The sequence below is a fragment of the Streptomyces sp. Je 1-79 genome, from assembly GCF_025195125.1.
Taxonomy (GTDB): Bacteria; Actinomycetota; Actinomycetes; order Streptomycetales; family Streptomycetaceae; genus Streptomyces.
On sequence record NZ_JAMGSL010000005.1, the window covers coordinates 55,851 to 113,190 of the forward strand.

At 73.2% G+C, this 57,340-nt stretch carries 46 protein-coding genes and 1 pseudogene (2 of these 47 only partly in view); 18 read left to right on the top strand and 29 right to left on the bottom strand.

The window, feature by feature from the left end; translation table 11 throughout:
• Window positions 1-1,232: the 5' portion of an MFS transporter gene (locus tag M5362_RS10835; protein WP_260227224.1), read on the bottom strand. Its footprint begins 184 nt before the window's first position; only the first 1,232 of its 1,416 coding nucleotides appear in the window; the start codon lies at window positions 1,230-1,232; the stop codon falls past the left edge of the window.
• Between the two features lie 41 nt (window positions 1,233-1,273).
• Window positions 1,274-2,341, bottom strand: a complete 1,068-nt coding sequence (locus M5362_RS10840; RefSeq protein WP_260227225.1) for a hypothetical protein — start codon at window positions 2,339-2,341, stop codon at window positions 1,274-1,276.
• A gap of 107 nt (window positions 2,342-2,448) precedes the next feature.
• Between M5362_RS10840 and M5362_RS10845 the strand changes: the two genes are divergently transcribed.
• Window positions 2,449-2,910 (top strand): DUF4442 domain-containing protein, encoded by a 462-nt coding sequence (locus M5362_RS10845; protein WP_260227226.1) that lies wholly within the window; start codon window positions 2,449-2,451, stop codon window positions 2,908-2,910.
• Window positions 2,911-3,208: 298 nt separating this feature from the next.
• Here the strand turns inward: M5362_RS10845 and M5362_RS10850 are convergent, their stop codons facing one another.
• The 3 genes from M5362_RS10850 to M5362_RS10860 form a co-directional block, all read right to left on the bottom strand.
• Entirely contained in the window at window positions 3,209-4,465 is a 1,257-nt protein-coding gene (locus M5362_RS10850) for a VWA-like domain-containing protein (protein ID WP_260227227.1), read from the bottom strand.
• On the bottom strand, window positions 4,462-5,703 hold the full coding sequence (locus M5362_RS10855; protein ID WP_260227228.1) for a MoxR family ATPase: 1,242 nt from the start codon (window positions 5,701-5,703) through the stop codon (window positions 4,462-4,464). Before M5362_RS10855 ends, M5362_RS10850 begins: the two co-directional genes overlap by 4 nt.
• Window positions 5,704-5,770: 67 nt before the next feature.
• A complete protein-coding gene (locus tag M5362_RS10860) occupies window positions 5,771-7,186 on the bottom strand; it encodes a hypothetical protein (RefSeq protein ID WP_260227229.1) in 1,416 nt (471 codons plus the stop codon).
• Window positions 7,187-7,383: 197 nt separating this feature from the next.
• Here M5362_RS10860 and M5362_RS10865 point away from each other — a divergent pair, with 197 nt between their 5' ends.
• A complete protein-coding gene (locus M5362_RS10865; RefSeq protein WP_260227624.1) occupies window positions 7,384-8,049 on the top strand; it encodes a DedA family protein in 666 nt (221 codons plus the stop codon).
• Between the two features lie 85 nt (window positions 8,050-8,134).
• Here M5362_RS10865 and M5362_RS10870 read toward each other — a convergent pair whose 3' ends face one another.
• Window positions 8,135-8,662, bottom strand: coding sequence for a gamma carbonic anhydrase family protein (locus M5362_RS10870; protein WP_260227230.1), 528 nt, complete (start codon window positions 8,660-8,662; stop codon window positions 8,135-8,137).
• A gap of 120 nt (window positions 8,663-8,782) precedes the next feature.
• On the opposite strand from M5362_RS10870, the gene M5362_RS10875 reads away from it, so the two are divergent.
• Window positions 8,783-9,526 carry an acyltransferase gene (locus M5362_RS10875; protein WP_260227231.1) on the top strand — a complete coding sequence of 248 codons (744 nt, stop codon included), beginning with the start codon at window positions 8,783-8,785 and terminating at the stop codon, window positions 9,524-9,526.
• A 161-nt stretch (window positions 9,527-9,687) separates the two neighbouring features.
• Here M5362_RS10875 and M5362_RS10880 read toward each other — a convergent pair whose 3' ends face one another.
• Window positions 9,688-10,554: a DMT family transporter gene (locus M5362_RS10880; protein WP_260227232.1), complete on the bottom strand. Its 867-nt coding sequence runs from the start codon at window positions 10,552-10,554 to the stop codon at window positions 9,688-9,690.
• Between the two features lie 117 nt (window positions 10,555-10,671).
• On the opposite strand from M5362_RS10880, the gene M5362_RS10885 reads away from it, so the two are divergent.
• The 4 genes from M5362_RS10885 to M5362_RS10900 all read left to right on the top strand — a co-directional run bounded on the left by M5362_RS10885 (window position 10,672) and on the right by M5362_RS10900 (window position 18,144).
• Complete coding sequence (locus tag M5362_RS10885; protein ID WP_260227233.1) at window positions 10,672-11,244, top strand: helix-turn-helix domain-containing protein; 573 nt, start codon at window positions 10,672-10,674, stop codon at window positions 11,242-11,244.
• 44 nt (window positions 11,245-11,288) lie between these two features.
• The gene (locus M5362_RS10890) at window positions 11,289-11,852 is read left to right on the top strand and encodes a YbaK/EbsC family protein (RefSeq protein ID WP_260227234.1); all 564 of its coding nucleotides are present in this window, start codon (window positions 11,289-11,291) and stop codon (window positions 11,850-11,852) included.
• A gap of 108 nt (window positions 11,853-11,960) precedes the next feature.
• Complete coding sequence (locus tag M5362_RS10895; RefSeq protein WP_260227235.1) at window positions 11,961-16,517, top strand: tetratricopeptide repeat protein; 4,557 nt, start codon at window positions 11,961-11,963, stop codon at window positions 16,515-16,517.
• Between the two features lie 4 nt (window positions 16,518-16,521).
• Window positions 16,522-18,144 carry an ATP-binding protein gene (locus M5362_RS10900; RefSeq protein WP_260227236.1) on the top strand — a complete coding sequence of 541 codons (1,623 nt, stop codon included), beginning with the start codon at window positions 16,522-16,524 and terminating at the stop codon, window positions 18,142-18,144.
• Window positions 18,145-18,302: 158 nt separating this feature from the next.
• On the opposite strand, the gene M5362_RS10905 is transcribed toward M5362_RS10900, so the two are convergent.
• A complete protein-coding gene (locus tag M5362_RS10905; protein WP_260227237.1) occupies window positions 18,303-18,725 on the bottom strand; it encodes a CoA-binding protein in 423 nt (140 codons plus the stop codon).
• 315 nt (window positions 18,726-19,040) lie between these two features.
• On the opposite strand from M5362_RS10905, the gene M5362_RS10910 reads away from it, so the two are divergent.
• The 4 genes from M5362_RS10910 to M5362_RS10925 all read left to right on the top strand — a co-directional run bounded on the left by M5362_RS10910 (window position 19,041) and on the right by M5362_RS10925 (window position 24,469).
• On the top strand, window positions 19,041-19,667 hold the full coding sequence (locus tag M5362_RS10910) for a YigZ family protein (protein ID WP_260227238.1): 627 nt from the start codon (window positions 19,041-19,043) through the stop codon (window positions 19,665-19,667).
• Window positions 19,668-19,742: 75 nt separating this feature from the next.
• Window positions 19,743-20,921 carry an exonuclease SbcCD subunit D gene (locus tag M5362_RS10915; RefSeq protein ID WP_260227239.1) on the top strand — a complete coding sequence of 393 codons (1,179 nt, stop codon included), beginning with the start codon at window positions 19,743-19,745 and terminating at the stop codon, window positions 20,919-20,921.
• A complete protein-coding gene (locus M5362_RS10920; RefSeq protein WP_260227240.1) occupies window positions 20,918-23,926 on the top strand; it encodes an SMC family ATPase in 3,009 nt (1,002 codons plus the stop codon). The genes M5362_RS10915 and M5362_RS10920 overlap by 4 nt, the downstream gene beginning before the upstream one ends.
• 156 nt (window positions 23,927-24,082) lie before the next feature.
• A complete protein-coding gene (locus M5362_RS10925) occupies window positions 24,083-24,469 on the top strand; it encodes a hypothetical protein (RefSeq protein ID WP_260227241.1) in 387 nt (128 codons plus the stop codon).
• Between the two features lie 42 nt (window positions 24,470-24,511).
• On the opposite strand, the gene M5362_RS10930 is transcribed toward M5362_RS10925, so the two are convergent.
• From M5362_RS10930 to M5362_RS10960, 7 genes are all read right to left on the bottom strand, one after another.
• On the bottom strand, window positions 24,512-24,958 hold the full coding sequence (locus M5362_RS10930; protein WP_260227242.1) for an Lrp/AsnC family transcriptional regulator: 447 nt from the start codon (window positions 24,956-24,958) through the stop codon (window positions 24,512-24,514).
• A 158-nt stretch (window positions 24,959-25,116) separates the two neighbouring features.
• A complete protein-coding gene (locus tag M5362_RS10935; protein ID WP_260227243.1) occupies window positions 25,117-26,820 on the bottom strand; it encodes a DUF885 domain-containing protein in 1,704 nt (567 codons plus the stop codon).
• Window positions 26,821-27,237: 417 nt separating this feature from the next.
• A complete protein-coding gene (locus tag M5362_RS10940; RefSeq protein ID WP_260227244.1) occupies window positions 27,238-28,635 on the bottom strand; it encodes a GNAT family N-acetyltransferase in 1,398 nt (465 codons plus the stop codon).
• A 76-nt stretch (window positions 28,636-28,711) separates the two neighbouring features.
• Window positions 28,712-31,459, bottom strand: coding sequence for a DUF6493 family protein (locus M5362_RS10945; protein WP_260227245.1), 2,748 nt, complete (start codon window positions 31,457-31,459; stop codon window positions 28,712-28,714).
• Window positions 31,456-32,877 carry an SWIM zinc finger family protein gene (locus tag M5362_RS10950; RefSeq protein WP_260227246.1) on the bottom strand — a complete coding sequence of 474 codons (1,422 nt, stop codon included), beginning with the start codon at window positions 32,875-32,877 and terminating at the stop codon, window positions 31,456-31,458. Before M5362_RS10950 ends, M5362_RS10945 begins: the two co-directional genes overlap by 4 nt.
• A gap of 148 nt (window positions 32,878-33,025) precedes the next feature.
• Window positions 33,026-34,615, bottom strand: a complete 1,590-nt coding sequence (locus M5362_RS10955; RefSeq protein ID WP_260227247.1) for an alkaline phosphatase — start codon at window positions 34,613-34,615, stop codon at window positions 33,026-33,028.
• A 316-nt stretch (window positions 34,616-34,931) separates the two neighbouring features.
• The gene (locus M5362_RS10960) at window positions 34,932-36,356 is read right to left on the bottom strand and encodes a PLP-dependent aminotransferase family protein (protein ID WP_260227248.1); all 1,425 of its coding nucleotides are present in this window, start codon (window positions 36,354-36,356) and stop codon (window positions 34,932-34,934) included.
• A gap of 178 nt (window positions 36,357-36,534) precedes the next feature.
• Here M5362_RS10960 and M5362_RS10965 point away from each other — a divergent pair.
• A pseudogene (locus M5362_RS10965) lies at window positions 36,535-37,323 on the top strand (EamA family transporter); the annotation flags it as partial.
• A gap of 138 nt (window positions 37,324-37,461) precedes the next feature.
• Here M5362_RS10965 and M5362_RS10970 read toward each other — a convergent pair.
• The gene (locus tag M5362_RS10970; protein ID WP_260227249.1) at window positions 37,462-38,292 is read right to left on the bottom strand and encodes an alpha/beta fold hydrolase; all 831 of its coding nucleotides are present in this window, start codon (window positions 38,290-38,292) and stop codon (window positions 37,462-37,464) included.
• Between the two features lie 114 nt (window positions 38,293-38,406).
• Between M5362_RS10970 and M5362_RS10975 the strand changes: the two genes are divergently transcribed.
• Window positions 38,407-39,291, top strand: a complete 885-nt coding sequence (locus M5362_RS10975) for an RNA polymerase sigma-70 factor (RefSeq protein ID WP_260227250.1) — start codon at window positions 38,407-38,409, stop codon at window positions 39,289-39,291.
• A gap of 258 nt (window positions 39,292-39,549) precedes the next feature.
• Window positions 39,550-40,290 carry a GntR family transcriptional regulator gene (locus M5362_RS10980; protein ID WP_260227251.1) on the top strand — a complete coding sequence of 247 codons (741 nt, stop codon included), beginning with the start codon at window positions 39,550-39,552 and terminating at the stop codon, window positions 40,288-40,290.
• Between the two features lie 121 nt (window positions 40,291-40,411).
• On the opposite strand, the gene M5362_RS10985 is transcribed toward M5362_RS10980, so the two are convergent.
• Window positions 40,412-41,569 carry an ROK family transcriptional regulator gene (locus M5362_RS10985; RefSeq protein WP_260227252.1) on the bottom strand — a complete coding sequence of 386 codons (1,158 nt, stop codon included), beginning with the start codon at window positions 41,567-41,569 and terminating at the stop codon, window positions 40,412-40,414.
• A 143-nt stretch (window positions 41,570-41,712) separates the two neighbouring features.
• Between M5362_RS10985 and M5362_RS10990 the strand changes: the two genes are divergently transcribed.
• Window positions 41,713-42,081, top strand: a complete 369-nt coding sequence (locus M5362_RS10990) for a hypothetical protein (protein WP_260227253.1) — start codon at window positions 41,713-41,715, stop codon at window positions 42,079-42,081.
• Here M5362_RS10990 and mug read toward each other — a convergent pair.
• From mug to katG, 7 genes are all read right to left on the bottom strand, one after another.
• Window positions 42,059-42,643 (bottom strand): G/U mismatch-specific DNA glycosylase, encoded by a 585-nt coding sequence (gene mug, locus M5362_RS10995; RefSeq protein ID WP_260227625.1) that lies wholly within the window; start codon window positions 42,641-42,643, stop codon window positions 42,059-42,061. The genes M5362_RS10990 and mug overlap by 23 nt on opposite strands.
• Window positions 42,640-44,082, bottom strand: a complete 1,443-nt coding sequence (purB, locus tag M5362_RS11000; RefSeq protein ID WP_260227254.1) for an adenylosuccinate lyase — start codon at window positions 44,080-44,082, stop codon at window positions 42,640-42,642. The genes mug and purB overlap by 4 nt, the downstream gene beginning before the upstream one ends.
• Before the next feature lie 110 nt (window positions 44,083-44,192).
• Window positions 44,193-44,972: an SGNH/GDSL hydrolase family protein gene (locus M5362_RS11005; protein ID WP_260227255.1), complete on the bottom strand. Its 780-nt coding sequence runs from the start codon at window positions 44,970-44,972 to the stop codon at window positions 44,193-44,195.
• A 139-nt stretch (window positions 44,973-45,111) separates the two neighbouring features.
• On the bottom strand, window positions 45,112-46,131 hold the full coding sequence (locus M5362_RS11010) for a hemolysin family protein (RefSeq protein WP_260227256.1): 1,020 nt from the start codon (window positions 46,129-46,131) through the stop codon (window positions 45,112-45,114).
• Window positions 46,128-47,468 carry a hemolysin family protein gene (locus tag M5362_RS11015; protein ID WP_260227257.1) on the bottom strand — a complete coding sequence of 447 codons (1,341 nt, stop codon included), beginning with the start codon at window positions 47,466-47,468 and terminating at the stop codon, window positions 46,128-46,130. The genes M5362_RS11010 and M5362_RS11015 overlap by 4 nt, the downstream gene beginning before the upstream one ends.
• Window positions 47,469-47,609: 141 nt before the next feature.
• Window positions 47,610-48,047: a GNAT family N-acetyltransferase gene (locus M5362_RS11020; RefSeq protein ID WP_260227258.1), complete on the bottom strand. Its 438-nt coding sequence runs from the start codon at window positions 48,045-48,047 to the stop codon at window positions 47,610-47,612.
• 149 nt (window positions 48,048-48,196) lie between these two features.
• Window positions 48,197-50,416: a catalase/peroxidase HPI gene (gene katG / locus M5362_RS11025; RefSeq protein WP_260227259.1), complete on the bottom strand. Its 2,220-nt coding sequence runs from the start codon at window positions 50,414-50,416 to the stop codon at window positions 48,197-48,199.
• A 230-nt stretch (window positions 50,417-50,646) separates the two neighbouring features.
• On the opposite strand from katG, the gene M5362_RS11030 reads away from it, so the two are divergent.
• Window positions 50,647-51,057 carry a Fur family transcriptional regulator gene (locus M5362_RS11030; protein ID WP_260227626.1) on the top strand — a complete coding sequence of 137 codons (411 nt, stop codon included), beginning with the start codon at window positions 50,647-50,649 and terminating at the stop codon, window positions 51,055-51,057.
• 55 nt (window positions 51,058-51,112) lie between these two features.
• Here the strand turns inward: M5362_RS11030 and M5362_RS11035 are convergent, their stop codons facing one another.
• The 5 genes from M5362_RS11035 to bioB all read right to left on the bottom strand — a co-directional run bounded on the left by M5362_RS11035 (window position 51,113) and on the right by bioB (window position 55,573).
• Window positions 51,113-51,778: a class I SAM-dependent methyltransferase gene (locus M5362_RS11035; RefSeq protein WP_260227260.1), complete on the bottom strand. Its 666-nt coding sequence runs from the start codon at window positions 51,776-51,778 to the stop codon at window positions 51,113-51,115.
• 72 nt (window positions 51,779-51,850) lie between these two features.
• The gene (locus M5362_RS11040) at window positions 51,851-52,195 is read right to left on the bottom strand and encodes a VOC family protein (protein ID WP_260227262.1); all 345 of its coding nucleotides are present in this window, start codon (window positions 52,193-52,195) and stop codon (window positions 51,851-51,853) included.
• Between the two features lie 18 nt (window positions 52,196-52,213).
• Entirely contained in the window at window positions 52,214-52,912 is a 699-nt protein-coding gene (gene bioD / locus M5362_RS11045; RefSeq protein WP_260227263.1) for a dethiobiotin synthase, read from the bottom strand.
• A gap of 125 nt (window positions 52,913-53,037) precedes the next feature.
• A complete protein-coding gene (locus M5362_RS11050; RefSeq protein ID WP_260227264.1) occupies window positions 53,038-54,318 on the bottom strand; it encodes an adenosylmethionine--8-amino-7-oxononanoate transaminase in 1,281 nt (426 codons plus the stop codon).
• Window positions 54,311-55,573, bottom strand: a complete 1,263-nt coding sequence (gene bioB / locus M5362_RS11055; RefSeq protein ID WP_260227265.1) for a biotin synthase BioB — start codon at window positions 55,571-55,573, stop codon at window positions 54,311-54,313. Before bioB ends, M5362_RS11050 begins: the two co-directional genes overlap by 8 nt.
• A gap of 144 nt (window positions 55,574-55,717) precedes the next feature.
• Between bioB and M5362_RS11060 the strand changes: the two genes are divergently transcribed.
• Window positions 55,718-56,884: an 8-amino-7-oxononanoate synthase gene (locus tag M5362_RS11060; RefSeq protein ID WP_260227266.1), complete on the top strand. Its 1,167-nt coding sequence runs from the start codon at window positions 55,718-55,720 to the stop codon at window positions 56,882-56,884.
• A gap of 158 nt (window positions 56,885-57,042) precedes the next feature.
• On the top strand, window positions 57,043-57,340 hold the 5' portion of the coding sequence (locus M5362_RS11065; protein WP_260227267.1) for an ATP-binding protein. Its footprint extends 155 nt past the window's final position; only the first 298 of its 453 coding nucleotides appear in the window; its start codon is at window positions 57,043-57,045; the stop codon falls past the right edge of the window.

The following is a 57,340-nucleotide window of genomic DNA, read 5'->3' on the forward strand; positions in this document are numbered from 1 at the left end:
GTCAGGTTCCGGACGTCCGGGACGAGCAGCACGAGCGCCGTCACGACGACGATCAGGACCGCCGAGCCCCAGAGCGCCTGGCTGCGGCCGAAGAGGCTCTCCGCCGGGCCCGCGAGCGCCGTGGAGAGCGGGAGCATCGCCGTCGAGCCGAACCAGTCGTACGCCGCGACCCGGGAGAGCTTCTCCTCCGGGATCTCCTGGTGCAGCGTCGTCATCCACGCCACGCCGAACACCTCGATGGCCAGGCCGCTGACGAACATGGCCGCCGAGAGCCCCACGACGTCGAGCGGCACCGCGAGCGCCGCCGAGGGGAGGGCGAACGGGAAGACGCCCAGGGTGCCGACGAGCAGCATCCGGCGCGGCTTCCAGCGCATCATCAGCACCGCGCCGCTGAGCGTGCCCACGCCGAACGCGGCGAGCGCGAGCCCCCACGGCCGGGCACCGCCCAGTTCGTCCCTGGCCACCAGCGGTCCGTAGACCGACTCGGCCGCGCCGACGAGGGCCACGACGATGGAGAACTGGGCCACGATCGACCACAGCCAGGGCCGCCCGACGAACTCCTGCCAGCCTTCGCGCAGATCGGAGAGGAGCCCGCCGCCCGCCTCCCGTTCGGCGATGTGGCTGACGTCGAGGAAGGCGCGGAGCGCGCCGGCGACGGCGAAGGCGACCGCGTCGACGGCGAGGACCCAGCCGGGTCCCATGACGGCGATCATCGCGCCGCCGAGCGCCGCGCCGCCGATGCCCGCGCCGTGCATCGCCATCCGGAAGAGCGCGAAGGCGCGGCTGACCTGTTCGCCGCTGACGCTGGACATCAGCATGCCCTCGGCCGCCGGGCTGAAGAAGGCCTGGCCCGTTCCGCACAGCGCGGTCAGCAGCATCATCTGCCAGAGCTGCGGGTCGCCCGCGAGGACGAGTACGGCGAAGGCGCCCTGCGAGACACAGTTCAGCGCGTTGGCGGCCACCATCACGCGGTGCCGGGGGAGCCGGTCGGCGACAGCGCCGCCGATGAGCAGGAAGAGTACGAGCGGCAGCGTCCGGGCCGCCGCCACCAGGCCCACGTCGCCGCCGTCGCCACCGGTCTGGATCACCGCGAACGCCGCCGCGATCAGGGCACCGTGGGTGCCGAGGTTGGTGACGAACGCGGCGGCGGTCAGCAGCAGGTAGTTGCGGCCCGCCCACTCGGGGCGGCGCGAGAGCAGGGGGGTGCGGGAGGCGGCGGCGGGAGTACTCACTCCGGGACTATCCCCGTCGTCGCCGCCTCCTGCCAAGCGGATTACCCGTCAGCGGAGGCCTCGGTCAGCCGCACCGTCGAGAGGATCTTCTGGATGGTGGCGTCCGCCAGCTCGTCCTTGACCCCGGCGGCTCCGTAGAGCACGAACGAGGAGAAGTCGCCCTTAGAGTTCTTGAAGGAGAACGCGAGGGCCTTGCCGTCCGACTCGCACTTGTTCCGCTTCTTGATCCCCGGGGCGGTGGCCGTCGAGACGCTGCCGACGAGGCCGGACTTGGTGGTGTACGGCACCGCCTTGGTGATCTTGATCGTCCCCTTGGGCATGTGCTGGGCGTATCCGGCCCACACCCAGTTTCCGGCCTCGTTGAACGCCGCCTCGTCGGTGTTCTTGGCGCCCTGGCCGCCCTTGGTGCCGGCGCTGCTCAGGCCCCACGACTCCTCGGAGCCGTCCTTGTTCGTGTCGAACGTGCACCACTTGCTCTTGTAGCGCACGGGCGAGGACATGGTGACGACCGGGGAGCCGTCGCCCTTCTTCTCGTCCTCGAAGAACGTGATGGAGCCGGGCTTCAGCACCTCCCACTCGGGCGGTACGTCGAACAGCGTGCCGTACTTCGGGTTGTGGACGACCTTCCAGCCCGGGATCGTCGGCTGCTGCGCGGCGTCGTCGCGCGGGTTGTCGAGCGAGGGGGAGGGCTGCGCGGAGCCGGATGCCGAGGCGCTGGCCTTCGGGTCGTCGCCCGCCTTCGTGTTCTTGTCGTCGTCGTTGCCGAGGACCAGGAACCCGGTGACACCGGCGGCGACGACCACGGCCGTCGCGGCGACGACGGCGATGAGGGTCGTCTGCTTCTTCTTCCCGTCGCCCGGCCCGCCCTGCGGCCCGCCCGGCACCGCGTACTGCGGCACGGTCGGCTGCTGGTACGGGTTGGGCTGGTACCCGGGCTGGGCCGGCTGCTGGGGGTAACCCGGCTGCGTGGGCGGCTGCTGCGGGTAGCCGGGCTGCTGCTGGTACCCGGGCTGTTGGTACGGGTTCGGCTGCTGGTACCCCGACTGCTGGTACGGGTTCTGGTCCTGCGGGTTCTGCTCGCCCCCGGGCGGCTGCTGTCCTGGCCACATGGCCAGTAACCATAGAGGTGCGGCGGAAACCGTGCTACGCCCGCCCCCGTGAGGGTGTGGTGCAGGCGGGGATGGCCATCTCTGCTACTCGTGGGTAACATCGCCGCATGAGCGCAGACCAGATGTCCGTCGGCGAGATGCTCGCCGCGACGGTTCCCATGGCCAGGACCCTCAACCTCGAGTTCCTGGAGACCACTTCCGAGCGTGCCGTCGTCCGACTGCCGGACCAGGCCGACTACCACAACCACGTCGGCGGCCCGCACGCCGGAGCCATGTTCACCCTGGCCGAGTCGGCCAGCGGCGCGATCGTCCTGGCCGCCTTCGGCGACCAGCTGACCCGCGCGGTCCCGCTCGCGGTCACCGCCGAGATCGGCTACAAGAAGCTGGCGATGGGCGTCGTCACCGCGACGGCCACCCTGGGCCGCCCGGTCGCCGAGGTCGTGGCCGACCTGGACGCGGGCGAGCGCCCGGAGTTCCCCGTCCACATCGCGATCACCCGCGAGGACGGCGCGGTGACGGGCGAGATGACGGTCGTCTGGACGCTCCGGCCGAACGGCCAGGGGAAGTAGTACGCGGCTGAGGGGCGGGGCCGCCCCAGGCAGCCCCGGGTCCGGGCGGTCGGGCCCGGACCCGGGGCGAGTGTTTCCGGGGCCTCGTCCCCCGCGTCCTCCCCGGCGGCTCGCGTTCCCGTCCGCTCCCGTTTCCGTCGGCTCGCGTTCCCGTCGGCTCTCCCGTCTCCGTCGCCCCGCGTTCCGGTCGCCTTCCGTTTCCGTCGGCTCGCGTTCCGGTCGGCTGCCGTTCGCGTCGGCTCGCGTTCCCGTCCGTTCCCGTTCCCGTCCGTTCCCTTTCCCGGCGCGAGCCGGGCGGTCAGCCGATCGTGACGACGCGGGCCCAGGCGGGCGGGGTGTCCGGGACGTGGTCGGGGTCCTCCTCGTCGCGCGTCCCGGAACGCCGCGGGCGGGGGAAGAGGCCCACCACCGTTCGGCACGGCGGGGCGCCGCCTGGCCAAGGCGTCTGGCCGTCCGTCAGGACGACCACGACGTCCGGGCGAGGACGCGCGCGCAGGGCCGTCGCGAAGCCCTCGCGCAGGTCCGTACCGCCGCCGCCGACGAGCGGGATGCCCTCCGCGCGGCACAGCGGGTGCGCGACCCCGGCCGCCGCGTCGCACGACACCACGGTGACCAGGTCGCGACGGCCGCCCACGGCGCGGGCGATCGCGGCGACCTCCAGGAGCGCGCTCCCCAGTTCGGCGTCGCTGACCGAGCCCGAGGTGTCGATGACCACGGAGACCCGTGGCGGCGTTCGCCGCAGGCTCGGCAGCACGACGCCGGGCACGCAGGTCGAGCGCCGCGAGGGACGGCCGTACGTGTAGTCGTCGCCCGCGCCCGGCCCAGAGGCCGCCGACCGGACCGCCGCGCCCAGCAACTCCCGCCACGCCTGCGGCGGATGGAACGCCTCCTCCGCCCAGCGCTGCCACCCCTGCGGGGCGCTCCCGGGACGGCCCGAGATGCCCTGCGCCACACGGAACCGCACCGCGTCCCGCTCCTGCGCGCTGAGACCGTGCGCGCCGTCGGGCCCCAGGTCCCACTCCCTCGCGCGGCCGTCCGCGCCGCTGCCGCAGTCGAGCCAGGCGACGTCGAGGCTCCGCGGCACGAGCCGGAACCGCCGGAGATACTCCTCCATCAGCAGGCCACCCGGCAGGTTCAAGGACTCCGGCACGACGGCCCCTTCGGGGCGGACGAGGCCCTCGCCGAACACGTCGTCGTTGATCTCGAGGTCCGCGGCGATGTTCATCCGCAACCGCTCCCCGGGACCGGTCGGACCGAGCCCCCGCGCGACCCGGTCACAGCGCCCGTGATGGTCGCGCAGCAGATGGGACACCTCGTGCACCCACACTCCCGCCAGCTCCTCCACCGGGGTCCGGTCCACGAACACGGGGGAGGCGTAGCACCGCCAGTGCCGGTCGACCGCCATCGTCGGCACCTGCCGCGACTCCACGGTGTGCAGGGCGAACAGCGCCGTCGCCAGATAGGGCCGGACCCGGGCGGCATGCAGCCGGGCCGCGTACAGCTTGTCGAAGTCCAGTGCCCGGGCCTCCGAGGCGACCACCGTTCCGTGCGTCATCGGCGCCCCTTCACGGCGACCGCCGACCGGGCCGCCGCGTCGTCCGCGCGCCGCGAGAGGGTGACCACACCCGCGAGGCGCTCGATCGACGCCGGAACGTCCCAGTCACCCTGACGCAGCGAGGCGAGCGTCGTCGCGGGGACGACCACCAGATCCGGGGCCCCGGTCTCCAGCGCCCGCACCAGGAGCGCCCAGGCCGCGTCCCAGCGCGCCCTGTCCGGGCGGCCGCGGACCGCCGCCACCACTGCGTCCAGTACCGCCTGGCGCAGATCGCCGCGCTCCGGCAGCTCGGCCGCCGCCGGGTCGGCGAGCAGCTCCTCCGGGTCCGGCAGGTCCATCCGGTCCAGGCTCGCCAGCAGCTCAAGGCCCGGGCCGTCGCCCACGGCGCCCCGGACAAGCTGGGACAGCACCTCGCGGGAGGAGCCGGCCGCGGTCGCGAAGGCGATCAGACGGAGCGTCATGTCCCAGCTCCGGGGCGAGGGCCACGGGCCGCCCCGCCGCGTCTCGCTCCCGGGCAGCCGGTGCACGAGCCCGGGCCGGGCGGTCAGGAGACCGCACACCGCGCGGCGGGCGTACTCCACGGCCGCCGGGAGCCTCTCGGCGTCCAGCCGGGGCAGCGTCGCCCGGGGCCAGGTCCCCCCGAGACCGCGGACGACGACCTCCTGGTCGTGGGTCCACTGCAGATGGACGAACCGGTTGGCCAGCGGAGGGCTCAGTTCCCAGCCGTCGGCCGCCGAGGAACGCGGGTTGGCGGCGGCGACGATCCGTACCCCCGGAGGCAGCCGGAGCGCACCGATCCGCCGCTCCAGGACCAGGCGGAGCAGCGCGGCCTGGACGGACGGAGGGGCGGTGGACAGCTCGTCCAGGAACAGCAGCCCCCGGCCGGCCCGGACCAGACGCACGGCCCAGTCGGGCGGGGCCATCGGGACACCCTGCTCGGCGGGGTCGTCGCCGACGATCGGCAGCCCCGAGAAGTCCGACGGCTCGTGCACGCTGGCGATGACCGTGGTCAGCGGGAGGTCCAGCTCCTCGGCCAGCCGCGTCAGGGCCGCCGTCTTGCCGATCCCCGGCTCGCCCCACAGGACCACGGGCAGGTCGGCCGCCACGGCCAGTGTCAGGGCCTCCAGCTGGGTGTCGGGCCGTGGTTCGGTGGTGGTGTCGTCCAGCAGGGCCAGCAACGCGCCGGCGACGTCGAGCGGGGAGTCGGGGGCAGGGGCGTACGGGGACATCGAGGTCATGGGTGATCACCTTGGGGTTCGTGGTGTGAAAAGGGATGGGGACGGGGACGGAGCCCCGTGGCAGGCGTCAGCGCGCGGTGCGCGCGTGGCGGGGATGGGGGCGGTGGTCGCGCGGACGGCGCTGCGCCGGTCGTGCCCGGTGGAGCGCGGGGCCGTCCAGGCCCGCCCTGAACAGCCCGTAGGCGATCCGCCGCCGTGCCGCCGCCTCCAGCGCGTCGCGCAGCGCGCCGCCGCGGAGCGTCGCGTCGGGGCCGAGCAGGCCTTCGACGACGGCCAGCGCTCCGGCGATGTCACCGTGGTGCAGGCGTTCCCGGACACCGACGAGGCAGTCGGGGCGGCGGTGCGCCTCGTCGATCGCCCGCAGACAGGGCAGCGGGGTCCCGCCCAGCGCCACGAGCAGTTCCTCCCGGCGGATCTCGTCCGGGTCGTGGTCCAGGGCGGCCAGTACGCCGTCGGCCAGGCCGATCCGGTGCCGGGCTCCCCGGCACTCCACGAAGCGTGGTCCGCCGGCCGGGTCCTCTCCCGGGGAGGTTGGGCCCGGCGGCGCGCGATCCGGTACGAGTGCCGAGGCGACGAGTGGGTGCAGCAGACCGGCCTCGATCGCACCGGCGCGGAGGAGGTCCAGATCGGGCAGCACCCAGGTCGCCGCGTCCGGCAGTACGGGCACCGCCGCGCCACCGCCGTCCCGAGAGACGGAGGTGATCCGCCACCCCGGGCCGTCCGCGTGCGGGACCGGGTCCGGGCGCACGTCGAGGGTCAGCTGGTGCCGGGGCCCGACGCGTACGGCCACGGGGCCACCGGAGCTGCCCTCGGCCCGGAGCAGGTGCCCCGCCTCGGCGGCCCACCGGTCGACGGCGCAGCGGAAGCCCTCCGGAAGCGGAACCGGCACCCCGGTCACCGCCGGATCCGCCGTCGCGGGACCGTCGGCCCCCGCGCGGACCCGCAGCTCGGCGGCGCTCCGCGCGTCCCACAGGTGGCGGTGCAGATCCAGGCGGAAGCGCCTACTGGGACGGGGGTGCGGATGGCGGCGGGCGGCGGCCTCACGCGCGGATCCGTCCCACAGGGTGAGGCTGATCCGCTGACCGCCGTCGGCCCACGCCGGCGGCGTCCGGGCCACGAGATGCACCGGCCCCGTGTGCCCGGGCCGCACCGGGTCGTACCGCGCCAGCGGGATCGTCAGCCCCGGCCGCAGCAGTCCGTGCGGAGCGATCCTCGGCATGTGCCAGCGCAGCAGGTCGGGAGCGAGGCCGCGGAGATCGTGCCGGACCCGGTCGGCGAGTTCCCGGCCATGGGCCCGGGCCACGGAGCGCAGGTCGAGATCGACGTCCACGCGTGCGGCGGCGCACGCCCCGGCCCAGTCGCCGGCCAGCCGGCGGGCGGTCGCGGTCTCGATCATGGAGGGCGGCACGGCGAACTCGCGCACGCGCAGCCAGAAGGTCAGGAAGGAAGGGTGGGAATCCCCGTACGCGGTGCGAGTGGGCATCAGCACTCACCTTGCGCGGACGGGACCCCCCAACTCTGTACGGAGTGAGTCGTCATCACGGCGGAGCGTATCGCTCGACCGTCACGGCGGGCCATTGGTTTACGGCCTCGTGAGGCGGGCCGGCCGACTTCCCCGACCAGGTAGGCTGCCCCGGCGTGCGCGACGCGGCGCGCGCCTCGACACGGGAGGAATCCGCGTTGCACGTCCAGGAATGGCTGGAGACGATCCCCGCGGGCGCGATCTACGCGCTGGTGGGTGTGGTGATCGGGCTCGAGAGCCTGGGGATCCCGTTGCCCGGCGAGATCGTCCTCGTCAGCTCGGCCCTGCTCGCCTCCCAGCACGGTGACATCAACCCGTACGTCCTCGGTGCCTGCGCCACCGCCGGCGCCATCATCGGCGACTCGATCGGGTACGCGATCGGCCGCAGGGGCGGCCGTCCGCTGCTGGCCTGGCTGGGGAAGAAGTTCCCCAAGCACTTCAGCGAGGCCAACATCGCGCTGGCGGAGCGCTCCTTCGAGAAGTGGGGCATGTGGGCCGTCTTCTTCGGCCGCTTCGTCGCCCTGCTGCGGATCTTCGCGGGACCGCTCGCGGGCGTGCTGAAGATGCCGTACTGGAAGTTCCTCCTCGCCAACGTCTTCGGCGGCATCCTGTGGGCGGGCGGCACGACGGCCGTCATCTACTCGGTGGGCGTCGTCGCCGAGGCGTGGCTCAAGCGCTTCTCGTGGCTGGGCCTGGTGCTGGCCGTCCTGATCGGCGTGACGTCGATGCTGATCCTGAAGAACCGTGCGAAGAAGGCCGCGGCGACGACGCAGCCGAAGACCGAGCCGGCCCCGGAGCCGACGCCGGTGTCGGTGGCGGACTGACCGAGGGCGCTCCCGAAGGACGCAGAAGGGCGCGGTGGCCTCACGGCCGCCGCGCCCTTCTCCGTGTGGCGGGCGCCCCGGGCTCTCAGTCCGCGAAGGCCTCGGCGTGGCCCTTGGCCAGGTGGAGGTACATCTCCGCGTTGAGGCGGATGCCCGCCTGCTCCTCCTCCGTCAGCGGGCGCCGGACCTTGGCCGGGACACCGGCCACCAGCGACCCCGGCGGGATCTCCATCCCCTGCGGGACCAGCGCCTGCGCGGCGATGAGCGAGCCGGCGCCCACGCGCGCCCCGTTGAGGACCGTGGCCCCCATGCCGACCAGGACGTCGTCCTCGATGGTGCAGCCGTGGACGGTCGCGTTGTGTCCGACCGTCACACGGTCGCCGATCGTGACCGGGAAGCCGGGGTCGACGTGGACGGTGCAGTTGTCCTGGATGTTGGAGTCCTCGCCGACGACGACGGGACCGCAGTCCGCCCGCAGCACGGCGTGGTACCAGACGCTGGCGCGGGCACCGAGCGTGACGTCACCGAGCACGACGGAGGTCGGCGCCGTGAAGGCCGTCGGATCGACCTGCGGCTCCTTGCCGCCCACGGCCCTGATCAACGCCTCTGTCATCGTTCGCTCCTGATCCCTCGTGATTGCGTCACGCCTCCACGGCACCCTAGTCGTGGCCCATGACGGACATCACAGGGCACCCCGGTGATCAGGTACGACGGTGCCGACTACCGTGTGCGGGTGCCCAGGAACAGAAACACGTTCTCCTCTCTCACCGCCTGGCGGCGCCGTGTCCTCGCCCGCGCCGTGCAGGGCGGGTGGCGCTGGGTCCAGGAGGCCGGGGCCGTGACCGCCGAGAGCCCCGGGCGGCTGCGCTTCAGGCGCCTGGGCGCGGGCACGCGGCTGGCCTTCCCGCAGGGGACCGTCTTCGGCGAGCAGTGGATCGAGATCGGCGAGTGCTGCATCATCGCCGAGCAGGTCACCCTCACCGCCGGAATGCTGCCCGGTCTCGACCTCGGGCCCGACACGGTGCTGACCCTGGGCAACGGCGTCGTCCTCGGGCGGGGCAGCCATGTCATCGCCGACACCGCGGTGACCATCGGCTCGGACACGTACTGCGGTCCGTACGTCTACATCACCTCGACCAACCACAGTTACGACGATCCGGACGAGCCGGTCGGCAGGCAGTGGCCGCGCTCCGAGCCGGTCGAGATCGGCCCGGGCTGCTGGCTGGGCACGGGGGCCGTGATCCTGCCGGGCGCAAGGCTCGGCCGCAACGTGGTGGTCGCGGCGGGTGCGGTCGTACGCGGAGAGGTCCCGGACCACTCCGTGGTGGCCGGCGCGCCGGCGAAGGTGGTGCGCAGCTACCACCCGGAGCGGGGCTGGGAGCCGCCGCTGCGGACACCGGCGCCGACGCCGGTTCCGGACGGTGTGACCCACGAACAGCTTGCCGCGCTCGCGGCCTGGGACCTCGCGGACGGCTGACCCCCCGGCGCGGAGCCCGGAGAGTGCGGGGCGGCCGCCTCCACCCCGCCCCCTCCGTCGGCCCGTCGCGAGCGTCACCGTGCCGGCCGTGGGCTCCTGGCGAGTGCACCGTTCTCCCCGTCGTCAGGCCTGTTGCCGGCAGCACCGTCCTGCCGCCGTCGTCAGCCCGTCGCGAGCAGCACCGTGCCGACCAGGGCGAGGCCCGCCCCCGCCGCCTGGATGGCGCGCAGCCTCTCCTTCAGTACCCCGCGCGCGGCCAGCGCTGTCACGACCGGGTAGAGGTTCGCCAGGACCGCCGCGACCGTCACCGGCCCGTTCTGCGCCGCGATCGAGTACGTACCGTTGGCGGCGACGTCCGCGAGGCCGACGAAGGCGAGCGCCGGAAGGGCCGCCCACACGACGTTCAGCCCGCCGCCCTCGGGCAGCGCCCGCCCGCCCCGCTTCACCGAGACGTACAGCGCCCCGCCACCCACCGCCACGTTCGTCACCCGCTGCACGAACAGGGCGAGGAACAGGCCGGTCATGGTCGAGGACGCCTCGGCGATCAGGGCCATCACCGAGCCGAAGCCGAAGGCCGCTACCAGGGTAAGGAGCACCGCCTGGCGCTGCACGGGGGCGCCTCGCAGTTCGGGCCCGCCGGCGAGGAGGATGCCGAGGACCGCCACCCCGATCCCGGCGAACTGGAGGAGCCCCGGCCGGTCGCCGACGAGCAGGCCCACCGAGACCGGCACGACGACGCCGAGCGAGCCGAGCGGCGAGACCACGCCCATCGGTCCGAGCGCCAGGGCCTTGTAGAACGCGAGCATCGCGACCGGACCGACCACCCCCGCGGCGACCGCGTACCAGAGGTCGGGGCCCGCCTCGGTCCAGGCGCCGGTGGCGATCACGATCGCCCCGAGGACGAGGACCGCGACGGTCTGCGAGGCCACGACCACCGTGAGGGCGGGCATGCGCCGGGTGAGCAGTCCGCCGCCGAAGTCGGCCAGGCCCCAGAGCAGGGCGGTGGCCAGGGCGAACAGGGCAGTCATGGAACCTCGCAGCGTGGCGGTCTCGCAGTACAGTGCGGTGGACAGCTGAGTACACCGCGGTAGACCACACCGTAGTTCAGTCTGTTGAACTCTGTCATCCAGAATATTGGACGGAATGTGTCGGACCTCGATCAGCTCACGCAGTCGCTCGCGCGGAATCTGAAGCGGTGGCGCAATGAACGCGGATTCACGCTCGATGCGCTCGCCGCACGGGCGGGCGTCAGTCGCGGCATGATCATCCAGATCGAACAGGCCCGGACGAACCCCAGCGTCGGCACCACGGTGAAGCTCGCCGACGCGCTCGGTGTCTCCATCACCACCCTCCTCGACTACGAGCAGGGTCCCCACGTCCGCCTCGTCCCGCCCGCCCAGGCCGTGCGCATGTGGTCCACCTCCAACGGCAGCCACACGACGCTCCTCGCCGGCACCGAGGCGCGCGGCCCCCTGGAGCTCTGGGCCTGGACCCTGATGCCCGGCGACGGCAGCGACTCCGACCCGCACCCCGACGGCACGACCGAGCTGCTGCACGTCACGGCCGGGGAACTCACCCTCGTCGTCGGAGGAGAGGAGCACCGCATCCCGGCCGGCACCTCCGCCGTCTTCGAGGCCAACGTGCCCCACGCCTACCGCAACGACGGTACGGAGACGGCCGAGATGACCATGGCCGTCTCCATCCCGCCCGCACGCTGAGACGCCGGGACCCCTGGCGCGGGCGGATTGTTAGCGTGGCCGGCATGCGCGCACCCATCGGAGACTTCGACAACGCCGTTCCCGCCCCCGAGTGTCTGGACCGGCTCACGGAACCGGTCGCCGCGGCCGTACGCGCCTGGCAGGGCACCGTCCCGGCCGATCAGCTGCTGTACGTCGACACCGAACCGGAGATCGCCGACACCGCTGCCTTCGTCGCGCACCACGGCCTCGACCTCCTGGACCGGTCCGCGAACTGCGTGATCGTCGCCGGGAAGCGGGGCGACGTGACGACACTGGCCGCCTGCGTGGTGCGCTCGGACTCCCGGGTCGACGTCAACGGAGCCGTACGCAAACACCTGGGCGCGCGGAAGGTACGGTTCGCGCCCATGGAGAGCGCGACCGGCGAGAGCGGCATGGAGTACGGCGGCATCACCCCGATCGGCCTCCCGGCCGACTGGCCCGTCCTCGTCGACGCCACCGTCGTCGACACCGAGTGGGTCCTTCTCGGGAGCGGCCGGCGTCGCGGCAAGCTGATCGTCCCGGGCAAGGCGCTCGCCGAACTCCCGGGCGCGGTGGTGCTCGACACCCTCGGCGTACCGGCCGGCTGACCACCCCGCTTCCAACCGGCCCGGGACGAGGCGAGGTTGAAGGTCATTCCTTGACGAAAGCATCCCCAACGTGCGGTTCGTCGGTTATCGTGCAGTGTGGATTTGGGGATGATCCAGCAGTACTTCACGGTGGGCATGGACGTGATCGTCCACCTCGGTGGCGGGCGTTCGGCGCGGGGCAGGCTCGAGGCGATCGGCACCGACAGCGTGGTGCTGGCGACCGACAGAGGGCCGGCCCTGCTGAGCGCGGCCGCGGTCGAGCTGATCGAGATCGTCGATGCACCCGCGCCCGTGCCCGTGCCTGCTCCCCCCGCTCCGGCGCCCCCCGCCGCGCCCGCCGCGGAGGTGCCCGCGCCGGCGTCGACGGGGGAGGGGACGCCGGCGGCCCGCGAAGCGCCTCCTGTGGCGGAGCCCGAGGAGTGGGACGCCCTGGGGCGCGAATTCGCCTCCGGCGAGACGGACCTGACGTTCACTCAGCCCTCGTTCCGGCTCGACGCGAGCGTGCCCCTGTCGTACAGCGACGCCAAGGACGCCGAGCAGGCTCTCAACCGGGCCAGGAACCGGATCGAGTCGGCGCGGCTCGCCCGGGACGCGGCCAAGGCGGGCGCGGCGGTGCGTGATCTCGCCGAGGCCGGCCTGACGCTCGACTACCCGCCCGCGCTCCATCTGGCCGGGCTCCTTCTGCTGGAGTGGAAGGAGACCGAGGCCACCCGCCGACAGGCCGGCGAATGGCTGGAGGAGGCCGCTCACCTCGGCGGCCGCTACGCCTGGGACCTGGCCGTGCTCCGGTTCCGCAGCGGGCACCTCCCCGACGCCCTCGCGGTACTCGGCGACGCGCTGCACGACGCGCCCGCCGAGCGGGCGGACGACCTGCTGCTCCGGGCCTTCCTCGAACTCGCGCTCCACACCGGGGACGCCGACGAGGCCGTCCGCGCCCTGTCCGGCGCCGTGGCCGCCGAGGCCGCCCCGCGCCTGGTCGCGACCCGCGCCGCGCTCCACCTCGTCTGGCGGCTCTTCCCCGAACGGGCCGCCCCGCTGGAACCGCTCCTCACCCGTGCGGCACCCGCTTCCGGCGACCTCTGCCGCGTCCTGGACGTGCTGAGCCCCGGAGTCCTGGAGCGGTTCGGACTGGCGAGCCGGAACGGCGACGCCTCCACGGTCGCGGCGGAGGGCGAGGCGGCCGTGGCGCCGGGCGGCCCGCGCCGCGTACCGGCGGAGGCCGGTGAGCCCCGGCCGCCCGCCGTCGAGCGGCCCGCGACGACGGTCCCGGCCCCGTACCTTCCCGGTCTCGGCGGCGGCACGCCCGGCGGCGGCGCCGCGAAGCCCGTCCCGGCCGCCGTCCCGAGAGCACACCGGCCGCCGCCCGGTCGCGACCCCCAGCGCCAACTGGAGGCGGCCCAGCGTCAGTTCCAGCAAGGACACCTCGCCAACGCCCTGCGCATCGCGCGCACCGCGCTCGAGATCTTCCCCGCCCACGAGGGGCTCCTGGACATCGCGGACATGGCCGAGCGGGAACTCGCGGCGCGCGCCGCGGACCGTCCGTTACCCAGCCGGCCCGAGGGTCCCCGGCAGGCTCGCGGCCGTGACTCCCTGTACGCCAGGGCCCAGCACGCCGACACCCGGGAGAAGGACTGGAAGAAGGCCGAGGCCCTCTACCGCCAGGCGCTGGAGGAGGACCCGGGCAACGAACGCGCCCGCCGCTCCCTCGCCTGGGGCCTGCACCGGGGCAAGCGCAGCGACGAGGCCCTGGAGGTCCTCCGCGACCCGGACGGCGCGGTGCAGGAGGTCCTCCAGCACCAGAACATGATCATCACGATCCTGAGCGACCGTCAGCGCTGGGACGAGGCCGCCCGGTTGCTGGAGGTGCTGCTCGGCGGCGCGCACAGCAACCAGACCCGCACCGGGCTCCTGAAACGGCTCATCGTGCTCTACCGCCGGCTCCGCGACGTCGACAGGGCCAACGGAGCCGCCCAGCGCCTGCTCCAGCACGGTCCGCGCAACCCGGAGTTCCGGTCCATCGCCGACGAGGTCGCCAAGGCCGACCGTACGGGCGTGTGGGACAAGCTCGACGAACTCCTCGCCAAGAGCGACTGGCAGCCCGAGCAGGCCGACTCCGTCAGCAGCATCGTGCAGATGCACATCGACCGCTGCGAGTACGCGGGCGTCACCGCCGTACGCATCCAGGAGGGGTCCCTCAGCGAGCACGACGTGCAGGAACTGGTGAAGCTCGTCGAGCGCCTCGGCCCCTCCCGGCCCGCCGACCGCGCCGCGTACAACCTCTCCGCCGCCCGTATCCTCCGCGACATCAACCAGACCTCCGACGACCGGTTCCGGCGGTCGCTGCGCGCCTTCGGCGCGGCCATGGGCGACCTCTGCACGGCCGAACGCAAACCGCCGGACGTGACCCGCGCCTACTACACCGAGGCCGTCTCGCTCGGCGGCTGGGACGACATGGGAGAGCTGAAGGTCAAGCAGTTCGTGACCTCCTACCTCGACCCGGACTGGCAGCAGCCCGAGAGCCGCCCCTCCTTCGAGCTCTGCATGAGCTGGGTCCTGGAGGACAAGAGCCGGCACAGGTCCCTGGCGATGGGTCTGGTCGGACTGCTCTCGGTGAGCTCGGAACGGGTCCGGCGCGAGATCATCTCGCGGACCTACCGGGAGGCCCAGATCCGCGAGGTCCTCGTCCGTGAACTGAGGGCCTACCTCCAGGTCTCCGAGTCCTCCACGGCCCAGAACGCCTACAGCGAGCTCTGGGACGAGGCGTTCCGCCACCACGTACGACTCCTCGACGCACAGCGCAACACCCTCCAGCTCCTCCTCAGCCGCAACGAACCGCTCGGCACCCTCACCGAGGACCAGCAGGTCCTCGAAGGCGCCGCCGAGGTCGCGTACACCACCCCGCTGGACCGGGACCGGTTCACCAAGGCGGCAGGCATCCTCGCCGAGCTGCGCGGCTATCTGGAACAGCCCTCGTACCTGGAGCAGGAGCGGCTGGAGTCCCGTATCCGCACCACGATCCGGGATCTGGTCAACACCATCGAACGGCTGCCCACCCGCATCAGCCTGGAGTTCCTGGTCCCGCTGCTCGACAACCTGGAATCGGCGCTGACCGCGCACTTCCGCGACGTGCAGCGGGCAGCCGAACCCACGGACCTGGACGTCGAACCCGTCCTCTCCGCCTACATGCCGAACGCGGCCTCACTCATCCACGTGCAGCTCAGCGTCACCAACCTGCCCCGGCGCTCCCCGGCCGTCGACGTCCGGCTGCGGGTCCTGAACAACGACGACGACTACCAGCCGGTCGCCGCGGCGATCCCGGTGGCGCACAGCCTGCGCGACGAGCAGACCGAAACCTGCACGCTGCCGCTGGTCCTGACGCCCAGGGCCATCCGCGAGCAGGTCGTGACCCTGCGCTACTGCCTGGAGTTCACGCTCCGCTCGGACCGCCGGCTCACCACCGAACCGGGCACCCTCTCTCTCAGGCTCAGCGACGCGCAGGACTGGGAGCCCATCCAGAACCCGTTCTCCGAGGGCTCGCCCGTGGAGAACGAGAAGATGTTCTTCGGGCGGGATCCGCTCATCGCCGGCCTCGCCGACGCGCTGCACGGGGCCGACGCCAAATGCGTCGTCATCTACGGCCAGAAGCGCGTCGGCAAGTCCTCGGTCCTGCACCACCTGCAGAACGCCCTGGAACCCCCGCTGCTCGCCGCGAAGCTGAGCCTGCTGGACATCGCGACCGACCTCAGCCACGCCATCCTCCTCTACCGCATCGCCAGCGCCTTCTACCGGCGCCTGGAGGACCTGGAGGACATGGGCTACCCGGCGCTCGACCTGGACCGCCCGGTGCTCAGGGAGTTCACCGACAGCGGCTCGCCGCACCTGCACTTCGACGACTACCTCAACGACATCCAGCGCCGGATGCGGCGCAGCCAGGCCCATCGGGACTGGCGGATGGTGCTGCTCCTCGACGAGTTCACCGTGCTCTACTCGGCGATCGAACGGGGAGCCCTGCCCAGGGAGTTCATGAAGTCCTGGAAGGCGATGCTCGAGAGCCGCATGTTCTCCAGCGTGGTGGTCGGCAACGACCTGATGCCCCGCTTCCTCAAGGCCTTCCCGAACGAGTTCCAGGTGGCCCGCCAGGAACCCGTCTCGTACCTGGACGAGCACTCCGCCAAGGCGCTGATCACGGAACCGGTCGCCCTCGCGGACGGCGGGAACCGGTACCGAGGCGACTCCGTCCAGCGGGTCATCGAACTGACCGCCCGCAGCCCGTACTACATCCAGCTGTTCTGCAACCGGCTGGTGCAGCACATGAACGCGGAGCGCCAGCCGCTGATCGGCCCCGCCGACGTCGACACCGTGGCCGCATCCCTCATCAGCGGTGAACGGGCCCTGCTCCAGGAGCAGTTCGACAACCTGCTGACCCCGGGTGACGCAGACGTCAGCGAGCTGAAGGACGACGTCGTCCTCGCCGTGCTCAAGCGCGGCCTCTCCGGGCACCGCAGGGACCTGCACATCGACGGGCGCAAGGCCCGTGAGCTCTCCGAAGGCCCGCGGGTGCTGGAAGACCTGCTGCGCCGTGACGTGATCGAACGGCAGTCGGAGGACCGGTACCGGATCAAGGTCGGTCTCTTCGCCGAATGGCTCTGGTACCGGAGGGCGTGACGCGATGACCGAGGCAGAGACCCGCACGGAGGCCGAGGGGGCGCACCTGCCGCGCCAGGGCGGCGCCGGCGACCCCGCCCACCGTGACAACCCCTTCGCCACCGTCGGGCACCCCGTCCACGGTGCCGCGCACGTCGGCCGGGCCGACCAGATCCGCGTCCTGCGCCAGCGGGTCCTCGACCAGCCGACCGCCGGCGCCACGGCCGTCATCGGGCCGCCGAGGATCGGCAAGTCCAGCCTCGCGTACCACCTCTTCATGCGGCCCGAGGTCCTGGACGAGTACCCCCGGTTGATCCCGGTCTGGATGAACGTCCGGACCGGCGGCGGGATCGCCCAGGTCGTCCTGCGGCTCGTCGAGGACGTGTGGGAGGCGCTGGAGGACCGCGCGCCGGAGCAGGACCGGCGGATCACCGCCGCGTACGACCGCGCCGTGGCCCCCGGGATGCCGTGGGTCGAGGCCCAGACCGAGACGCAGGAGTTCCTGAGGCTGGTCCGCAGGCGCGGCTGGCGCGTCGTGCTGATCCTGGACGAGTTCGACGCCGCCCGGGAGGTCTTCCGGTCGCAGCCGGGCACGTTCCAGGCCCTGCGCGAGTTCGCCTACAACCTCGACTGGAACATCGGCCTGGTGACGACCTCGCGGCGGGAGCTGCGGGAGATCGTCGACATGGCCGATCCCGACGAGTCGACGTTCGCCGGGATCTTCCGCTCCGTGTTCCTCACCTGCTTCGACGAGCCGGACCTGACGGAGCTCGTGGGACGCGTCGACGGCGTCGAGCCCGAGGACCGCGCGCGGGCGACCCGTCACCTCGCCGAGCTCACCGGAGGCCATCCGTACCTGGCCAGTGTCCTCCTGGACCGGGTCTGCTCCTCCGGCGCCGAACCCCTGCCGCTGGCTCCGGCGCTGGAGCGCCACATCGACCCCCTGCCGGCGGAGTTCTCCTACTACTACCGGGACCTGGAGGACCTGCTGAAGGCCGACGGCCGGCTGCGCGCCCTGCTGGAGGTGGTGCTCGGGCCGCAGCTGGTGGTCACGCCCGACGACGCACAGGTCCTGCTCCAGCAGGGGCTGCTGGTGGTACGGGACGGCACCTACCGCGCCTTCTCCCGGGACTTCCAGGAGTACCTCGCCCTGATCGGCCGGCAGCTCGGGCACTGGGACCGGTGGATGGCCGTCGAGCGGCGCGTCAGGGAGCTCGTGGAGGCCGGGTTCACCGAGCGGTACGGCGAGGAGTGGCCGGACGAGCTGAGGGCGAAGCGCCCCAAGCTCACCGCCACCCTGGACAAGTGCGAGGAGCTCCGGACGAGGGAGCTCCGGGCCTACGGCGCGCGAGCCTCCACCCGGCTGCTCGACTTCACGTACCCCCGGGACCTGTTCGACCTGATGGCCTCGCACTGGGACGTCTTCGGCAAGCTGGTCGGCAAGGACAAGGCGTACTGGAGCGAGCGCTTCTCGCTGCTCGCGAAGGTGCGCAACCCCATGGTCCACAACCGGATGTCCGTGGTGACCCCGGTCGAGCAGCGCATGTTCGGCGTGTACTGCGAGGAGCTGATGGAACTCCTCGACCGCCTGGACGCCGACCGCCTGGACGCCGACCGGGCCGACGCCGACCAGGTCGACGTCGACTGAGCGCGTGCCGATCGGGCCGACGCCGACTGAGCGCGTGCCGATCGGGCCGACGCCGACTGAGCGCGTGCCGATCGGGCCGACGCCGACTGAGCGCGTGCCGGCCTGGCACGTGCGCCCACCTGGCGCGTGCCCACCGCGCGCGCCTGCCCTGGGCTGCCTCAGCCGAGCCGGGGGATCTCGATGGCGGGGCAGCGGTCCATGATCATGTCGAGCCCCGCCTTGCGCGTCCGGTCGTACGCCGCCTCGTCGATCACACCGAGCTGGAACCACACCGCCTTCGCGCCCACGGCGACCGCCTCGTCGGCGACCTGCCCCGCGTGCTCGCTGTTGACGAACACATCGACCACGTCGACCGGGAACGGGATGTCGGCGAGCGAGGCGTACCCCTGCTCGCCGTGGACCGTCTCCGCCTTCGGGTGTACGGGTACGATCCGCTTCCCGAAGCGCTGGAGCACGGCCGCGACGCCGTAGGCCGCGCGGGACCGGTTCGACGACAGGCCCACGACGGCCCAGGTGTCGCCCGTGGCGGTCAGGATCTTCCGTACGGTCTCCGACTCGGCGCTCGTCGTCTCGACGCTCATCTACTGCCTCCTGTGGCTCGTCGCTCTGCACAACGGACCACGGGCACCGGTGATTCCCCGCGGCCGAGGTCAGCCCAGGCCCGGGGGAGCCGTCGGGACGCCGCCCGGGCCGCCGAGCGCCTCCACTGCCACCGCGACACCGTCCTCACCCCTCACCCGCATCAGCCGCATCGCGGAGCTCACGGGTCGCTCCTGTGAATCGGGCGACACCCGTCCGGGCTGGACCCGGGCCCTGCGGGCCCTGTCGCTCGCGGACCCGGTCGACGAGCGGCCCGAGCGGACGGAGGCGCGTTCCCGGGCGCATAGGGTGGCGGGATGCAGGAGCAGTACCGCACGCTCGCCCGCGAGGGCGTGCACGAGACCGAGATCAACCGCTCGCGCTTCATCTGCGCGCTGGCACCGGTGGCCACCGAGCAGGAGGCGCAGGACTTCGTCGCGCGCATCCGCAAGGAGAACCCGACCGCCACGCACAACTGCTTCGCGTACGTGATCGGCGCCGACGCCTCCGTCCAGAAGGCGAGCGACGACGGCGAGCCGGGCGGCACGGCCGGCGCCCCGATGCTCCAGATGCTCATGCGCCGCGAGGTGCGGTACGTCGCCGCCGTCGTCACCCGGTACTACGGCGGCGTGAAGCTCGGCGCGGGCGGTCTGATCCGGGCCTACGGCGGCGTGGTCGGCGAGGCCCTGGACGAGCTCGGCACCCTCACCCGGCAGCGCTTCCGCCTCGCCACCGTCACGGTCGACCACCAGCGCGCGGGCAAGCTCGAGAACGACCTGAGGGCGACCGGCCGGAGCGTGCGCGAGGTGCGCTACGGCGAGGCGGTCGCCATCGAGATCGGCCTCGCGGACGCCGACGTGGAGACCTTCCGGGCCTGGCTCGCCGATGTGACGGCCGGCACCGCGGAGCTGGTACTGGGCGGCGAGGCGTACGGCGATGCCTGAGCGGAAGCCCCCGGAATCCGCCGGATTCCCCGAAGCCCCGGCCGTTGTCCGACCCCACCGATACGCTCCTGGATCATGAGATTCCTGCATACGTCGGACTGGCACCTGGGACGGTCGTTCCACCGGGTGAGCCTGCTCGACGCCCAGTCCGCGTTCCTGGACCACCTGGTGGCCACGGTGCGCGCGCGTGACGTGGACGCGGTCCTGGTCGCGGGGGATGTCTACGACCGGGCTGTGCCCCCGCTCTCCGCCGTCGAGCTCTTCGACACCGCCCTGCACCGGCTCGCCGAGGCCGGGGTGCCGACCGTCATGATCTCCGGCAACCACGACTCGGCCCGCCGCCTCGGCGTCGCCGCCGGACTCATCGAGCGGGCCGGCATCCACCTCCGTACCGACCCGGCAGGGGTCGGGACCCCCGTCCTGCTCGACGACGCCCACGGCCCCGTGGCGCTCTACGGCCTGCCGTACCTCGAACCGGCCCTCGTGCGCGAGCGGTTGGGCGCCGTCAGGTCCGGCCACGAGGCGGTGCTCTCCGCCGCCATGGACCGCGTCCGCGCCGACCTCGCCACGCGGCCCACCGGCACCCGGTCCGTCGTCCTCGCGCACGCGTTCGTCGCCGGCGGCGAACCGAGCGACAGCGAACGGGACATCACGGTCGGCGGGGTCGCCGCCGTCCCCACAGGAGTCTTCGACGGCGTGGACTACGTGGCCCTGGGCCATCTGCACGGCAGCCAGGCCGTCACCCCGCGCGTCCGCTACTCCGGCTCACCCCTCGCGTACTCCTTCTCGGAGGTCCAGCACCGCAAGAGCATGTGGCTGGTCGACCTCGGGGCGGACGGTGCGATCGAGGCCGCCGAGCGCCTCGACTGTCCGGTGCCCAGGCCGCTGGCCAGAATCCGTGGCCGGCTCGACGACCTGCTGGCCGACCCGGCTCTCGTACGGCACGAGGAGTCCTGGGTCGAGGCGACCCTCACCGACCCGGTCCGCCCCGCCGAGCCCATGGCCCGGCTCGCCGAGCGCTTCCCGCACACCCTGAACCTGGTCTTCGACCCCGAGCGCACCGAGAGCGACCCGCTCGCCTCGTACGCCCAGCGGCTGCGCGACCGCAGCGACCAGCAGATCGCCGAGGACTTCGTGGCCCATGTGCGCGGCGGGTCCGGACCCGACGACACCGAACGGACCGTGCTGCACGGCGCGTTCGACGACGTACGGGTGGACGCGACGGTCCAGGAGCGTGAGGTGGGCACCCGGTGAGACTCCACCGCCTCTCCGTCACCGCCTTCGGGCCGTTCGGCGCCACGCAGGAGATCGACTTCGACTCCCTGTCCGCGGCCGGCCTCTTCCTGCTCCACGGCCCCACCGGAGCGGGCAAGACCTCCGTCCTCGACGCCGTCTGCTACGCCCTGTACGGAGCCGTGCCCGGCGCCCGGCAGTCGCCCGGCACCTCCCTCCGCAGCGACCACGCCCCGCTCGGCACCTCCACCGAGGTGACCCTCGAACTGACCGTGGGGGAGCGGCGCTTGGAGATCACCCGGCGACCGGCCCAGCCGCGCCCCAAGAAGCGGGGCGGCGGCTTCACCACCGAGAAGGCGCAGAGCTGGCTGCGCGCGTACGACTCCGGCACGGGCGAGTGGGCCGCGCTGAGCCGCTCGCACCAGGAGATCGGCGAGGAGATCACCCAGCTCGTCGGCATGAGCCGGGAGCAGTTCTGCCAGGTCGTGCTCCTGCCGCAGGGCGACTTCGCGCGCTTTCTGCGGGCCGACGCGGAGGCGCGCGGCAAGCTGCTGGGGCGGCTCTTCGACACCCGTCGGTTCGCCGCCGTGGAGGAGAGGCTCGCCGACCTGCGGCGCGCCGCCGAGCAGCAGGTACGGGACGGGGACGAGCGGCTGCTCGCCCTCGCCCACCGGATCGCGCAGGTCACCGGCGGCGCGGTCGTCGACGAGCGGCCGGGCGAGCCCGGACTCGCCCAGGCGGTCCTGAACCGTGCGGCGGTGGCCCGCTCCGAGACGCGCGAGGCCCGTGACATCGCCGACTCGGCCGTCTCGGCGGCCGAGTCGCGGCAGGCGTCCGCCCGCCGACTCCTCGACGCCGAACGGGACCTGGCCGCCCGTCAGGCGCGATTCGAGGAGACGAGGCGGCGGCAGGAGGAGCTGGAGGAGAGCAGGCCCGAGCGGGACCGCGCGCAGGCGGTGCTCGACCGGTCGCGCAAGGCCGATCTCGTGGCTCCCGCCCTCGGGATGCGTACCGACGCGGAGCGGGACCACGCGGCGGCCCGCGCGGCCCGTGAGCAGAGCCGGGGGCGGCTGCCCGGCGAGCTGACCGACGCGGGCGCGGAGCAGCTGTCCGCCCTGGAGCGGCGGCTGACCGAGGAGCTGGGCGGGCTCGAGTCCGCACGGCGGGCGGAACGGCGCGGTGCCGAGATAGCCGGGGAGCGGACGGACCTGGAGCGGCAGGCCCGGGCCGACGAGGAGATCCTCCACGACGCGGGCGCCTGGCTGAGCGGCTGGGAGGCCCGTCGGGCCGAGCTGGCCGCACGGATCGAGGCCTCGCAGGAGGCCGTCGCCCGCGCCGAGCATCTGGCGGGCCGCCTCGAACCGGCCCGCCGACGGCTCTCCGCCGCCCGCCGCCGGGACGTGCTCGCCGAGCAGAGCGCCACCGCCGAGTCCCGGCTGACGGCCGCCCGCGAGCGCCGCAACGAAGCCCACGAGGCCTGGCTCGACGTCAAGGCCCGCCGGCTCCAGGGCATCGCCGCCGAGCTGGCCGCGGCCCTCACCCCCGGCGACCCCTGCCAGGTCTGCGGCTCCGCCGACCATCCGGCACCCGCCCGCACGGGCGCCGACCACGTCGACCGCGCCACGGAGGACGCGGCCTACGAAGCCTTCACCCGCGCGGAGGAGTCCCGCACGGCCGCCGAGCGCGAGACGGCGGCCACCGCCGAAGCATGGGCCGCCGCACGTACGGAGGTCCGCGCGGGGAGCGAGGACGCCACCGACCCCACCGTCGGTGAACTCGCCCGGGAGGTCGACGAGTTGACGCGTCTGCACGCCGAGGCGCACGCGCTCGCCGCGCAGACGCACGACGTACGGGAGACGCTCGCGCGGGCCGAGCGGGAGTACGAGAACCGGGTGCGGGCACAGCGGGACGCCGAGCGGCGCGTCGCCGCCCGGACCTCGCAGCGGGAGGCGCTCGACCGGGAGCAGACCGCCGTGGACGCCGAAGTGGCTCGGGGGCGCGGCGAGTCCCGCAGCGTCGCCGAGCACGCCTCCCGGCTCGAGCGGAAGATCGCCATCCTGATCGACGCCGCCGAGGCCGTACGCTCCGTGGAGCTCACCGCCCAGCGGCTCAAGGAGGCCGACGACCGGCTCGCGAACGCCGCCTTCCGCGCCGGGTTCGACACCCCCGCCGAAGCCGCCGCCGCCCTCCTGGACGCCGGGGAGCACCGCGCCGTCCAGCAGCGCCTGGACGCCTGGCAGGCGGAGGCGGCCGCCGTCGCCGACCGGCTCGCCGAGCCGGAGACCCGGGCGGCCGCCGAACGTCCGCCCGCCGACCCGGCGGCCGCCGAGGCCACGCACACCGCCGCCGAACGTGCCCTGCGGGACGCGACCTCGGCCCTCGCCGCCGTCGTCGACCGCGGCGTCGAACTGTCCCGGCTCTCCCGGCAGGCCGACACCGAGGTCCGTCGCCTCGGACCGCTGCGCGAGGAGTACGACCGCGTCGCCCGGCTCGCCGGACTCACCGCGGGCACCTCGGCGGAGAACGAACGGAAGATGCGCCTGGAGTCGTACGTCCTCGCGGCCCGCCTGGAGCAGGTCGCGGCCGCCGCCACCGCGCGGCTCCAGCGCATGTCCTCCGGCCGCTACACCCTCGTGCACTCCGACGCCCGCTCCGGCGGCAAGCGCGCCGGCCTCGGACTCCATGTCGTCGACGCCTGGACGGGCAACGAGCGGGACACCGCCACCCTCTCCGGCGGGGAGACCTTCTTCGCCTCTCTCGCGCTCGCGCTCGGCCTCGCCGACGTCGTCACCGACGAGGCGGGCGGCGTCCGGCTCGACACCCTCTTCATCGACGAGGGCTTCGGCAGCCTCGACGACCAGACCCTCGACGAGGTGCTCGACGTCCTCGACTCCCTGCGCGAACGGGACCGCAGCGTCGGCATCGTCAGCCACGTCGCCGACCTCCGCCGCCGCATCCCGGCCCAGCTGGAGGTGGTCAAGGAGCGGACAGGGTCGGTCGTACGGCAGAGAGGGCTCGGCGTCTGACTCCGCCAGTGCGGCGCCGCCCGCGTTCCGGCGCGCCGGAACACGGGATTTCCCGGACGGGACAGACACCTGTACGCGTGCCGGTCCCTACTCCACACTGTCCCCAGCCGGACCATCCGTCCGCTCCTGCACCCCCTTCCCCCAAGGACGTGTGACATGACCTTCAGCTCAAGACCGCTCATCATGGCGGGACTTGGCGTCATCGGGGCAACCGCCGCTCTGGTGACGGCTTCACCTGCCTCCGCCGCCGCGCCCGCTTGCCCGTACCCGTACGTCTGCTTCTACAACGTCGACGATCTCAACCACCCGGCCGCGAAGATGACCGGCAAGTACCAGGTCGTCACCAGCGGGTGGCAGTGGTTCACCGGGTCGTCCTACGGCGCCGACCTGGTGGTCAACACCCGCAACGACGACGTCGCGTACGTGCACATGTCCAACGGCACGGTCATCTGCGTGGAGAACAACAGCCGTCACTCCTTCATCAACGACGAACCCCTCCGCTACGCCGACGGGGTGCGCATCTCGTCGGCCGCCAACTGCTGACAGCGCCGGGCTCGGCCGTGAGACTCCGTACGGGCGCGGGAGTCAGCGGCTGACGGCGCGCCGGGGGAGGGGCGAGGAGTACACGACGCTCGTCGTCACCGAACCCAGCGTGCCGACCTTCCCGGAGATCTGCTCCAGGTGCTTCATGGACCGGGCGGCGACCTTGAGCACGAAGCAGTCGTCGCCGGTCACATGGTGGGCCTCCAGGACCTCCGGGGTGGCCGCGATCAGATCGTGGAACGGCTTGTAGTTGCCGTTCGGATAGCGCAGCCGGACGAAGGCGAGGATCGGGAGCCCGAGCCGTTCCTGGTCGACCACGGCCGTGTAGCCGGTGATCACCCCGGCCTCCTCCAGCCTGCGCACGCGCTCGGTCACCGCGGAGGCGGACATGGAGACGGCACGGGCCAGCTCGGTGAAGCCGGCCCGGCCCTGGGCCTGAAGGGCGTCGAGGATGCGCCAGTCGGTGGCGTCCGGGGTGTATCCGGTCATGACGGTGATGGTGCAGGGGAATCCGCGGCCGATCAAGCGATCCCCCGCGAGTTCTCACTGCCCGGACGGCGGAGCGGATTCCCCACCGGCCCCGCTCCCGCTCGTCCCCGCCCCGCTACCTCCGCTCTGCTTCTGGGGCCGTGCCCGGTGTCACGCGGTCAGAGGCGCGAGATCTCCTCCACGAGATCGTCGAGACCCAGCGGCCCCTGCGACAGTGCCGCCATGTGCCAGGCCTTCGCGTCGAAGGCGTCGCCGTGCGCCGCCTGCGCGTTGGCGCGGCCGAGCAGCCAGGCCCGCTCGCCCAGCTTGTAGCCGATCGCCTGCCCCGGCATCGAGAGATAGCGGGTCATCTCGCTCTCGACGAAGGCCGGCGGGCGGCTGCTGTGCCGCTGGAAGAACTCCTGCGCCAGCTCCGGAGTCCACTGCTCGCCCGGGTGGAACGGCGAGTCCGCCGGGATCTCCAGCCGCAGGTGCATGCCGATGTCCACGATCACCCGACAGGCGCGCATCATCTGCGCGTCCAGGTAACCGAGGCGCCGCTCGGCGTCGGGCAGGAAGCCGAGCTCGTCCATCAGCCGCTCCGCGTAGAGCGCCCAGCCCTCCGCGTTGGCGCTGACCCCGCCGATCGTCGCCTGGTAGCGGGAGAGCCGGTCCGCGACGTGCACCCACTGCGCGATCTGCAGATGGTGACCCGGCACACCCTCGTGGTACCAGGTCGACACCAGGTCGTACACGGGGAAGCGGGTCTGGCCGTCGACCGGCAGCCAGGTGCGGCCGGGCCGGGAGAAGTCCTCCGAGGGGCCGGTGTAGTAGGGGGCGGCGGCGCCGCCCGGCGGGGCGATGTGCGACTCCACCTTCCGTACCCGCTCGGCGAGTTCGAAGTGGGTGCCGTCCAGCGCCTCGATCGCCTCGTCCATCAGGTTCTGCAGCCAGACCCGGACCTCTTCGACGCCCTCGATGTGGGTGCCGTGGACGTCGAGGTGCGCGAGCGCCTCCCACGGCCCGGACCCGGGAAGGATGCGGTCGGCCTCGGTACGCATCTCGGCCAGGAGCCGGTGGTACTCGGACCAGCCGTACGCGTAGGCCTGGTCGAGGTCCAGGTCGGTGCCGTTGAAGTAGCGCGACCACCGCTGGTACCGCTCGCGGCCCACCGTGTCGGGCGCGTCGGCGACGGCGGGCGTGTACACGTCGCGCATCCAGTCCCGCAGCGCGACGACCGCCTCGGTGGCACCGCGGGCCGCCGAGGAGAGCTCCGTACGCACGTCGGGGCCGAGCGCATCGGGAGCCGTGGCGGCGAACTCCTCGAACCAGCCCCGGCCGTCGGCCTCCTCGCCCGCCCACTCCGTCAGCTGGCCGACGAAGGTCGCGGTCGGCCGCGGGCCGCCCAGGAGCTTGCGCTCCAGGCCGAGTTCCAGCGCCGAGCGGTACCCGTCGAGCGCCGCGGGAACCGCGCGCAGCCGCCGCGCCACGGCCTCCCAGTCCTCCTCGGTCTCCGTGGGCATCACGGTGAAGACCATGCGCACGCTGTGCGCGGGGGACCGCATGTTGCTGACCGCGCAGAGGCCCTCGTCGGCCTCGTGGACGGCGAGCTCGGCCGTAAGACGTTCGCGCAGCAGCCGGGCGCAGCGCCGCTCGGCTTCGCTGTCCGCGCCCGGCAGCCGCTCGGCCTCGTCGAGCCGCGCGAGGGTGGTGCGGGCGAGGTCGGCCACCTCCTCCTGGCCGGCCGGCGAGAAGTCGGGAAGGAGGCCCGCGCTCTCTTTGACTCCCAGGTATGTACCGGTGATCGGGTCGAGTTCGATGAGTGCGTCGACGTAGCTGTCGGCGACCTGGCGGGGCAGCGCGCTGCTGGAAGTCTCTGGCATGGGACTCATCCTGGTCCCTTCACGGTCCCCGCGTCACCCTCAATCGATCTCACTAGGCTGACAAATGAGCGCCCGGAGGGGGAGGCCCGTACGCCCCCGAGGGGCGGCCGGACGGCCCGCCCACACGCGTCGCCGCGCGCTTGCGCTCGATGGACGGGCCGATCAGTTCGCGCCGGACCGGGCACACCCGGGCGGGCCGGAGCGGTTCCCGTCCTCGGCCGACTTTGGCCGAATCCCGTCGGAGGCGGTGCCCCGGCGGGGGGACACCGCCATGCCCGCCCCGGGGCGACATCGCTGAGGAGGGTACGGGTATCGGCCGACGGGCGGCGGAGAACGTACGGCCCGGCCGGGTCCGGTACGCCGGATCCGGCCATCTGCCGTACAACACTTTCCGACATCCGGTGCCCGGAACGGTCCTCAGCGGTCGCCGAGCGGCAGCCGGCTCAGACGCGGAGCCGAGGAGAGCCGGGCGGTGATGACCAGGGTGCCTTCCTCGATCTGGTAGTCGAGGGGGAGGTTCAGGGCCCGCATCGCCGCCACCATGCCGGTGTTGGACGACTGCGTCACGGCGTAGACGCTCTCGCAGCCGGCCTCGACGGCCATCGTGACCAGCCGGCCGAGGAGCTCGGAGCCGATGCCCCGGCGCTGCCAGTCGTCCTCGACCATCAGGGCGACCTCCGTCTCGTCGCCGTCCCAGAGGAGGTGGCCGAGAGCGACCAGCCGGCCGGAGGCCGTCTGCACGGCGAGGGTGCGGCCGAAGCGGGGGCTCAGGAGGTGGTCGAGATAGCGGTCGGCGTCACCGACGGGCCCGTGGTACCGCAGGCCGAGGGTCCGCGCGGAGCAGCGGTCGTGCATGGCGCGCGCGGCGACGAGGTCGCGCTGGTCGGCGCGGCGGACGGTGATCTCGTTCCCCTCCGGGAGGGTGAGGACGTCCTGGCTGCGCGGGATGCGCGGGCCGAGTCGGGCGTCCAGTTCGACGAGCGCCCGGGCGCGGGCGAACTCTGTCGGGGTGAACGGCAGATAGGGCCGCTCGATGGTGATCACACCGCCGTTCGGGTCGCGCAGGCGCATCACCGTCTCCTCCAGGACACCCTCGACGGGGGCGGTCTCACCCGTGGGGCGCCCGGTGAGCGAGACGGCGGGCAGGGAGTGGATGGTGCAGCGGCCGAGGAGCTGGCGCAGGGCGAGCGGGAGTTCGGCCGCGTCGAGCGCGGTCCGGGTGGCGAGTCCGAGCAGCCGGGTCGGGGTGTCCACGAGGTCGTGGGCGTCGGCGCGCTCGATCCAGGTGCTGCTGCCGCCGGCGGTGGCGATCTCGCGGGTGAGGTCGCCCGCCTGGAGGCCGGCGGGGGCGCGCAGCAGGAACTCGTCGACGGTGCCCTCGGCGAGCGGGTGGGTCTGGAGCGTCAGGATGTCCACACCGTGCCGGGCCAGCGCGGTGCAGAGCGCGGCGAGACTGCCCGGCGTGTCGCGGACGGTGGTCCGCATCCGCCAGAGGGCCGTCCCGACGGGCTCGTCGGTCGCGTCGCCGTCCGAGCGGATGTCGCCGGCCGACGGCGGCGCGGCGGGCCCGCCGCCGGGATCACCGGCGGGCGGCGCATGGCTGTGTCGTCGGGCCCACCAGGTGTGGAAGGTGGCCGTGGCGATCAGCGCGATCGCCGAGAACACGAGCATGTACGGGCCGTCGGCGCCGCGGACGACGGTCTTGGCGATCGTGTCGGCCACCACCACGGCGGTGAACAGGGCGGCGAGTTCGATGAGGTCCCGCCGCCAGTGGTGGGGACGGCGGGCGCTCTTCGCGGAAGTCACATCGGTCATGAACTCACTGTGACCCAGCGGTGTTGCGTGATCACGAACGCTTTGTGACTGACGGGTTAAGCGCCGATCTGGGACCTTAGTGGTCGTTTTCGACCGCTTGTGTCGTGTCCTGACCGGCCCCGGTGGACGGTTCTGGCGAGGCCGCCCGGAGCGCCTTCCGTAGCCGCGCCGCCTGGACGACGAGCTGTGAGGAACCGCGCCGCTCCGCCGTCGCGTCCAGCCCCGGCACCTCCCGCGACGTCCCGCACCGCTCCACGCAGTCGGCCGCGACCGCCAGCAGCTCACCGAGCCCGCGCGCTGGCTTCTCGGCCGTGAGCAGCGCCGGAAGCAGGGGCGCCAGGACGGACCAGGTCGTGCCGTACGCGCCCGTGGCCGCCGCCGTACGCGCCGCGTCCGCCAGGCGGTTGGTCTTGACGGTGCCGTCGACGACCAGTCCGGCAAGCGTCTCACCCAGCCGGCCGGGGTCCAGATCGTCCCGCGCGGCCAGGACGAGCAGCGTGTCCACGGCGTTCAGCCGGTCCTCCGGGTGCCGGCAGCCGAGCGCGAACGCCAGGGCGAGATGGGTCGCCGCCCCGGGGGGCCCGTCGGCCTCGGCCAGGGCGGTCATGCCCCAGGAGGCGCCGCGCTCGTCCCACTCGACCCCGCCCGCGAGCACGGGCAGCAGCCAGGACGCGAGGGTCTCCCGGTCGTCCGGCACCACGCCCGGCCAGTTCCGCCGCTCCCCGCCCCAGTGGTAACAGCGCTCGTGGGCCTCGGTGTCGGTACCGCCCAGCCACCGGAACACGGGCGGGAACTCCTCCCGTACCGTCCGGCGCTCGCGGAACCTCAGGACGATCCGGTCCGCCAGCCGCGCGGTGCCCCCCTTCGTGTCCCGTTCCCGGGCGAGGAACCGCAGACCGGGGGCGAGGGAGGCGTCCGCCCGGAGCCAGTCCGCGAGCCGCTCCCCGGCTCGGGTGCCCAACGCCGAGGCGGCGTCGGCCGCCGCGGCCGCCGACGGGTCGGCCTTACGGACGCGCAGCAGGGCCTGCGCGAGGTCGACGGGGGCCGGATCCACGCCCGCCTCCCGGTACGCGCGCAACCGCTCCACCAGCACCGACGGCTCGATGGCACCGGTGTGCCAGGTGGGCGCGGCCAGCAGGAACGGCAATCGGTCCGTGCCGATGAGGGCGGCCGCCTCCCACAGACGGGCGTCGACCACCGCGTCCAGCGCCCCGTGCACACAGGAGGAGGGGAACCGCTCGCGCACCCGGGCGTCGTGGATACGGGACGGGCGCACCCGGCCCAGCAGCGCGGCCATCACCACGGCCACGCCGTTCGTCCCGTGGGCGAAGTGGTCCGGGGCCTGCCCCTCCTCGCCCGCCCACCAGGCGTCCGCGAACGCCACGGCCAGGGCCGCCTTCAGCTCCTCGCGGTGACGGTGCGCATGGTGGACGAGCCCGTCGAGGGCGCGCTCGAACTCCTCCGGCGGCGCGTCGACACGGCCCTTGGACACGGTCACGAGATCTTCGACCAGCTCCGCGACCGTGGCCGCCGGTCCCGCCACCCGCCTCGGCTCCGGAACCGGCGGCAGAGTCTCCTCGTACGGGAGATCGTCGGCGAGATCCGCGGCACCGAACAGCTCCTCGGCCGCTTGGCGGTGCGTCGGGCTCAACACGGCCGCGACGCCCGCCAGTTCCTCCCGCACCTGCTCGTCCACCTCGGGGAGGTACCGTCCGACGAGCTTCAGCGCACGCTCCTGGATCCCGGTGTCCGCGTGCCCGAAGGCCTCCGCGACCACAGGCAGCAGCTCGGCCGCCGCGCCCGGGTCCTTCCGCAACTCCTTCGTCAGGAGCGTCAGTTGCGCGCGGACCAGCTTCTTCTCCGTACGGAACAGCACCTGGCCGGACATCTCCGCCAGCTCCGGCACCGACAGCCCACCGCCGTCCGCGAGCCCCGCCAGGACCTCCTGGGCATAGGCCGCGACCGGAGACGGCGCGTCCGCGGCCATCCCCATCCAGTCCGCCGTCCGGCCCCGCCGCTCCCCGGCCGTCGGATCCAGGAGCTGGAGCAGGGCGAGCGGGAAGCGAAGATCCCGTGGCCGGCCCCCGCGCAGCAGCCGCGCCACGCAACCGTCGACCAGGGAGGCGCGGTCGAGCACGCCCTCCGCGGCGAGCGTCGCGAGCGCCGTCGGCCAGTGGGTGGGGGCCTCGGGACCCACGGACCAGGTGAGCCGGTCCGGGGTCTCGGCCATGTCCAGGACGCGGGGCACCAGGATCGGCGTGTGCGGGTCGGCACGGAGGTCGTCCAGAAGCTGCCGCCCGGTCAGCGCGTCCGTCCAGCCGAGCACGTAGCCGTCCGTCGTGGGCACGGCACAGCCCGACCGCCCCACCAGCTCACGCACCAGGTGGTACTCGTTCTCCGCCACGGCCGGCCGCTCGGCGAGCCGCTGCGCCACATCGCCCAGCCAGGCCGGATCCCGGTCGGCGAGCACGTCCAGGACGAGGTGGCTCGTGCTCCGGCCCCAGTCGACGAGGTCCCGGCCGCCGATCCAGGCGGCGGCCGCGGCCGCGCCCGTGTGGCATCCCGCCCCGGCGACCCGCAGCGCCTTCTGGATCGGGACCTGCTCGTTCCAGCGGCTCCAGCCCCAGCCGCGGACCTCGGTCCGCAGGGCCTTGAGCTCCGCCAGGGCCTCTTTCCGGCCGACGGGGTCCAGCCCCTTCAGCAGCCCGGGGACGGCCTCGGCCCGTCCCGCCCGAACCGCGGTCAGCAACGTGTTCACCCCTCGTCCCTCCCGTGCCGCCGTCAGCCGCGCCTTCAGCGCGCTCTGGTCGAATCCGCCGCTCATCGCGCACCCCCGAGGGCCTCGGCCCCGGCCGTCCCACCGGTCACGGCGCCGGCCGCTGCCTGGTGCCCGGCACCGCGCCGGGCCATGCGGACCGCGAGCGCGTGCTTGCACGGGCCCCGGCGGCCCCGGTAGTCCGCCCACCACTGGCAGGTGCAGGTCAGCGCCCCGTCCGCCTCCCGTACCCGGTAGCGCCGGTCGCCCGACGCGACCGTCGCCAGGGTGCCGTCGAGAACGACCGCCCCCTCCGTCACCAGGGCACGCGCCGCGACGAGCCGGGGATTGTGCCGCTCCGCGCGGTCCGCGTCGTACGGCAGCTCCCGGTGGAAGTAGGCCGCGTCGGCCACGTCGTACCCCACCCGCCCGGCGGTGCCCAGGCGGGTCAGAGCGGCCCGCACACGGTCCACCGGAAGGCCCGACCGGTCACCCAGCTCGGCCGGATCGATCCTCGGCTCCCAGGCCAGCAGCACCGAGATCAACTCGGCGTCCTGCGCGGCCTCCTCCGTCGCCAGGGCCTCCAGGACCCCGCCCTCGCCGGAGAAGCCCCGCGACGCGTCGGGGGAGAGGGTGAGCGTCAGACGCATCCCGGGCAGTGTCACCTCCCAGGCGCTCGCCGTGGCGACGCCGTCCGGCACCGGCCCGTACACCCGCAGCGCCGTCGCGTGCCGCAGCACCCGTTCCAGGGCCACCAGCCGCTCGGGCCCCGGCAGGCAGACCGCTCCCGCGACCGGCCGGGTCGTCGGCCGCAGCGTCCGGCCTGCCTGGACGACCCAGAGCGGCCCCCGCCGCCCCGCTCCCTGCGAGCGCGGCAGCGAGCGCAGGAACCGCACCGCCTCGGGACCCGTCAGCTCCGCCCGCAGATCGAAGGCGACGGAGGCGACCTGCGCCTCGGCGAAGCCACGCAGCCAGCGGTCCGGCAGCGGAACCTTCTTCTCCACGACCGCGCCTTCGAGGGTCGTGACCGCCAGCTCCTCGGGCCCGACCCGCAGATGCAGCGGATCGCCCCCGGTCAGCCGCGACAGGGCCTCGCGCAGCGGGTTGTTGACGTCGACATTGGTGGTGCCGTGCCCGGTCGTCGCCCCGTCGAGCCCTTCGCCGAGCACGTCCAGCCGCGCGTACACCCCGCCGCAGCCGGAGAACGACTCGAAGCGCAACCGGTCGCCGTTCCCCGTCACGACCGGGTCAAGGGACCCGGGCCGTATCCGCTGGTAGTAGCGGGCTGCGGCCACGTCCGCCACCGCCAGCAGCCCCCGCGCGGCGACCTGCGGGGACGTCAGGAACCCGCTGAAGAAGCGGGGATGCGCCTCGGCGCCGGTGGGCGTGAGACCCCCGGAGGTCTCCAGTCCGAGGAGTCGTCCGTCCCCGGAGGAGCGCAGGGCGGACGGGCGTGAATAGGCGAGTGCCTGTACGGATCGCGTCATGTCGAAAACGCTAGGCCCCACCACTGACAACCGGCTCGGACGCTTCAGCCGGGCCCCGGGGGCCTCCGACGAGTGGCCCGGGGGATCTCACGAGGGGCCGTGGGGCGGCGGGCCCCACGAGAAGCCGTCCCACGGACCCCCTCCCGGGCTACTGGCCGACCCGTCCCGGCTGGAGCACCTTGCTGAAGAGGACCGTTCCGCCCTCCGCGCGGAGCCGTACCGTCAACTCCCCGCTGCCGCCGTCGATGTCGACCTCGCCGAAGTACTGCGGCGACTCCATCGGCGACAGGTTCGCCCGTTCCGGCGCCCGTACGAAGACCCGCTCGGGACCGAAGGTGGCGTCCAGCGCGCTCGCGGGGAAGCCGCCCGCGGCCAGCGGCCCCGAGACGAACTCCCAGAAGGGTGCGAAGTCCTGGAACGCGGCGCGCTCCGGGGCGTAGTGCTGCGCCGAGGTGTGGTGCACGTCCGCGGTGAGCCACAGAGTGCCGGTGATCCGGCGGTGCTTGACGAACCGCAGCAGCTCCGCGATCTGCAGCTCCCGGCCGAGCGGCGCCCCGGGGTCCCCCTGAGCGACGGCCTCGATGTTCGCCGGACCGTCGGGGACGACGAGGCCCAGCGGCATGTCGGCGGCCAGCACCTTCCACACCGCCCGCGAGCGGCTCAGCTCCCGCTTGAGCCAGGCCAGCTGCTCCGCCCCGAGGATGCCGGTCGTGTCCTCGGCCTGCCGCCCGGGGGAGTTGGCGTTGCGGTACGAGCGCATGTCCAGGACGAAGACGTCCAGCAGCGGGCCGTACCGGACCACCCGGTGCATCCGGCCCTCGACGCCGCCACCGCGCGCGTGGAGGGTCGACACCGGGAAGTACTCCGCGAACGCCCGGGACGCGCGGGCCGCGAGGACGTCCACGTTCTTCTCCGTGTAGCGGGCGTCGTCCAGGATCTGGCCGGGGTACCAGTTGTTGCGCACCTCGTGGTCGTCCCACTGCACGATTGACGGCACCTGCGCGTTGAAGGCGCGCACGTTGTGGTCGAGCAGGTTGTAGCGGAAGTTGCCGCGGTACTCGTCCAGGGTCTCGGCGACCTTCGACTTCTCGGGGGTGGTGACGTTCCGCCAGACCCGGCCGTCGGGCAGCGTCACGCTCGGCTGGATCGGGCCGTCCGCGTAGATGGTGTCGCCGCTGCACAGGAAGAAGTCCGGATTCAGCCGGCGCATCTCCTCGTACGCGCGGAAGCCGCCGATGTCCGGGTTGATGCCCCAGCCCTGCCCGGCGATGTCGCCCGACCAGAGGAAGCGCACCCCGTCGCGGCGCCGGGCCGGAGCCGTACGGAAGGTGCCGACGACCGGTTCGCCCGTGCGGCGCGGGTCGTCCGGGTCCGCGAGGGTGACCCGGTAGTGGATCTGCTCACCGGCCGGAAGGCCCCGCAGCGCGGTCGTCCCGGTGAAGTCGCTGCCGGCGCCCAGCAGGGGGCCGAAGTGGCGGTGCGTACGGCGGAACGACTCGCTGGACGAGGTCTCCACGATCATCCTGGCCGGCCGGTCCGAACGGACCCAGACCAGTCCCGAGGAGGCGGTCACATCGCCGCTCTGCACCCCCCACGCGGCCCGCGGCCGCCCCGAGAGCGCCAGCGCCGGGGCGGCGGCCGAGGCGCCGCCGAGGGTGAGCGCGGCCGACGCGGCGAGCGAGCCGCGCAGCACGCTGCGGCGGGCGGGGGACGGGCTGTCGGGGACGGAGCTGGACATCGAAGCGCCTCCAAGTGCTGGTGCGGGTGGGTCCGTTCTGCCGCCCCATGCCTAACGGCAAGGGGCGGCGCGCACACGAACCCCGCGTGAACAGACCGGAGCGCACCCGTTCGGCCCGGCGGCCGGCAGGTGGTGCGTGCGCGGCCCCCGGGGCGGTGGTGCGTGCGGGCCCTCGGGGCGGCGGTGTGCGCACGGGAACCCCCTGCACCGGCGGGACCACCGGCATGACCGTCGCCCCCCCTCCCGGGGCACGCGCGCGTTGCCCGGCCGGGGTCGGCCTCAGCCGGGCCGGCCTGCCTCAGCCCCGGGGTCGGCCTCAGCCCGGTCCGGCCCCGTCCCGCCCGGACGCCTCCGCCGCCAGGCGTACGCCCAGGGTGATCTCGGACGGCGTCAGGTGGGCGTAGCCGAGGACCAGGCGGACGGCGCCGTCCGTCGGCCGCGCCGTGCCGAACTCCTCCAGGGGGCGCAGGGCCACACCGGCGCCCTCCGCCCGCTCCACGAAGCGCGTGCCGGGCCCGTAACGCTCCGGCACGCGCGCGATGATGTGCAGCCCGGCCGCGATTCCGCTCACCTCCGTGCCGGGGAAGGACTCCGCGAGCGCCGCCACGAGGGCGTCCCGACGCTCCCGGTACGCCCGCTGACAGCGGCGCAGCTGCCGGTCGTAGGCACCCCGCGTCACGAACTCGGCCAGCAGCGCCTGGTCCAGGGCGGGATTCCCGAGATCCATGGTCCGCTTGCGCTCCACGACTTCCGCGAGCAGCTCCCGGGGGACGAGCATCCAGCCGAGCCGCATCCCGGGTGCCAGCGACTTGCTCACCGAACCGGCGTAGACGACCCGCTCCGGATCGAGGCCCTGGAGGGCGCCCACCGGAGCCCGGTCGTAGCGGAAGTCCCCGTCGTAGTCGTCCTCCAGGACGTAGCCGTCCACCGACCGTGCCCAGTCGAGGAGCGCGGCACGGCGGGTCGCCGAGTACGCGATGCCCGTCGGGAACTGGTGGGAGGGCGTCGTCACCACCGCCCGTACCCCCGACGCGGCGAGCGGACCGGGCAGCAGCCCCTCCCCGTCCACCGGAAGCCACACCGTGTCCATCCCCGTGGCGGCGAACAGTCGCCCGTGCTCCGGGCTGCCCGGGTCCTCGATGCCCACGGTCCGCAACCCCCGCGCCCGCAGCACGAAGCCGAGCAGCGTCGACGCCTGAGCGACCCCCGAACACACCACCAGACGTTCCGGATCGGCCACCGCCCCGCGCCGCCGCGCGAGCATCCCGGCGAGCGCCGTCCGCAGCTCGGGCAGCCCCCGCGGGTCGGGGTAGCCCAGGGTGCGGTGGGGCATCGCGGACAGCACCGAGCGCTGGGCCGAAGCCCAGGCCGCGCGCGGGAAGAGCGCGAGATCGGGGGTTCCGGGGCGGAAGTCCACCCGTACGCCCGGCCTGCGCGGCGCGGCGTCCCGGACCGCCGTACGGTCCGTGGCCGCCCGCACCGCCTCACCGACCCAGGTGCCGGAACCGCGGTCGCTGCGCAGGTACCCCTCCGCGGTCAACTGCTCGTACGCCTCTGTCACCAGGCCGCGCGAGACCCCCAGGTCGGCGGCGAGTTCACGGCTCGACGGGAGCCGGGTCCCCGCTGTCAGCCGCCCGCCGCGCACCGCTTCGCGCAGCGCCTCCTGAAGGGCCCGGCCGCGCCGCCGGGCGGGCACCGAGGCCGCCGGGAGCAGCAACTCCCAGGCCGGTGTGGGCCCCATACGCGGTTCCCCCTCCGTGGTCCTCCGGGCCTCGGCCGTGCTCACTCGGGCCCGGCACAACGCGGTGGAGAGTACCTTCCCCGCGCCCGTCGCCGCGGCCCCCGAGCGGAAGTGGTCCCCGAAGGCGGTCGGGAAGTGGTCCTTAACGTGGACCGGCGGGGTTCCTAGCGTCGGTGGCATGAACGCGAACTCCCTGCGAGGAACCCTCCTCGTGACCGTCGCCTACGCTCTCGTGGGCGCCTCCTTCACCGCCAACAGCCTTCTCGGCGACTATCCGTACGCCGGCGGTCAGGCCCTGCGCTACGGCGCCGCCTGTCTTCTGCTGCTGCCCCTGCTCGGCCGCGGTGGGCTCGCCCCGCTCGGGGGGCTCGGCGTCCGTGGGTGGACCCGGCTCGCCGTGCTCGCCGGTGTCGGCATGGTCGGCTTCAATCTCGCGGTCCTCGCCGCGGAACGTACCGCCGAACCCGCCGTTCCCGGCGTGCTGGTCGGCTGCGCCCCGGTCGTCGTCGCCGTGCTCGTCCCGCTCCTGGACGGGCGCCGGCCCAGTCGGCCGGTCCTCTACGGCGCGCTGCTCGTGGCCGCCGGGGCCTTCACGGTCCAGGGGTGGGGCCGTACCGACCTGGCCGGTCTCGCCTACTCCGTAGGGGCGCTGGCCGGCGAAGTCGGGTTCACCGTGCTCGCCGTACCGGTGCTCCGTCCGCTCGGGCCGAAGCTGCTGACCGCCGTCGTCTGCGGGATCGCGGCCGTCGAGTCCGCGCTGCTCGGACTGGTCGTGGACGGCGGTGCCTTCCTGCGGACGCCGACGGCCGTGGAGACGGGCGCCCTGCTGTGGCAGGCCGTCCTGGCCACGGTCGTCGGCTTCGTCCTGTTCTACATGGGCGTCCAGCGGATCGGCATGGAGCGCGCCACCCTCTTCACCGGAGCCATCCCGGTCGCCGCCGCCCTGACCGCGGCCATGGTCGCGACCGGCGGCTTCGGCCTCCCCCAGGCCGCCGGCAGCCTGCTCGTCGGCGCCGGAGCCGCCCTCGGAACGGGACTCTTCGCCCGCCGGAACGCCCGCCGGAACGCCCGCCGGAGCCCGTGCCCCAACCCGCGACGGAACCCGTCAGCGGCTTCCGTCGAGGATCACCCGTGCGACGAGAGCCGGGTCGTCGCTCATGGGGACGTGACCGCATCCGGGCAGCCGGACGAGTCGCGCCCCGGGGAGCGTCTGCTTCGCCCGGACGCCCTGACGGCGCAGCAGCAGCCGGTCGCGGGTGCCCCAGGCGACGGTCACCGGCACCGCGCTGAGGTCGTCGCCGAACAGCACGCTCCGGCCGGCCTCCAGAGTCTCGCGGAAGCCGGTGGCCTCCCGGAGCGCGAGCGTCTCGGCGACCACCGCCTCGGGTGAACGGCGCCCCGGGCGCGCGTAGATGGTGCTCGTCAGCGCCGTCCGTCCGGCGGCGCTGCGCGACAGCCGCTCGATCAGCGGCACCGGCATGGACAGCGCCGCCGCCCGCATCGCGCGCAGCGTCCCGAAGGCGTATCGCCGTTCGCGCTCCGACCAGAAGCCGGCGGGGGAGAGAGCGGTGACCGACCGCACCAGCTTCTCGCGGCCGAGCTCCAGCGCGAGCAGCCCGCCCAGCGAGTTGCCGGCGACGTGCGGCCGTTCGAGGCCGAGCTCCTCGCAGAAGGCGCCGAGGACCGGAACGACCGTCGACAGGTCGTACGCGCAGCCGTCCGGCAGTGCGGGGGAGGTCCCGAACCCCGGCAGGTCGACGGCGACGACATCGCGTTCGGTGGCGAGGATGTCGAGCACCGGCTCCCATGCCTGCCAGTGGTGGCCGATGCCGTGCAGCAGCAGGAGAGGTTCGCCCGCGCCCCTGCGTTCGTACGTCACGGAGACCGTGCGCGGACCCGCCGGAGTCTGAACCGTGAACGAGATCTGTGCGGACATACGCCTGCTCCTTGACTTAGACACCCTGTCAGCAAGAATTACCGCTCAGTAGATACGAGTTCAAGGGCCCGGACGGAACTGGACAGAGTCCGACGCGTCGGATGGGATGGGGGAGTGGTGACCGAGACCCTGACCGACGTCTTCCAGGAGCACCGGCCGATGCTCACGGGCGTCGCCTACCGCATGCTCGGCCGCGTCGCGGACGCCGAGGACGTGGTCCAGGAGGCCTGGCTGCGCTGGTCCTCCGCGGACCGGGGCGACGTCCGCGAGCCCCGCGCCTATCTCGTCCGGATCACGACCCGGCTGGCCCTCGACCGGCTCCGCCAGGTCCAGTCGCGCCGCGAGTCGTACGTCGGACCCTGGCTGCCCGAACCCGTCGTCACCGACTTCGGGCCGTCCGTCCCCGACACCGCCGAGCGCGCCATGCTCGCCGACTCCGTCTCCCTCGCCGTCCTCGTCGTCCTCGAATCGCTGTCACCACTGGAGCGCGCGGTCTTCGTGCTCCGCGAGGCGTTCGGCTTCCCGTACGCGGAGATCGCCACCGCCCTCGACCGCTCCGAGGCCGCCGTCCGCCAGCTCGCCGGCCGCGCCCGCCGCCATGTCGACGAGGGCAGGCCCCGCTACGACGTCGACCCGGCCGAACGCCGTGACCTCACCGAGCGCTTCCTCGCCGCGGCGGCCGGGGGCGATCTGGAACAGCTCCTGGCCCTCCTGGCGCCGGACGCCCGCCTCGTCGGCGACAGCGGCGGCAAGGCCAAGGCGCCGCTGCGGGTCATCGACAGCGCGGACAAGGTCGGCCGCTTCCTCCTCGCCGTCGCCCGGGGCGCCGAGTCGGCCTTCGAGTTCCGCTTCGTCGAGGTCAACGGCGCGCCCGCGCTGCTCGCCCTCGCCGGCGGCAGGCCGGACTCGGTCTTCCAGATCGAGGTGCGCGACGGGCGCATCCAGTGCGTGTACATCGTCCGCAACCCCGAGAAGCTCCACGCCGTCGACCCCGGCTGACCGGCCCGCCCGCCGACGCGGCCCCGCTGTGCCCCGCCCCCACCCGGAGGCGGGGCACTGTGCTGCGCAGGGGACACATCGGTGCGAACGTCCTGTGAACGATCTACGTCAGAGGCCCGCAATCGGGGGCATCGGGGTCACGATTGGTCTTGACCAAGTAGGTGCGCCGCCTTATGGTCGCAGAGTTAGTGCAGGAACCTTTAATAAACAAGGGCGCGGAAAACCGCCGCGGGACACGGCGAATTGCGGAGGATCAGGGTGGGGACCACGCAGCTGGAATCTGTGCCGGAGCCGAAGTACTGGCACCTCAAGACCGTGATCGGCGAGGCGCTCGACTCCGACTTCGCGGTCGGCGAGATCCTGCCCAACGAGCGTGAACTGGCCGCGCGCTTCGGCGTCGCCAGGGCCACGCTGCGCCAGGCCCTGGAGCAGCTGGAGCTGGAGGGCCGCCTGCAGCGCCGCCGCGGCGTCGGTACGACCGTCGCGCCGCCGCGCGTGGGTGTCGACGTCTCCACGACGCAGCACGTCTGGCCCGGTGTCGGCGAGGAGACCTGGCAGTCCGTGGACTCCGCCCGCGACACCGCCCCCGCCGCCGTCGCCCGGCTCCTGGACCTCGCCCCCGACGAGCAGGTGCACATCGTGCGCCGGCTGCGCGTCACGAACGGCCAGCCCGTCGCGGCCGAGCTCCTGTACGTGCCGTCCTCCTCGGTCCCCGAGCTGACCGCCGTAGACACCCCGAGCGGCCCCGCCCGCGCCCGCGGCGTCCTGCGCGAACTCCAGCGCCTCGCCCTGGACGGCCAGGACCGCGCCGTGGAGCTCGGCTCGGCCCGCGCGGACGACGCCAAGGAGCTGGACCGCCTTCCGGGCGCCCCGGTCCTCGTCGTCACCACCCGCTACCTCTCCGAAGGACGCACCGCCGCGGTCTCGGTGGCCACGTACCGCGCCGACACCTGCCGCCTGACCTTCGGCGACTCGGTCGACCTGGTGATGGCCTCCTGACGGGGACGCCGACGGGACATCCGTAGACGATACGCACCGAGCCCGGGCGGGTCCGCCTCCGCGGACCCCCCGGGCTCACCGCTGTCCGGCCACCGCGTACCCGTGCGGCGCGCGGGGCCCCTCAGCGGCGGGCCGTCACCGTGCCCTCGACCGCGAAGAGTTGCTCCTCCACGTGGTCCAGGGCCAGACGCAGCGCGCCCGTACCCACCGCCGCCTCGCCCAGCATCGACAGGACCACCCGGGGCGGGCGGAGGCAGAAGCGGGCCAGCTCGTCGCGGAGGGGCTGGAGGACGCCGTCCAGGCCCGCCGCCCAGCCGCCGATCACGACCAGCTCGGGGTCGAGCGCGAGGACCAGCGCCGCCACGTCGTGCACCAGACGCTGGGTGAAGCGCTCCACCGCCGCCTCCGCACGGGCGTCGCCCCCGCGGGCCAGTGCGAAGACCTCGGCCACCGCCTGTTCGTCCAGCGGATGGAGCGGCTCGTCCGTGGTGGAGAGCAGATGCTCGGGGGTGACACCGCGGCCCAGCAGATGCAGCGCGCCGATCTCGCCCGCCGCACCGCCGTACCCCCGGTGCAGGCGACCCCCGATCAGGGAACCCGCGCCCGGGCTCAGTCCGGCCAGGACGAAGACGATGTCGTCGGAGTCGGTCGCCGCGCCCTTCCAGTGCTCGGCGACCGCCGCCGCGTTGGCGTCGTTCTCCACGAGCACCGGACACTTGAACGACCGTCGCAGCCGCTCCCCGAGCGCCAGGCCCGTCCAGCCCGGCAGGGCCGTGCCGAGCCGCACCGTGCCGTCCGCCTCGACGATCCCGGGCGTGCCGACACCGACCGCCCGCAGGTTCGACCGCGCGACCCCGGCCCTGCGCAGCACGTCGGCCACGACCGTACGGACCCGTTCCAGGCGCTCGTCCTCCGGAGCCGTCTCCGAGACCTCACGGGAGCCCGCGCCGATGATCCGGCCGTCCAGGCCCGAGAGCAGCGCGGCGACCCGGTGCGGTCCGATCTCGATGCCCAGCAGATGCCCGGCCTCCGCCCGGAAGCGGAACCTCCGGGCAGGCCGGCCCTGTCGACGCGCCTCACCTTCCTCGGGCGCCGCCTCGACGACCAGACCGCCGACGATGAGCCCCTCGACGACGCCCTCGACGGTCGGCCGGGACAGCCCGGTGATCCGGGTCAGGTCCGTGAGCGTGAGCGCGTCGGCGCCCCGCAGAGCATGGAGTACCACCGCGGAGTTGATCCGCCGCAGCAGCGACGGATCCCCGCCGGTCAGCCGCCCCACCGTGTGTCCTCCCAGCTCGTGCACATGTCTGCCGGATGTTACTCAATGGACAGGAGCGCGGCGAGGGCCGCCCGCACCCCGTCGCGGCGAACCGGGCACCTGACGGGGCATCGGCTGTCAGAGCCTGCCGGTTTACTGAACCCATGACGCTCGCCCAGCATCTCGCCGCCCTCGAACTGCTGCGCGCCCGCGCGTTCCCCGAAGAGGGCTACCACCTCGCCGAGTTAGCCGTCGAGGAGCCGACCGAGGAGCAGGCGGAGGCCGAACGGGAAGCCCTCGCCCTGCTCCTCGGAAGCCGCTGGGGACCGCCCCGGCTCGTCAGCCTCTACTCCCTGCTCGCCCGGGCCGGAGGCGGAGAGGAGATACCGGCGCCCTGGGGGCTGCTCTGCGCCTCCGTCCCCGACATCCAGCTGTGGCGGGTGGACGCCCGCTGGGTCGCGCTCGCACACGCGCGCCTGGGCGAGGACGGCCACGGGCTCCTCGCCTGCGTCACCGAGGTGGATCCGCCGTGACCCCTGGCCGCCGGTCCGGCACCCCCGCCGCCTCGCGCAGCCGTGCGAACTCCTCCGCCATCGACTCCACCGTCCAGTGCGCGTTCAGCCCGCTCGGGTTGGGGAGCGCCCAGATCCGGGTCTCCCCGATCGTCCGCTCCTGCTCCCCGACGACGGCGCGCTTCTCGCCGAACGCCGTCCGGTACGCCGTGATGCCGACCACCGCCAGCCAGCGCGGACGCCGGAGCTCGACCCGCTCGGTCAGCAGCCCGCCGCCCTCCCGGAACTCCTCGGCGGTCAGCTCGTCGGCCCGAGCGGTCGCCCGCGCCACCACGTTCGTGATGCCGAGGCCGTACGTGAGCAGCTCCTCCTGCTCCGCCGGCCTCAGCAGCCGCGGGGTGAAGCCGGACCGTTCGAGCACCGGCCAGAAGCGGTTGCCGGGGCGGGCGAAGTGGTGGCCCGTCGCCGCCGACATCAGACCCGGGTTGATCCCGCAGAAGAGGACCGAAAGGCCGCCCGCCACCACGTCGGGGATGACGCGGTCGCGGGCGGCCTGGAGCTCCTGCGGGGTGAACCGGGTCAGAGGATCGACCCGGGGGTGTAGGCGGCGGCCTCCGGGTGCTGCTTGACGATCTCCTCGATACGGGAGACCACGGCGGCGACCTGGTCGGCGGCGGCCCCGGTGAACGACAGCTTGTCCGCCATCAGGGCGTCGAGCTGCGCGCGGTCCAGCGGGATCCGCTCGTCGGCGGCCAGCTTGTCGAGGAGCTCGTTGCGCTCGGCGCCCTGCTCGCGCATGGCCAGGGCGGAGGCGACGGCGTTCTCCTTGATGGCCTCGTGGGCGAGCTCACGGCCGACACCGGCGCGGACGGCGCCCATCAGGACCTTGGTGGTGGCCAGGAACGGCAGGTACCGGTCCAGCTCACGCGCGACGACCGCCGGGAAGGCGCCGAACTCGTCGAGCACGGTCAGGAACGTCTCCAGCAGGCCGTCCAGGGCGAAGAACGCGTCCGGCAGGGCGACCCGGCGGACCACCGAGCACGACACGTCGCCCTCGTTCCACTGGTCGCCGGCCAGCTCGCCGGTCATCGAGGCGTAGCCGCGCAGGATGACCATGAGGCCGTTGACGCGCTCGCAGGAGCGGGTGTTCATCTTGTGCGGCATCGCGGACGAGCCGACCTGACCGGGCTTGAAGCCCTCGGTCACCAGCTCGTGGCCGGCCATCAGCCGGATGGTCTTGGCGATCGAGGACGGCGCGGCGGCCAGCTGCACGAGCCCGGTGACCACGTCGTAGTCGAGCGAGCGCGGGTAGACCTGGCCGACCGAGGTGAAGGCGTGCGCGAAGCCGAGGTGACCGGCGATGCGCTGCTCCAGGTCGGCGAGCTTGGCCGCGTCGCCGCCGAGCAGGTCCAGCATGTCCTGGGCCGTGCCGACCGGGCCCTTGATGCCGCGCAGCGGGTAGCGGGCGATCAGCTCCTCCAGACGGCCGAAGGCGACGAGGAGCTCGTCGGCGGCCGTGGCGAAACGCTTGCCGAGGGTGGTGGCCTGGGCGGCCACGTTGTGGGAGCGGCCGGCCATGACGAGCTCGGCGTACTCGCCGGAGAGCTTGCCGAGACGGGCGAGGACGGCGACCGTACGGTCACGCATCAGCTCCAGCGAGAGCCGGATCTGCAGCTGCTCGACGTTCTCGGTCAGGTCGCGCGAGGTCATGCCCTTGTGGACGTGCTCGTGACCGGCGAGGGCGTTGAACTCCTCGATCCGGGCCTTCACGTCGTGGCGCGTGACCTTCTCGCGCTCGGCGATGGAGCCGAGGTCGACCTGGTCGAGCACGCGCTCGTAGTCGGCGAGGGCGGCGTCCGGAACCTCGATCCCGAGGTCCTTCTGAGCACGCAGCACGGCGAGCCACAGCTGACGCTCCAGCTTCACCTTCTGCTCGGGGGACCAGAGGACGGCGAGCTCCGCGGAGGCGTAGCGGCCGGCCAGGACGTTGGGGATACGGGGCTTCGCAGTCACAGCAGTCACGTGACCAGATTCTACTGGCGGTTTCTGCAGGCCAGCGCCACGGTCGGCTTTGTCTCTTACTACGAGACGCCCGTCACGCGCGCGTGGGACCGGGCCCCGGGCGGGTGAGGTCAGGCCGTCGGCGGCTCGTACGGGAGCAGCTCCGGGCGCTTCGCGGGCCGGCCGTCGCCCGAGGAGCGGCCGGTCAGGCGGCGGCCTATCCACGGGCCGAGGTGCTCCCTGGCGAACCGGGCGTCCCCGAGGCGCCGGGTCGCCCAGCCCGGAGCCGTGCCCAACGGCAGCGGCGTCCGCCAGTCGGCCTCGGGGTCGAGGCCCAGGGCCTGCCACACGGCCTCGGCCACCCGCCGGTGCCCCTCGTCGGTCAGATGGAGGCGGTCCACGTCCCACAGGCGCGGGTCGCCGAGCGCGGGCGCGCCGTACAGGTCGACCACCAGGGCGCCATGGCGGGCGGCGAGCTCGTCGACGTGGCCGAAGAGCTCCTCCATGCGGGGCCGGAAGCGCTCCATGACGGGCCCGTTGCGGCCCGGGCTGCGCATCAGGACCAGCTGTCCGCAGGACGGCGCCAGCTTCTCCACGGCCTCCGTGAGCAGCCCCCGGACCCGCCCCATGTCGACCTTCGGCCGCAGGGTGTCGTTCAGGCCGCCGACCAGCGTGACCACGTCCGCCTTCATCTCGGCGGCCCGGTCCACCTGCTCCTCGACGATCTGGCCGATGAGCTTCCCGCGTACCGCGAGGTTCGCGTACCGGAAGTCCGGCGTGCGGGCGGCGAGGCGCGCCGCGAGGAGGTCGGCCCAGCCTCGGTACGTACCGTCGGGCAGCCGGTCCGACATACCTTCGGTGAAGCTGTCCCCGAGGGCGACAAAACTTGTGTAGGTGGCATTCATCTCCATGGCGGGAGCGATCATACCGTGCGGTATGCGCCCGTTCCGCCGGAGGCCGGGCAGGGTGCACCCGGAGCGACCGCGCTGTGGCGCGACGGAGCCCCGGGGCGCGCGGTGCGCCCCGGGGCTCCGGTCCGGCTCAGGACTCCTACGGGGCCGTCGGCCTTCCGACCAGCTCCCGCAGCACGTCCTCCATCGTGACGAGGCCGGCCGGCTTGCCGTCCTCGTCCAGGACCGCGGCCAGGTGCGTACGGCTGCGGCGCATCGCCGTCAGCACGTCGTCCATCGGGGTGGCCGCCCGGACCCGGGCGATCGGCCGCATCGCCGAGACCGGGAAGGGCAGGTTCCTCGGCGTCGCGTCCAGGGCGTCCTTCACATGCAGGTAGCCCAGGATCCGGCGGCCCTCGTCGACCACCGGGAAGCGGGAGAAGCCCGACTCGGCGGAGAGCGCCTCCAGCTCCTCCGGCGTCGTCCCGACCGCCGCGTACACGACCTTCTCCACCGGCATGACGACGTCCCGCACCGGCCGGCGCCCCAGTTCCAGGGCGTCGTGCAGCCGTTCCGCCGCACGGTCGTCGAGCAGACCGGCGACGCCCGCGTCGGTCACCATCCGCGCCAGCTCGTCGTCCGAGAACGTGGCCGAGACCTCGTCCTTCACCTCGACCCGCAGCAGCTTCAGCAGGCCGTTGGCGAAGGCGTTGATCGTGAAGATCACCGGGCGCAGGGCCCGCGCGATCGCGACCAGCGGCGGCCCGAGCAGCAGCGCCGTGCGGGTCGGCTCGGCGAGCGCGATGTTCTTCGGGACCATCTCGCCGAGCAGCATGTGCAGATAGGTCGCCACGGACAGCGCGATCACGAACGAGATCGGGTGCACCAGGCCGTGCGGCACGCCGACGGCGTCGAAGACCGGTTCGAGCAGATGGGCGATGGCCGGCTCGGCGACGATGCCGAGCACCAGGGTGCACAGCGTGATGCCGAGCTGCGCCGCGGCGAGCAGCGCCGAGACGTGTTCGAGGCCCCAGATGACGCTGCGCGCCCGCCGGTTCCCGGCCTCGGCCTCGGGCTCGATCTGACTGCGGCGCACGGAGATCAGGGCGAACTCGGCGCCGACGAAGAAGGCGTTCACGACCAGGGTGAGCGCGCCGATCAGCAGCTGGATCGCGGTCATCGGCCCGCCTCCCGGGTCTCGTCGGACTCCTCGAAGAGCGGCATGTGCATCAGCACCCGGGCGGCCCGGCGGCCGGAGGCGTCCACGACGTCCAGCTGCCAGCCGACCAGCTCCACCCGGTCGCCGACCGAGGGGATCCGGCCCAGTTCGTTGGCGACGATGCCGGCCAGCGTCTCGTACGGTCCGTCCGGCACGCGCAGGCCGATCGCCTCCAGCTGGTCGGTGCGGGCGGCGCCGTCGGCGGACCAGAGCTCGCGCCCGTCCGCGTCCGTGCCGGCCCGCGCCAGGTCGGGGGTCTCGTGCGGATCGTGCTCGTCGCGCACCTCGCCGACGACCTCCTCGACGATGTCCTCCAGCGTCGCGACGCCGGCCGTGCCGCCGTACTCGTCGATGACGACGGCCATGGTCTGCTTGCCGGACAGCCGGTCAAGCAGCCGGTCCACGGTCAGCGTCTCCGGGACCAGCAGCGGCTGACGCAGCATGTCCCCGATGCGCCGGCGGGGCCGCTCGTCGGCCGGTATCGCCAGGACGTCCTTGATGTGGGCGATCCCGACGACGGAGTCGAGGCTGCCGCGGTAGACGGGGAAGCGGGACAGACCGGTCGCGCGGGTCGCGTTGGCGACGTCCTCGGCGGTGGCCTGCACCTCCAGGGCCGTGACCTGCACGCGCGGGGTCATCACGTTCTCCGCGGTCAGCTCGGCCAGGTTGAGGGTCCGTACGAACAGCTCGGCGGTGTCCGCCTCCAGGGCGCCCTCCTTGGCGGAGTGGCGGGCCAGGGCCACCAGCTCCTTGGGGGAACGGGCGGAGGCCAGCTCCTCGGTCGGCTCCATGCCGAGCCGGTGCAGGATCCGGTTCGCGGTGTTGTTGAGATGGCTGATCAGCGGCTTGAACGCGGCGGTGAAGATCCGCTGCGGGGTCGCCACCCGCTTGGCGATGGCCAGCGGCGAGGAGATGGCCCAGTTCTTGGGGACCAGCTCGCCGACGACCATCAGGACGACGGTCGACAGGGCGGTTCCGATGACGAGGGCCACCGAGGAGGCGACCGCGGACGACATGCCGAGGCCTTCCAGCGGGCCGCGGATCAGCGCGGCGATCGAGGGCTCGGCGAGCATGCCGACGATCAGATTGGTGACCGTGATGCCCAGCTGGGCACCGGAGAGCTGGAAGGTGAGTGACCTGACGGCCTTGAGGGCGCTCGCCGCGCCCCGCTCACCGCGCTCCACGGCCCGTTCGAGCTCGGACCGTTCGACGGTCGTGAGGGAGAACTCGGCCGCGACGAAGGCACCGCACGCCAGCGAGAGCAGCAGTGCCACCACGAGCAGAAGCACTTCGGTCATCGGTTCACCTCCGTCCCATGATCAGTCATGGACAGAGGGATCGCGCGGTTGGTACTGGGAGGCTCGCCCATGGGCGGACGCTCACACCTTTCGGTCGTGGGGGACAGAACGACCCATGGTAAAGGATGGGCAAAGCGGGGATCACGCGCGGGGGGCCGCCCCCAGAGGCTTCACCCAGCGGGTCCACTGTTCCTGGGGTCCGTACTCGGCCGCCCGCCAGGCGTGCTGTCCGAGTGCGTTGTGGTCGAGCACCATCGCGTCCGCGCGTCGCCCGCCGAGACGTACGAAGCGCTCCTCGGCCGCCGCGAGCAGCGCGCCGCCCACGCCCCGGCGCCGGTGGTCCGGGTGCACGGCGAGCCGGTAGAGGTGGCAGCGCCAGCCGTCGAAGCCGGCGATCACCGTGCCCGCGAGTTCGCCGTCGCGCTCGGCGAGGATCAGGGCCTCGGGATCACGGGCGACGAGCCGCTCGATCCCCGCGCGGTCGTCGCTGATGCTCGTGCCCTCGGCGGAGACCTTCCAGAAGGAGAGGACGGCGTCGAGATCGGCCGCTACGGCGGCCCGGATCTGCGGTTGGGTCATGCTCCGCATCCCACCACCGGCTCCGGCCGTCCGTCGACCGTGTTTCGCCATACGGGCGGACAGCAGTCCAGGCCTGCCCGAAGGGGGCAGGCCTGGACATGGCGGCCGGGGCCTCGGCCACGGCCGGGCGACCGGCCGCGGCCTTTCGATCAGACGAGGTCGAAGCGGTCCAGCTCCATGACCTTGGTCCACGCGGCGACGAAGTCGTTCACGAACTTCGCCTTCGCGTCGTTGCTCGCGTACACCTCGGCGAGCGCGCGCAGCTCGGAGTTCGAGCCGAAGACCAGGTCGGCACGGGTGCCGGTCCACGTGACCGCGCCCGTGGCGTCGCGGCCCTCGAACTCGTCCTGCGCCGAGGACGTCGACTTCCACGTCGTGCCCAGGTCGAGCAGGTTGACGAAGAAGTCGTTGGACAGCGTGCCCGGCTTGTTCGTGAGGACACCGTGCTTCGACTGGCCGTGGTTGGCGCCCAGGACGCGCAGGCCACCGACGAGGACCGTCATCTCGGGCGCGCTGAGGGTCAGCAGGTTCGCCTTGTCGATCAGCAGGTACTCGGCCGGGAGGCGGTTGCCCTTGCCGACGTAGTTGCGGAAGCCGTCGGCGGCGGGCTCGAGCGCGGCGAACGACTCGACGTCCGTCTGCTCCTGCGCGGCGTCGACACGGCCCGGCGTGAACGGCACCTCGACATCGAAGCCGCCGTCCTTGGCCGCCTGCTCGACGGCCGCGGAGCCCGCGAGCACGACCAGGTCGGCCAGCGAGACCTTCTTGCCGCCGGCGGCGTTGAAGGACTCCTGGACGCCTTCGAGCGTGCGGAGCACCTGGGCGAGCTCGTCCGGGTTGTTGACCTCCCAGTTGCGCTGCGGCTCCAGGCGGATGCGGCCGCCGTTGGCGCCGCCGCGCTTGTCGCTGCCGCGGAAGGAGGAGGCGGCGGCCCAGGCGGCGGAGACCAGCTGGGGGACCGTGAGGTCCGAGCCGAGGATCTGCTCCTTGAGGGAGGCGATGTCCGCGGCGTCGATCAGCTCGCCCTCGCGCGCCGGCAGCGGGTCCTGCCACAGCAGCGTCTCGGACGGGACCTCGGAGCCGAGGTAGCGCACGATCGGACCCATGTCACGGTGCGTCAGCTTGTACCAGGCGCGGGCGAAGGCGTCCGCGAACTGCTCCGGGTGCTCGTAGAAGCGGCGCGAGATCTGCTCGTAGACCGGGTCGAAGCGCAGCGACAGGTCGGTGGTGAGCATCGTCGGACGGTGCTTCTTCGACGCGTCGTGGGCGTCGGGGATGATCTCCTCGGAGTCCTTCGCCACCCACTGGTGGGCACCCGCCGGGCTCTTGGTGAGCTCGTAGTCGTACTCGAACAGGTGCTTGAAGAAGTCGTGGCTCCACTGCGCGGGTGTGGTGGTCCAGGTGACCTCCAGGCCACTGGTGATCGCGTCGCCGCCCTTGCCGGTGCCGTACGCGTTCGCCCAGCCGAGGCCCTGGGCCTCGAGCGGCGCGGCCTCGGGGTCGTCGCCGACGTTCTCCGCCGGGCCGGCGCCGTGCGCCTTGCCGAAGGTGTGGCCACCGGCGATCAGGGCGACGGTCTCCTCGTCGTTCATCGCCATGCGGCGGAACGTCTCGCGGATGTCGCGGGCAGCGGCGATCGGGTCCGGGTTGCCGTTGGGGCCCTCGGGGTTGACGTAGATGAGGCCCATCTGGACGGCGCCGAGCGGGCTCTCCAGCTCGCGGTCACCGGTGTAGCGCGCGTCGCCGAGCCAGGTGGTCTCGGGGCCCCAGTACACGTCCTCGTCGGGCTCCCACACGTCGGCGCGGCCGCCGGCGAAGCCGAAGGTCTTGAAGCCCATCGACTCCAGGGCGACGTTGCCGGTGAGGATCATGAGGTCGGCCCAGGAGATGGACTGGCCGTACTTCTGCTTGACCGGCCACAGCAGGCGGCGGGCCTTGTCGAGGTTGCCGTTGTCGGGCCAGCTGTTCAGCGGGGCGAAGCGCTGCTGACCGGCGCCGGCACCGCCACGGCCGTCGCTGATGCGGTACGTGCCGGCGCTGTGCCAGGCCATACGGATCATGAGCGGCCCGTAGTTGCCGAAGTCGGCCGGCCACCAGTCCTGCGAGGTGGTCAGGACCTCCGCGATGTCCCGCTTCACGGCCGCCAGGTCGAGGGCCTTGAAGGCCTCGGCGTAGTCGAACTCCTCGCCCAGGGGGTTCGACACGGCGGGGTTCTTGGCAAGGATCTTCAGATTGAGTCGATCCGGCCACCACTGACGGTTGCCGCCACCCTGAGTCGGGTGCGGGGCGCGCGCGGTGTGCGCGACCGGGCAGCCACTCGCGCCCTCCGCTTTCGCGTCGGTGACGATTGCATCGTGGTTCTCGGACATGGGAATCCTTCCGGACGGGGCGGATCGACGTGCTCAGCCGGGACGGCGCCGGAGGAGGTCGTGCCACCCGACCGGAGCCATGTTGTGTCTTGGCTATTGCCGGAATCGATCCTACGATAGACAGAGTCCAAGTCAAGAAGAACGCCAATCCTCTATCGCATCGGAAAGCCTGGCGTCCCTAGGTGAACGTCGCGTGTCCCGCCGAAGTCCAAGCTGAATGGGTGAACCGAATGAGCGACCTGCTGGAGCGACTGCGAGGGCGTGGCTGGCGGCTGACCTCCCAGCGGCGGGTCGTCGCCGAGGTCCTCGACGGCGATCACGTGCACCTGACGGCCGACGAGGTGCACGTCCGGGCGGCGCGGCGGCTGCCGGAGATCTCCCGGGCGACGGTCTACAACACGCTGGGAGAGCTGGTCTCCCTCGGTGAGGTCGTCGAGGTCTGCACCGACGGCCGGGCCAAGCGCTACGACCCGAACGCGCACCACCCGCACCAGCACCTGGTGTGCTCCGCCTGCGGCACCATCCGTGACGTCCATCCGACCGGCGACCCGCTGGGCGACCTCCCAGCGGGGGAGCGCTTCGGCTTCACGGTCTCCGAGGCCGAGGTCACCTACCGGGGCCTCTGCCCCTCCTGCGCGTAGCGCCGTCCCGCCCGAGCCCCCGGCGGCGACCGTCGGCCGGCACGACGCGGAGATCTCAGCCCCGTCGCGCCGTCCCCAACACGCAGTACGAAGAGGGGAATCGGGGCCCCTCCTCCGGAACGAGGAAGTGGCGGTACGTGAGGGGCTCGAACCCCGCCGCCTCGATCGCCGCCAGCGGATCACGGGCCGTGTGGCACCCGCCGAACAGCCGCGGCCACACCGTGCGGTCCAGGACGCGCTGGGCCCGGGCCATCCCCGGCGTCGGCGCCGACCCGTGCTCGAAGAAGCGGAGTTGGCCACCCGGCCGGAGCACCCGGTGCAGCTCGGCGAGGGCACGCGGCACGTCCCGTACCGTGCACAGGACCAGTGAGGCGACCGCCGCGTCGAACGCCTCGCTCTTCACCGGCAGCGCCTCCGCCGCGCCTGGTACGACGTCCACCGGAACGTCGGCGCGCAGGGCCGCCTCCGCGGCCAACTGGCGCAGATGGCGCTCCGGTTCGATGGCCACCACTTCGGAGACCGCCCCCGGGTAGTGGGCGAAGTTCAGCCCGTTCCCGGCGCCGATCTCGATGACCCGGCCGGACAGGTCCGTCAGCAGCTCCGTACGGAGGGCGCCGACGCCCCCCTTCGTATCGGCGGAGACGCTGAACCGCGCGTAGAAGCGCGCGAAGAGGGGATGGTGAACGGCGTCCCGGGGTACCCGGGTGGAACGCGTGGACATCGCGGACCTCCTCCGACGCTCGACGGCGCAGACGCGGACGGACGGGAGGATCCTTCCCGCGTACCGCCCTTCTCAGCCCGACACGAAGCAGAACTCGTTGCCCTCGGGGTCACGCATCACCTGAAAGGACCCCTGCGGGTCGGTGACGATGCCGCCGACCCGGGCGCCGCCGAGGGCGGTCGCCTCGTCGGCCGCCGCCCCCGGCTCCGCCGCGTGCAGATCCAGATGGAGCCGGTTCTTCACGGCCTTGCCCTCGGGCACCTTCTGAAAGGCGATCCGTACGAACCCGGGCGGCTCGACGTACGACCAGTCGGGGCTCCGGTCGACCGGAGCCCCACCGAGGAGCCCTGCCCAGAACCGCACCAGAGCCGCCGGATCGGCGCAGTCGAAAACGATCTCCGAAACGTGTGCGCGCATGGATCCAGCCTACGGAGGTCAGAGCGCCCCGGCGTCCCAGGACCCGCCGAGGGCCGGGGCCAGCCACGTGCGCGCGCGCTCCTGGAACTCCTTCGGCTCCAGCCCGCCCGCCCCCTCCGGTACGGCCCCGAGGAGCGGCGCCCCGGCCATCTCCGGCAGTTCGGCCAGGTTGCAGCGCGAGGCCAGGTCCGGGGCGGCCGGCCAGCTGCCCACGACGACACCGAGCTGCTCGATGCCGCGTGCGGCGAGCGCCTCGGCGGTCAGCTGGGTGGTGTTGAGCGTGCCCAGTCCGGCGGGCACCACGACGAGGACCGGCGCGCCGAGGAGGCGGGCCGCGTCGGCGAGCGTGCCGCCCTCGTCGTCGAAGTGGACGAGGAGCCCGCCCGCGCCCTCCACGAGGACCAGGTCGTGCTCGGTGGCCAGCTTCGCGGCCGCCTCGGCGACCTCCCGGGGCCCGATCGGGGTCATGCCCGCCCGCCGGGCGGCGGTGGCGGGCGCCAACGGCTCCGGGAACCGCGCGAGTTCGGCCGAGGCGACGGCTCCGGAGAGCCGTACGACCTCGTCCGCGTCCCCGCGGTCGGCCGGCCCGACCCCGGTCTGCGCAGGCTTGAGCACGGCGACCGACCGCCCCTGAGCCGTGGCGACGGCCGCCACGGCGGCCGTCACGATCGTCTTGCCGATCTCCGTCCCCGTACCGCTGACGACGATGATGGTCATGGTCTGTTCAGTCCTCTCCCGGCCTCCGCGTCCGCACGGTCGCGGGGCCGTCTGGTGCGCCGGCCCGCACCGGGCCCGGGGGGCCGGCGGCACGGACCGGCTTCCGGTGCTCCGTGCCCGGCGGGTCAGCCCGCCACCGCGGCCGCGCGTACCGCGGCGCAGATACGGGCCAGATCGTCGTCGCCGGTCACGAACGGCGGCATCGTGTAGATCAGGTCGCGGAACGGCCGCAGCCACACGCCGGACCGGACCGCAGCCTCGGTGGCCGCGGCCATGTCGACGTCGTGGTCGAGCTGGACGACACCGATGGCGCCGAGCACCCGCACGTCCCGGACGCCGGGCAGCGCGGCGGCCTCGGCGAGCCCCTCGCGGAGCCCCGTCTCGATCCGCTTGACCTCCTGCTCCCAGTCCTGGGACAGGAGCAGGTCGAGCGAGGCGAGGGCCACGGCCGAGGCCAGCGGGTTGCCCATGAACGTCGGACCGTGCGCGAGCACCGGGACCTCGCCGAGCGAGATCCCCTCGGCGATCCGCGTCGTACAGAGCGTCGCCGCCATGGACAGATAGCCACCGGTCAGCGCCTTGCCCAGACACATCACATCGGGCGAGATCCCGGCGTGACCGGCGCCGAAGAGCGTGCCCGTACGGCCGAAGCCGGTCGCGATCTCGTCGAAGATCAGAAGCACCCCGTGCTCGTCGCACGCCTCGCGCAGGACGCGCAGATACTCCGGCGGGTGGAACCGCATCCCGCCCGCGTTCTGCACCACGGGCTCCACGATCACCGCGGCGACCTCGTCCGCGTGGAGCGCGATCTGCTCCCGCAGCATCTCCGCGTACGACTCCTCGTACGTGACCGGCGGCGCGTCCACGAAGACCTGCTGCTGGAGCACGCCCGCCCAGAGCTGGTGCATCCCGCCCTCGGGGTCGCACAGCGACATCGGCTGCCAGGTGTCGCCGTGGTAGCCGCCGCGCCAGGTCAGCAGCCGCTGCTTGCCCGGCCGGCCCACCGAGCGCCAGTACTGCAGACACATCTTGGCCGCGACCTCGACGGAGACCGAGCCCGAGTCGCTGAGGAAGACGTGCTGGAGCGGTGCGGGGGTGATCTCCACCAGACGGGTGGCGAGCCGCACGGCCGGCTCGTGGGTGAGCCCGCCGAACATGACGTGGCTCATCCGGTCCAGTTGGCCGCGCGCCGCCTCGTCGAGCACGGGGTGGCCGTAGCCGTGGATCGCGGACCACCACGAGGACATGCCGTCGATCAACTCGGCCTGTCCGTGCACGGGTTCGGCGAGCCGGAGCCGCACACCGGACGCGGACGCGACGACCAGCGGGTCCGTACGGCCCGGCATGGGGGCGTACGGATGCCAGACGTGCGCCCGGTCCAGGGCGAGCAGTTCGTCGTTACGCATTCGGGGCGAGCTCCGTCCCGGCCCCACGGCGGCGTACGGCCACGAGGTCGGTGCGGGCGCCCGGCACGGCCTCGGCGGCGGGCTCGGCCTCCGGGGCCGCCTCGGCCGCCGGCGCGTGGCCGCCGCACGGCCCGCAGCCGCCGCCGGCCTCCGCATGCGAACCGCAGCCCGCCGACGCCTCGGAGCCACAGCCCCCGGACGAGTGGGAGCCGCACCCGCCGGCCGCGCCCGCGGCCGCCGCGAGGGCGTCCGCGCGGTGCTTGGGCAGCGTGGTCGTCCCCGCGCCCTCCACCTCGAAGCCCGCGTCCGCGATCATGTCCAGGTCTGCCTGGCCCGCCTGGCCCTCGCTGGTCAGGTAGTCGCCGAGGAAGATCGAGTTCGCGATGTTCAGCGCGAGCGGCTGCATCGAGCGCAGGTGCACCTCGCGCCCGCCCGCGATCCGGACCTCCACGTCCGGGCAGACGAACCGCACCATCGCCAGGATCCGCAGGCAGCGCTGCGGGGTGAGGTTCCACTCCTTCGCGAGCGGAGTGCCCTCGAAGGGGATCAGGAAGTTGACCGGCACCGAGTCCGAGTCCAGCTCGCGCAGCGCGTAGACGACGTCGACCAGGTCCTCGTCGCTCTCGCCCATGCCCGCGATCAGACCCGAGCAGGCCGACAGACCGGCGGCGTGCGCCTTCTGCACGGTGTCCACCCGGTCCTGGTACGTGTGGGTGGTGGTGATCTCCCCGTACGTCCCCTCGGACGTGTTCAGGTTGTGGTTGTACGCGTCGGCGCCCGCCTCGCGCAGGCGCTCCGCCTGGCCGTCGGAGAGCAGACCGAGGCACGCGCAGACCTCGACGCCCTCGTTCTGCTCCTTGATCGCCTCGATGGTCTTGCCGACGCGGTCCACGTCCCGGTCCGTCGGTCCCCGGCCGCTCGCCACCAGACAGACCCGCTTCGCACCGCCCGCGACACCGGCGGCCGCCGCCTGCGAGGCCTCGTCCGGCTTCAGCCAGGTGTACTTGAGGATCCCGGCCGTCGAGCCGAGCCGCTGCGAACAGTACGAACAGTCCTCGGGGCACAGCCCGGACTTCAGATTGACCAGGTAGTTGAGCTTCACGCGCCGCCCGAACCACTGGCGGCGCACCTTGCCGGCCGCGGCCACCACATCGAGCAGTTCGTCGTCGGAGGTCGCCAGCACGGCGAGCGCTTCTTCACGGCTCGGCAGCTCGCGCCGCAGCCCCTTGTCCACCAGCGTGTTCAGCAGGTCCATAAGGGCTGATCCTCGCCTACGGCACGCCTCGCGGCCAAGGAGGATCTGAACAAACGAGCCCGTTTGAGGTGTGTGCATGGCCACACCCTGTCCCCGGCCACGGACGGTTAGGGTCTGTGCGCTGCCTACAAAAGGATCTGCCCCATGCACCGGGACGAGGACACCCGCCGGACCGCGTTCGACTGGACCGACGCCGAGGCACGCCGACGCGCGGAGGCGGGGCTCGTCCGCACGCTCCGGCCGCGGGCCGCGGAGTCGGACCTGCTCGACCTGGCGAGCAACGACTACCTCGGACTGACCCGCCGCCCGGAGGTCACGGAGGCGGCGGCCGAGGCGGCCCGCCGCTGGGGCGCGGGCTCCACCGGCTCGCGGCTCGTCACCGGCACCACCCGGCTGCACACCCGCCTGGAGCGCGAACTCGCCGACTTCTGCGGCTTCGAGGCGGCCCTCGTCTTCTCGTCCGGCTACACCGCCAACCTCGCCGCCCTCACCGCGCTGAGCGGCCGCGACGCGCTGATCGTCTCCGACGCCGGCAACCACGCCTCGATCGTGGACGGCTGCCGGCTCTCGCGCGCCGAGACGGCCGTGGTCCCGCACGCCGACCCCGAGGCCGTACGCAAGACACTCCAGGCCCACCCGGACCGCCGCGCCCTCGTGGTCTCCGACTCCGTCTTCTCCGTGGACGGCGACCGCGCCCCGCTGCCCGAGCTGGCGGAGGCCTGCCGCGCCCACGGTGCCGGGCTCGTCGTGGACGACGCCCACGGCCTGGGCGTGCTCGGCGACGGAGGCCGGGGCGCCCTCCACGCCGCCGGGCTCGCGGGCGACGCGGACGTGGTCGCGACCCTCACCCTCTCCAAGTCGCTGGGCAGCCAGGGCGGAGCGGTCCTGGGCCCGGCCCGGGTCGTCGAGCACCTGGTCAACGCGGCCCGTACGTTCATCTTCGACACCGGGCTCGCCCCGGCCGCCGCGGGTGGAGCGCTGGCGAGCCTGCGGCTGATCCAGGGCGAGCCCGGCCTCGCCGAGCGCGCCAGGACCGTCGCCACCACGCTGCACCGGCTGCTCACCGCGGCCGGTCTGACCGCCGTACGCCCGGATGCGGCCGTCGTCTCCGTCCGCGCGCCCTCGCCCGACGCGGCGCTGCGGTGGGCCGCCGACTGCCGGGAGCAGGGGCTCGCCGTCGGCTGCTTCCGGCCGCCGTCGGTCCCGGACGGCATCTCCCGGCTGCGGCTCACGGCCCGCGCGGATCTGACGGCCGCCCAGGTCGAGCAGGCCGTCGCCACGATCGTGCGGACCGCACCGCCCACCCACTGATCGCGTCCCAAATGTGGCCCCTCGGGGCAGAGTTCACCGCTTCGAGCGACAAATATGCCCATATCTTGGTGGATCGCCCCCCGGGGCGGTGCGATCGGTGGCACTCTGACGCGAAGCGCAATCCGGGCCGGGCCCGGTGGGAAAGGGACAGCGTCGCCATGGCAGACCACCAGGAAGCAACCGTCACTCTGCCGAGCGATCCCGCCTCGGTCTCCGCCGCCCGGCGCTATGTCGCCGACGTCCTCGGCGGATGGGGGCTCACCGGTGGCAGCGACACCGACGACACGATCCGGCTGATCGTCTCGGAGCTGGCCACCAACGCCGTCCAGCACACGTTCGGGCAGTCGCCCACCTTCACCGTCGACGTCCGGCTGGAGCGCGAGGAGCAGCTCCACATCGGGGTCACCGACAGCCACCCCCGCTGGCCCCAGCGGCTTCCGGCCGCGGTGCAGCAGG

Excerpts from the sequence above, each read along its gene's own strand:
- M5362_RS10905 (WP_260227237.1), bottom strand. The coding sequence starts at position 18,725 with ATGAGCGTCGAGACGACGAGCGCCGAGTCGGAGACCGTACGGAAGATC.
- M5362_RS10900 (WP_260227236.1), top strand. The coding sequence starts at position 16,522 with ATGACCGAGGCAGAGACCCGCACGGAGGCCGAGGGGGCGCACCTGCCG.
- M5362_RS11005 (WP_260227255.1), bottom strand. The coding sequence starts at position 44,972 with ATGGAGATGAATGCCACCTACACAAGTTTTGTCGCCCTCGGGGACAGC.
- M5362_RS10970 (WP_260227249.1), bottom strand. The coding sequence starts at position 38,292 with ATGTCCGCACAGATCTCGTTCACGGTTCAGACTCCGGCGGGTCCGCGC.
- M5362_RS10910 (WP_260227238.1), top strand. The coding sequence starts at position 19,041 with ATGCAGGAGCAGTACCGCACGCTCGCCCGCGAGGGCGTGCACGAGACC.
- M5362_RS11050 (WP_260227264.1), bottom strand. The coding sequence starts at position 54,318 with ATGCGTAACGACGAACTGCTCGCCCTGGACCGGGCGCACGTCTGGCAT.
- M5362_RS10880 (WP_260227232.1), bottom strand. The coding sequence starts at position 10,554 with ATGACTGCCCTGTTCGCCCTGGCCACCGCCCTGCTCTGGGGCCTGGCC.
- M5362_RS10890 (WP_260227234.1), top strand. The coding sequence starts at position 11,289 with ATGCGCGCACCCATCGGAGACTTCGACAACGCCGTTCCCGCCCCCGAG.
- bioD (WP_260227263.1), bottom strand. The coding sequence starts at position 52,912 with ATGACCATCATCGTCGTCAGCGGTACGGGGACGGAGATCGGCAAGACG.
- M5362_RS10925 (WP_260227241.1), top strand. The coding sequence starts at position 24,083 with ATGACCTTCAGCTCAAGACCGCTCATCATGGCGGGACTTGGCGTCATC.
- M5362_RS10895 (WP_260227235.1), top strand. The coding sequence starts at position 11,961 with ATGATCCAGCAGTACTTCACGGTGGGCATGGACGTGATCGTCCACCTC.
- M5362_RS11020 (WP_260227258.1), bottom strand. The coding sequence starts at position 48,047 with ATGACCCAACCGCAGATCCGGGCCGCCGTAGCGGCCGATCTCGACGCC.
- M5362_RS10940 (WP_260227244.1), bottom strand. The coding sequence starts at position 28,635 with ATGACCGATGTGACTTCCGCGAAGAGCGCCCGCCGTCCCCACCACTGG.
- M5362_RS10845 (WP_260227226.1), top strand. The coding sequence starts at position 2,449 with ATGAGCGCAGACCAGATGTCCGTCGGCGAGATGCTCGCCGCGACGGTT.
- M5362_RS11015 (WP_260227257.1), bottom strand. The coding sequence starts at position 47,468 with ATGACCGAAGTGCTTCTGCTCGTGGTGGCACTGCTGCTCTCGCTGGCG.
- M5362_RS10955 (WP_260227247.1), bottom strand. The coding sequence starts at position 34,615 with ATGTCCAGCTCCGTCCCCGACAGCCCGTCCCCCGCCCGCCGCAGCGTG.
- M5362_RS10840 (WP_260227225.1), bottom strand. The coding sequence starts at position 2,341 with ATGTGGCCAGGACAGCAGCCGCCCGGGGGCGAGCAGAACCCGCAGGAC.
- bioB (WP_260227265.1), bottom strand. The coding sequence starts at position 55,573 with ATGGACCTGCTGAACACGCTGGTGGACAAGGGGCTGCGGCGCGAGCTG.
- M5362_RS11040 (WP_260227262.1), bottom strand. The coding sequence starts at position 52,195 with ATGCGCGCACACGTTTCGGAGATCGTTTTCGACTGCGCCGATCCGGCG.
- M5362_RS10950 (WP_260227246.1), bottom strand. The coding sequence starts at position 32,877 with ATGACGCGATCCGTACAGGCACTCGCCTATTCACGCCCGTCCGCCCTG.
- M5362_RS10870 (WP_260227230.1), bottom strand. The coding sequence starts at position 8,662 with ATGACAGAGGCGTTGATCAGGGCCGTGGGCGGCAAGGAGCCGCAGGTC.
- M5362_RS11010 (WP_260227256.1), bottom strand. The coding sequence starts at position 46,131 with ATGACCGCGATCCAGCTGCTGATCGGCGCGCTCACCCTGGTCGTGAAC.
- M5362_RS11035 (WP_260227260.1), bottom strand. The coding sequence starts at position 51,778 with ATGTCCACGCGTTCCACCCGGGTACCCCGGGACGCCGTTCACCATCCC.
- katG (WP_260227259.1), bottom strand. The coding sequence starts at position 50,416 with ATGTCCGAGAACCACGATGCAATCGTCACCGACGCGAAAGCGGAGGGC.
- M5362_RS10850 (WP_260227227.1), bottom strand. The coding sequence starts at position 4,465 with ATGACGCACGGAACGGTGGTCGCCTCGGAGGCCCGGGCACTGGACTTC.
- M5362_RS10860 (WP_260227229.1), bottom strand. The coding sequence starts at position 7,186 with ATGCCCACTCGCACCGCGTACGGGGATTCCCACCCTTCCTTCCTGACC.
- M5362_RS10855 (WP_260227228.1), bottom strand. The coding sequence starts at position 5,703 with ATGACCTCGATGTCCCCGTACGCCCCTGCCCCCGACTCCCCGCTCGAC.
- M5362_RS10930 (WP_260227242.1), bottom strand. The coding sequence starts at position 24,958 with ATGACCGGATACACCCCGGACGCCACCGACTGGCGCATCCTCGACGCC.
- M5362_RS10935 (WP_260227243.1), bottom strand. The coding sequence starts at position 26,820 with ATGCCAGAGACTTCCAGCAGCGCGCTGCCCCGCCAGGTCGCCGACAGC.
- M5362_RS10960 (WP_260227248.1), bottom strand. The coding sequence starts at position 36,356 with ATGGGGCCCACACCGGCCTGGGAGTTGCTGCTCCCGGCGGCCTCGGTG.
- M5362_RS11060 (WP_260227266.1), top strand. The coding sequence starts at position 55,718 with ATGCACCGGGACGAGGACACCCGCCGGACCGCGTTCGACTGGACCGAC.
- M5362_RS10945 (WP_260227245.1), bottom strand. The coding sequence starts at position 31,459 with ATGAGCGGCGGATTCGACCAGAGCGCGCTGAAGGCGCGGCTGACGGCG.
- M5362_RS10990 (WP_260227253.1), top strand. The coding sequence starts at position 41,713 with ATGACGCTCGCCCAGCATCTCGCCGCCCTCGAACTGCTGCGCGCCCGC.
- M5362_RS11030 (WP_260227626.1), top strand. The coding sequence starts at position 50,647 with ATGAGCGACCTGCTGGAGCGACTGCGAGGGCGTGGCTGGCGGCTGACC.
- M5362_RS10915 (WP_260227239.1), top strand. The coding sequence starts at position 19,743 with ATGAGATTCCTGCATACGTCGGACTGGCACCTGGGACGGTCGTTCCAC.